Source organism: Pseudomonas sp. WS 5412, assembly GCF_012985615.1.
Classification (GTDB): Bacteria; Pseudomonadota; Gammaproteobacteria; order Pseudomonadales; family Pseudomonadaceae; genus Aquipseudomonas; species Aquipseudomonas shahriarae.
In genome coordinates this window covers 56,447-114,117 of the sequence record NZ_JAARMB010000012.1, presented here as the reverse complement: position 1 = coordinate 114,117, position 57,671 = coordinate 56,447, and the positions used below count along the sequence as shown (strand labels likewise).

At 60.3% G+C, this 57,671-nt stretch carries 28 protein-coding genes and 1 riboswitch (2 of these 29 running past the window's edge); of the genes, 12 read left to right on the top strand and 16 right to left on the bottom strand.

Annotated elements, in window-relative coordinates; genetic code table 11:
- The 6 genes from HBR94_RS17120 to HBR94_RS17095 form a co-directional block, all read left to right on the top strand.
- Window positions 1-137 carry the 3' end of an amino acid adenylation domain-containing protein gene (locus HBR94_RS17120; protein WP_170045247.1) on the top strand. Its footprint begins 3,034 nt before the window's first position, so only the last 137 of its 3,171 coding nucleotides appear in the window; the start codon falls outside the window, past its left edge; the stop codon is at window positions 135-137.
- Window positions 138-262: 125 nt separating this feature from the next.
- The gene (locus HBR94_RS17115) at window positions 263-769 is read left to right on the top strand and encodes an RNA polymerase sigma factor (protein WP_225923851.1); all 507 of its coding nucleotides are present in this window, start codon (window positions 263-265) and stop codon (window positions 767-769) included.
- The gene (locus HBR94_RS17110; protein WP_057439095.1) at window positions 766-1,710 is read left to right on the top strand and encodes a FecR family protein; all 945 of its coding nucleotides are present in this window, start codon (window positions 766-768) and stop codon (window positions 1,708-1,710) included. The genes HBR94_RS17115 and HBR94_RS17110 overlap by 4 nt, the downstream gene beginning before the upstream one ends.
- Entirely contained in the window at window positions 1,668-4,307 is a 2,640-nt protein-coding gene (locus HBR94_RS17105; protein WP_262153099.1) for a TonB-dependent siderophore receptor, read from the top strand. The genes HBR94_RS17110 and HBR94_RS17105 overlap by 43 nt, the downstream gene beginning before the upstream one ends.
- Before the next feature lie 198 nt (window positions 4,308-4,505).
- Complete coding sequence (locus HBR94_RS17100; protein ID WP_170045246.1) at window positions 4,506-7,034, top strand: TonB-dependent siderophore receptor; 2,529 nt, start codon at window positions 4,506-4,508, stop codon at window positions 7,032-7,034.
- A gap of 245 nt (window positions 7,035-7,279) precedes the next feature.
- A complete protein-coding gene (locus HBR94_RS17095; RefSeq protein WP_169961404.1) occupies window positions 7,280-9,820 on the top strand; it encodes a TonB-dependent siderophore receptor in 2,541 nt (846 codons plus the stop codon).
- Between the two features lie 69 nt (window positions 9,821-9,889).
- On the opposite strand, the gene HBR94_RS17090 is transcribed toward HBR94_RS17095, so the two are convergent.
- From HBR94_RS17090 to pvdM, 8 genes are all read right to left on the bottom strand, one after another.
- Entirely contained in the window at window positions 9,890-10,846 is a 957-nt protein-coding gene (locus HBR94_RS17090; RefSeq protein ID WP_057959168.1) for an alpha/beta hydrolase, read from the bottom strand.
- 68 nt (window positions 10,847-10,914) lie between these two features.
- A complete protein-coding gene (locus HBR94_RS17085) occupies window positions 10,915-19,491 on the bottom strand; it encodes a non-ribosomal peptide synthetase (RefSeq protein WP_170045245.1) in 8,577 nt (2,858 codons plus the stop codon).
- Window positions 19,491-22,826: a non-ribosomal peptide synthetase gene (locus HBR94_RS17080; protein WP_170045244.1), complete on the bottom strand. Its 3,336-nt coding sequence runs from the start codon at window positions 22,824-22,826 to the stop codon at window positions 19,491-19,493. The genes HBR94_RS17085 and HBR94_RS17080 overlap by 1 nt, the downstream gene beginning before the upstream one ends.
- The gene (locus HBR94_RS17075) at window positions 22,827-30,704 is read right to left on the bottom strand and encodes a non-ribosomal peptide synthetase (protein ID WP_170045243.1); all 7,878 of its coding nucleotides are present in this window, start codon (window positions 30,702-30,704) and stop codon (window positions 22,827-22,829) included. It abuts the gene before it with no gap.
- A 130-nt stretch (window positions 30,705-30,834) separates the two neighbouring features.
- A complete protein-coding gene (locus HBR94_RS17070) occupies window positions 30,835-32,484 on the bottom strand; it encodes a cyclic peptide export ABC transporter (RefSeq protein ID WP_057959172.1) in 1,650 nt (549 codons plus the stop codon).
- A 138-nt stretch (window positions 32,485-32,622) separates the two neighbouring features.
- Window positions 32,623-33,501, bottom strand: a complete 879-nt coding sequence (locus tag HBR94_RS17065; RefSeq protein WP_170045242.1) for a formylglycine-generating enzyme family protein — start codon at window positions 33,499-33,501, stop codon at window positions 32,623-32,625.
- Between the two features lie 30 nt (window positions 33,502-33,531).
- A complete protein-coding gene (locus tag HBR94_RS17060) occupies window positions 33,532-34,803 on the bottom strand; it encodes an aminotransferase class V-fold PLP-dependent enzyme (protein ID WP_170045241.1) in 1,272 nt (423 codons plus the stop codon).
- Entirely contained in the window at window positions 34,800-36,161 is a 1,362-nt protein-coding gene (pvdM, locus tag HBR94_RS17055) for a pyoverdine-tailoring dipeptidase-like protein PvdM (RefSeq protein WP_170045240.1), read from the bottom strand. Before pvdM ends, HBR94_RS17060 begins: the two co-directional genes overlap by 4 nt.
- 263 nt (window positions 36,162-36,424) lie before the next feature.
- Between pvdM and HBR94_RS17050 the strand changes: the two genes are divergently transcribed.
- Window positions 36,425-38,053 carry a PvdJ/PvdD/PvdP-like protein gene (locus HBR94_RS17050; RefSeq protein WP_170045239.1) on the top strand — a complete coding sequence of 543 codons (1,629 nt, stop codon included), beginning with the start codon at window positions 36,425-36,427 and terminating at the stop codon, window positions 38,051-38,053.
- Between the two features lie 71 nt (window positions 38,054-38,124).
- On the opposite strand, the gene HBR94_RS17045 is transcribed toward HBR94_RS17050, so the two are convergent.
- The 3 genes from HBR94_RS17045 to HBR94_RS17035 are packed head-to-tail and all read right to left on the bottom strand — an operon-like array spanning window position 38,125 to window position 42,685.
- The gene (locus HBR94_RS17045; RefSeq protein WP_170045238.1) at window positions 38,125-39,531 is read right to left on the bottom strand and encodes an efflux transporter outer membrane subunit; all 1,407 of its coding nucleotides are present in this window, start codon (window positions 39,529-39,531) and stop codon (window positions 38,125-38,127) included.
- 7 nt (window positions 39,532-39,538) lie between these two features.
- The gene (locus tag HBR94_RS17040; RefSeq protein ID WP_115127937.1) at window positions 39,539-41,512 is read right to left on the bottom strand and encodes a MacB family efflux pump subunit; all 1,974 of its coding nucleotides are present in this window, start codon (window positions 41,510-41,512) and stop codon (window positions 39,539-39,541) included.
- Complete coding sequence (locus HBR94_RS17035) at window positions 41,513-42,685, bottom strand: efflux RND transporter periplasmic adaptor subunit (RefSeq protein ID WP_120732516.1); 1,173 nt, start codon at window positions 42,683-42,685, stop codon at window positions 41,513-41,515.
- Window positions 42,686-43,071: 386 nt separating this feature from the next.
- Here HBR94_RS17035 and HBR94_RS17030 point away from each other — a divergent pair, with 386 nt between their 5' ends.
- From HBR94_RS17030 to HBR94_RS17010, 5 genes are all read left to right on the top strand, one after another.
- Entirely contained in the window at window positions 43,072-44,409 is a 1,338-nt protein-coding gene (locus tag HBR94_RS17030; RefSeq protein WP_057439138.1) for a SidA/IucD/PvdA family monooxygenase, read from the top strand.
- 323 nt (window positions 44,410-44,732) lie between these two features.
- Complete coding sequence (locus tag HBR94_RS17025) at window positions 44,733-45,449, top strand: MgtC/SapB family protein (protein WP_057444753.1); 717 nt, start codon at window positions 44,733-44,735, stop codon at window positions 45,447-45,449.
- A 326-nt stretch (window positions 45,450-45,775) separates the two neighbouring features.
- Window positions 45,776-46,402, top strand: a complete 627-nt coding sequence (locus tag HBR94_RS17020; protein ID WP_057439085.1) for a response regulator transcription factor — start codon at window positions 45,776-45,778, stop codon at window positions 46,400-46,402.
- 1 nt (window position 46,403) lies between these two features.
- On the top strand, window positions 46,404-50,042 hold the full coding sequence (locus HBR94_RS17015) for a transporter substrate-binding domain-containing protein (protein WP_170045237.1): 3,639 nt from the start codon (window positions 46,404-46,406) through the stop codon (window positions 50,040-50,042).
- Between the two features lie 134 nt (window positions 50,043-50,176).
- Entirely contained in the window at window positions 50,177-50,611 is a 435-nt protein-coding gene (locus HBR94_RS17010; protein ID WP_057959182.1) for a hypothetical protein, read from the top strand.
- Between the two features lies 1 nt (window position 50,612).
- On the opposite strand, the gene dkgB is transcribed toward HBR94_RS17010, so the two are convergent.
- The 5 genes from dkgB to HBR94_RS16985 form a co-directional block, all read right to left on the bottom strand.
- Entirely contained in the window at window positions 50,613-51,416 is an 804-nt protein-coding gene (gene dkgB / locus HBR94_RS17005) for a 2,5-didehydrogluconate reductase DkgB (protein WP_170045236.1), read from the bottom strand.
- A gap of 114 nt (window positions 51,417-51,530) precedes the next feature.
- On the bottom strand, window positions 51,531-52,445 hold the full coding sequence (locus tag HBR94_RS17000) for an ABC transporter substrate-binding protein (protein ID WP_169960942.1): 915 nt from the start codon (window positions 52,443-52,445) through the stop codon (window positions 51,531-51,533).
- Window positions 52,442-52,801 (bottom strand): (2Fe-2S) ferredoxin domain-containing protein, encoded by a 360-nt coding sequence (locus HBR94_RS16995; protein WP_057439082.1) that lies wholly within the window; start codon window positions 52,799-52,801, stop codon window positions 52,442-52,444. Before HBR94_RS16995 ends, HBR94_RS17000 begins: the two co-directional genes overlap by 4 nt.
- On the bottom strand, window positions 52,801-54,741 hold the full coding sequence (locus HBR94_RS16990; protein WP_170045235.1) for a TonB-dependent receptor: 1,941 nt from the start codon (window positions 54,739-54,741) through the stop codon (window positions 52,801-52,803). The genes HBR94_RS16995 and HBR94_RS16990 overlap by 1 nt, the downstream gene beginning before the upstream one ends.
- A 90-nt stretch (window positions 54,742-54,831) precedes the next feature.
- Window positions 54,832-55,037: riboswitch (cobalamin riboswitch) on the bottom strand.
- A 66-nt stretch (window positions 55,038-55,103) separates the two neighbouring features.
- Window positions 55,104-57,671, bottom strand: partial view of a hypothetical protein gene (locus HBR94_RS16985; RefSeq protein WP_170045234.1) — the 3' portion only. Its footprint extends 1,713 nt past the window's final position; the window shows 2,568 of its 4,281 coding nt (coding positions 1,714-4,281); its start codon lies off the right edge, out of view; the stop codon is at window positions 55,104-55,106.

Sequence of the window (57,671 nt, the reverse complement as noted above, 5' to 3'; positions counted from 1 at the left end):
CCTTGCGCGCCCAGGAAGATAGCCCAGGCCAGTTGGAGAAACTGGCCCAGGCACGTTTGCGGCTGGACGCAATGAGTCCAGAGGAGAAGGCCGCGCTGCTGGAGAAGGCGCGCCAACAGGCGGCGGTGCAGAGCTAAAACGGTTGCGGGCGCTGCCAGTCAGTCAGCGCTCGCAAGTTTTATGCTGTTGCGAACGATTCTCATAAATTGTAGTCTAGCGCCCCCTATGTGTGCCCTGCACACGGATGCTCATGGAGTGTGCGTTGGATAATCTGGACCGGTTGTTTCGCCTCTATCATCGCGAACTGCAGCAGATTGCCTACCGTCGCCTGGGCGACAGGGAGATGGCTGCCGATCTCGCTCAGGACGCATTCGTGCGTTACGTTGGCCTGGATCGACAGCAGCGCACCCATACGATTATCAACCCACGGTTTTTCCTGATTCGCGTGCTGCGCAACCTGATCATTGACCTTGGGCGCAGCCGTACGCGGCGCGGGCCGATGGACTCGCTGGAGGATGTGCAGCACGAACTGCTGGATCCGTGCCCGGGGCCTGCGGCACTGGTGGAAATGCGCCAGCAGTTGCAACTGTTGCATCAGGCGTTGAGTGAATTGTCCGAGAACAGCCGCCAGGCCTTGTTACTCAATCGCCTCGATGGATTGGGCCATGCCGCCATCGCCCAGCAGCTTGGGGTTTCCCCCAGCATGGTCAGCAAATACATCATGAGTGCCGTGCTGCACTGTGCCCGTCGCCTCGGGATGACCGAGTGACACGCGACCCTGCCCCGAGTAAACCTTCGCCGCTGCTGACCGAGCAAGCGTTGCAGTGGCTGGTCGACCTGCATTCGGGCAGTGCCGAGGCACCGTCTTGGGACGCCTACCTGCAGTGGTGCGAAACCTCCGCGGAGCACCAACGCGCCGCCCAGGCGGCGGAGCGGTTGTGGGAGAGCCTGGGCAGCGCACTGGAGCGTCCGCCCGCGTCGTCACGCCGCTTGCTGCAACTGGGACTTGTCGTCGCGTTGAGCCTGGCAGGCGGTTTGTCCTGGCAGGCGGAGCAACAAGGCTGGATGGCGGACCAGGTGACCGGCCTGGGTGAGCACCGCCGTGTGACACTGGCCGACGGCTCACACCTGGAACTGGCGCCACGCACGCGTGTGGATATCGAAATGCACGGTAATCGTCGTGTGCTGCATCTCTATACCGGGGAGCTCTTTGTCCAGGTCGCCCCCGATGCCCAGCGTCCATTCGAAGTACGCGCCGGCCGTGGCAGCCTGCGAGCGCTGGGCACCGGCTTCGACGTGCGGCGCGAAGGCGAGCAGGTGCGGATGGTCGTCACCGAACACACGGTGCGCGTGACATTGGACGACGATCCACAGACCACCGATGTCGAGGCCGGTCAGGCCGTGCAATACGGCCCGGAAGGTCTCTCGCGCACCCAGCCAGTCGACGTCGGCACCGCTACGGCCTGGCGCCGCGACAAACTGGTGTTCAACCGCCAGCCCCTGGGTGATGTGCTGGAGCAACTTGGCCGCTACCATCGCGGCGTAATCTGGGTCCGTGACAGCGGCCTGCGCGACCTGCCCGTGACCGGCATCATCGCCACCGACGACACCGACGCCCAATTGAAACTGCTGCAACGCACCTTGCCGCTGCGGGTGCGCTTGCTGCCGTGGCTGACCGTGATCGAGCGCGACGACTCGCCGCGACAGTAACTCAGCTTGCAAAAAATACACTTGCCGCCGCTGTCGGGTTTCAGAGGGTTGACGTCTTTCCTGTTGAGATTGATTTTTATTTGGCTGATTTCAGCAAGGGGAGCGTTATGCAGCATCTGATCAGGCACACTGCCTTGAGCCTGGCACTTGCCACGGCCAGTGCCGTGGGTATGAGCCTGCCGGCACAGGCGGCGCAGCAGCAGAAGAGCGACAGCCGGACCTACGCTATCGAGGCCGGTCAACTTGACCAGGTATTGACGCGCTTTGCCGAGCAGTCCGGGTTGCGGTTGATGGTTGTCAGCGAATTGGTGGCTGGTCAGCAGTCGGACGGGTTGAGGGGGAACTACCCGCTGCAGCAGGGGCTTGATCGGTTGTTGCTGAACAGCGGCTTGGTCGCCCGATTGAGTGATGATGTGATTTTGATTGAGAAGGCACCGGTACAGGGTGGTGCGTTGGAGTTGGGGGCTACCACCATTCAGGGGCAGGGGATGGGGGAGATGACGGAGAATTCGGGGTCCTATACCACGGGGTTGACCAGTATCGGCTCGAAGACTCCGACCCGGTTACGGCAGACGCCGCAGTCGGTGTCGGTGGTGACAGCGCAGGTTATTGAAGAAAAGCGCATGACCGACCTGGCCGAAGCCATGAAAATGACGCCAGGCATTACGGTTACTAACAACAACTTCCGGTTGTCAGACTTCTCCTCTCGCGGCTTTAACATCGAGAACATTCAAATCGACGGTGCTGCTCCTATGGCCCTGGGCACCACGTCGGGCAGTTTCTATTCCAACAAGAGCTACGACCTGGTGGAGTACGACCACGTCGAAGTCTTGCGGGGTGCGTCCGGGTTATTTGGCGGCACAGGTGACCCTGGCGGCATGATCAACCTGGTGCGCAAGCGCCCGTTGGACGTTTACCAGTTAAAGGTCGATGTCTCGGCGGGGAGTTGGGACAACTACCGTACCCAGATGGATGTCACGGGGCCTTTGGGGTTCGACGGCAAGTTGCGTGGGCGAATGGTGGCGGCCTACACGGATCGTCAATACATGGCGGATGACCGAGGCCTGGAAAAGCCGATTTTCTACGGGGTGTTGGAAGCGGATATCACGGATGACACGCGCCTGACCCTGGGCGGGCGCTCTGAGCGTATCCACGAGACGGGTTCAGGCACGGGCTTGCCGCGTTACCTCGATGGCCGGGACTTGGGGCTCTCGCGAAGCGCCAGCCTGACGCAGAATTGGGCCTACCTGGATGGTCGATCCCAGGAAATCTTTGGCAAGATCGACCATGAGTTCAACGATAACTGGAAGGGTAACGTTTCTTACACCCAGACCCTGGATTCTGGCTTCTCGAAAAGCGCCTTTTCCTTTGGTGCAGTCGATCCTGAGTCCAGGACAGGGCCCAATACCGGGGGCTCCAACAACAAATACCGCAGCGATCAAAAGCTGTTTGATGTGAATCTTGCGGGTAAATTCGAGGCAATCGGGTTGCAGCATGAGCTCCTTATGGGGATGGATCACCAGAAAATCACCAGTTCATGGGCGGGGACTGCCCAGGCCACTGGATCGGGTGTACCAATCGATGTATTTAACCCAGCGCCCTGGCTACAGCCCGACACCAACAAAGATTTTTTCCACCGATTCAGTCCCAATACCCAGGTGCAGTACGGCCTGTATTCGACGCTGCGTCTGCAACTGGCCGAGCCGCTGCACTTGATCGTTGGCGCTCGGGCACAACGTTATAAATTTGATCAGCTCTATCGGTCCCGCGATAAGCAGGGCGTCTGGGGAACCGACTCGGATATATCGGTTCGTGAAGCCACCAAGGTTGTTCCTTACGGCGGTATCGTCTATGACCTCACGGATGAATGGTCGACCTACGTCAGTTACTCCGAGATTTTCAAACCGCAGCAAACCAAACTGCAGGGTCCGTATCCCGGCAGCTCAATCGAACCCATGACCGGCAAGACCTACGAGACCGGGCTCAAGGGAGAGTTGTGGGGAGGGGCCGTCAATACATCGCTTGCGCTTTACTACACCGCCCGCAAAAACGAGGCGGTCCTGGATCCACGCTATGAACAGATGAGTGTGTTGCACGGTGGCAGTTGCTGCTATCTGCCTCAAGGGGAAGTGACCAGCAAGGGTGTTGATATGGAGTTCACCGGCGAAGTATTGCCGGACTGGAACGTACTGGCCGGTTACACCTATAACCACAACCGCAATCGCACTCAAGCCAAAGTGTTCAGCAGTGTGACACCCAAGCATCAGGTCAAACTCTGGTCTACCTACCGTCTGCCAGGTCTGTTCAATGACCTGAAGGTGGGCGGCGGCGTGAATCTACAGAGTGCTACTGATGTCAGCGGGACAACCTGGTTTGCCCCTCAGAAGCGGTATTACGATTTTAAATACAGCCAGTCCGGATACGCTGTTTGGGACGCCATGGCCGAGTATCAATTGGATGAGAACTGGAGTGTGCTCTACAACGTCAATAACCTGTTCGACAAGCACTACTACAGCAAACTTGGGACGCCTTCCTCGGGCAACTGGTACGGCGATGAGCGCAACCACATGCTGACCCTACGCGGTACTTTCTGGTAAGTCGCAGATAAAAAATAAGCCCGCGTGATTGCGGGCTTTTTATATGTGCGGATGTTGTCTTGGCTGAATGTGACGATTCGCCGTGAAAGCGATTTATGGCAAAAATAAATGCATATAGCCACTGTCGGTGTTCAGAGGGCTGGCGTCTTTCTTGTTGAGATTGATTTTTATTTGGCTGATTTCAGCAAGGGGAGCGTTATGCAGCATCTGATCAGGCACACCGCCTTGAGCCTGGCACTTGCCACGGCCAGTGCCGTGGGTATGAGCCTGCCGGCACAGGCGGCGCAGCAGCAGAAGAGCGACAGCCGGACCTACGCTATCGAGGCCGGTCAACTTGACCAGGTATTGACGCGCTTTGCCGAGCAGTCCGGGTTGCGGTTGATGGTTGTCAGCGAATTGGTGGCCGGTCAGCAGTCGGACGGGTTGAGGGGGAACTACCCGGTGCAGCAGGGGCTTGATCGGTTGTTGCTGAACAGCGGCTTGGTCGCCCGATTGAGTGATGATGTGATTTTGATTGAGAAGGCACCGGTACAGGGTGGGGCGTTGGAGTTGGGGGCTACCACCATTCAGGGGCAGGGGATGGGGGAGATGACGGAGAATTCGGGGTCCTATACCACGGGGTTGACCAGTATCGGTTCGAAGACTCCGACCCGGTTACGGCAGACGCCGCAGTCGGTGTCGGTGGTGACAGCGCAGGCGATTCAGGATAGCAGGGGGGTGGACCTGACCGACGCGTTGAAGCTGACGCCTGGGATTACCTTGAAAAAAACCAGTGTTCGCACCACTGATTTTTACTCTCGCGGCTTCATGATCCAGAACATCCAGATTGACGGCGCCGCGCCCATGGCCTTGGGTAATTCGGCGGGAAGTTTTTACTCCAACAAAAATTACGACCTGGTGGAGTTCGACCACGTAGAGGTGCTGCGCGGAGCGTCAGGGTTGTTCGGCGGCACGGGGGATCCGGGGGGTATGATCAACCTGGTGCGCAAGCGTCCATTGGATGCCTACCAGTTGAAGATCGACACTTCGGCAGGCTCCTGGGACAACTATCGTACCCAGTTCGACGTAACCGGGCCTATGGGCTTTGACGGTAAGTTGCGTGGCAGGTTGGTGGCGGCCTACAGCAACAATGGATCTTTCCAGGATCATATAAGCGACGAGAAACCAACGGTGTATGGGGTGCTGGAAGCTGACATTCAGCCAGATACCCGGGTGACTTTTGGCGGCCGCTCCGAGCGAATCCATGTGAATGGCTCCGGCATTGGTTTACCGCGGTACATCACCGGCGATGACCTGGGTTTATCCAGGCGTACGAGTCTTACACAGGGTTGGGCCTATCAGGACGGCCGGTCACAAGAGCTGTTTGCCAAGATCGACCATGAGTTCAACAACGATTGGAAAGTAAACGCGACCTACACCAGGACTCTGGAGTCCGGGCTTTCGAAAAGCGCTTTTGCCAGCAATGGACTCAATCCGATCACGTTCAAAGGTACTCATTGGGGCGGTAATACCACTGCGTATCGCAGCGAACAGGGATCGGCAGATATCAACCTTGCCGGGAAGTTTGATGCGTTCGGTTTACGGCATGAATTTTTGCTCGGTATGGATCATCAGAGAATCACCAGTCGGTGGCGCGGAACGGGACAAAGCGAAGGGGCAGGTGGTGACCTGAATGTGTTTGATCCAGACTCCACACCTTGGCCTCAGCCGGCAACCCGTAAGGACTTTTTCCGTGATTACAACCCCAATGACCAAGTTCAGTACGGGTTGTATTCAACCTTGCGTTTGCAACTCGCCGAACCTCTGCATCTGATTGTTGGTGCCCGTGTCCAACGTGTTAAGTACAACCAGACCTATATGGCTGATTGGGATGGGAGCGGCTTTAAGCCGGAATCCGACGTGTCGTCCCGGGAGCCTACCAAGCTCACACCCTATGGCGGTCTGGTCTACGACCTGAATGATGAGTGGTCGACTTACGCAAGCTATTCCGAGCAGTACAGGCCTCAGCAGTTGAAATTACAGGGCCCCGCACCAGGTTCGCCACTTGAGGCAATGAAAGGCCGCGCCTATGAAGCTGGGTTGAAGAGCGAACTGCTTGGCGGGGCGGTGAACACCAATTTCTCCATTTACTACACCGAGCGGGAAAACGAAGCGGTACGTGACTCCCGTTACCCATCGACCGATGTCCAGTTCGGCGGCAACTGCTGTTATCTGGCAGAAGGCAAAGTAGTCAGTAAAGGCCTCGACATTGAGGTGTCGGGTGAAGTGATGCCTGACTGGATGCTGATTGCCGGCTATACCTATAACAACAATCAAGACCGAACGAAAAATGCTGCATTCAGCGCTATCACCCCCAAGCATATGGTCAAGTTTTGGTCCACTTACCGCCTGCCAGGTGCTTTCAATGATGTGAAGCTGGGAGGCGGGGTCAATCTGCAAAGCGCCACTTACGTCAGCGGATCTGCTGGTGTCCTGGATAAAATGGGGAATCCGGTCAAGGATGCCGATGATAAAGACCTATCCATTCCCTTTGATTACAAGCAGTCAGGCTATGCAGTCTGGAACGCGATGGCCGAGTATCGCCTGGACGAGAACTGGACGCTGGCCTACAACCTCAATAACGTATTCGACAAAACCTATTACACGGCTGTGGGGTCTTCCTACTCCGGTAACTGGTACGGCGACCCTCGCAACCACATGCTGACCCTGCGCGGTACCTTCTGGTAAGCACGGCTTTAAATGAAAAGGGACATCGTGAGATGTCCTTTCTTGTTTCTGTTACAAAGTGATTGAGAATCCGTCTAAATTATTTTTATCCCGAACGTTCATTAATGGCTCGATACCGATTCAAGTCAAAACCGTCCCTCTGCAACAGGGAGTGGAGTCCGGACGGTTTAACTATATTCAGGCCATTCCGCCCCAAGAGTGGAAGGCCTTCGACATTAATGACATATCTGGGGCTAAACCAAACAATGAAACGCGAGAGTAAAAGGTTCAGGCAAAAACTCTTCAATGCTCCCCTCTCTTCCTGCCGCAGTTGCGTGTCGATGGCGGTCCTGGGGTTGACTCTCAGTGTCTGCGGCGGGGCGTTTGCCCAACCCATACAGGTGAATGTACCAGCCCAGTCGCTGGACAAGGCGCTGACCGAACTGGGCAAGCAGACCGGCCTGCAAGTGCTTTTCGGGCCGGATATGGTCGCGGGCAAGAAGTCCACCGCCGTCAATGGCAGCCTCGAACCTGCAATTGCGCTTGAGGCGCTGCTCAAAGGTGCAGGCCTGAGTTTTCGGATTGAAAACAATACGGTTATCCTCAGCCCTGAAAGTGGCGCGAGCTCAGCCCTGGAGTTGGGCGCCACCACCATCCAGGGCCAGGGTATGGGACAGATGACGGAAAACTCCGGCTCCTATACCACCGGCCTGGTCAGTGCCGGTTCAAAAACGCCCACCAGCCTGAGGGACACACCGCAGTCTGTGTCTGTCATCACCCAACAGGTCCTGCAAGACCGGCGCATTGTTGATCTGTCCGATGCCATGCGGCGCACGCCAGGCATCACCGTTAAAAATGCCAACTATCGGATGCCGCAGTTCATCTCCCGTGGTTTTCGTATCGATAATATCCAGATTGACGGTGCTTCACCGATGGATATTGGCTCTGGAATCGGTACGTTTTATGGCAACCAAACCTATGACATGGCCGAGTTCGACCATATCGAAGTCTTGAAGGGCTCATCCGGGCTGTTTGGCGGCACCGGTGATCCGGGCGGCATCATCAACCTCGTTCGTAAGCGCCCGCTGGATTACTTTCAGCTCAAGTTCAACACCTCGGCAGGATCCTGGGATAACTACCGTACTGAAGTCGATGTGACAGGGCCGATGGCCTTTGACGGCAAGCTACGAGGACGGGTAGTGGTCGCCAATTCCGACCGACAGTACTTCATGGACAACCGTAGCACCGAGAAGCCTTTTATCTATGGTGTTCTGGAGGCCGATGTGTCGGACACGGCTCGAGTCACAGTCGGTGGACGTTATGAGGAAACCCATGAAAATGGCACGGGTGATGGTCTTCCTCGGTTCAGTACCGGACAGGATCTAAAATTAAAACGCAGTAGATGGTATACGCCCAACTGGGCTTATGCAGACGTCAGTACTCATGAGTTGTTCGCCAAGTATGATCAGGACTTGACGGACGACTGGAAACTCAACGTTTCCTTCACCAATAGTTTCAATAAGTCCACCACCAAAGGTGCGTTTCTCACGGGCTCTCCCGACCCAATCACCCTCGAAGGTGCAACCTGGGGAGGGAGTTACGTTAAAACCAGGAGTGAGCAGTCTCTGTTCGACGCTAACGTGTCCGGGAAATTTACGGCATTCAATCGCGAGCACGAACTGCTGATTGGCGCCGATGCGCAGAAGGTAACCAGTCGTTGGCAGGGAACGTGGGGCATGGCCGGGTTCTATCCGATCGACGTCTACAACCCGGAACTCACGCCTTTACCTCCGTCCAGCATAGGCAATTCAAATGATTTTACGCGTGACTACAGCCCAAACACCCGCAAGCAATATGGACTGTATTCGACGTTGCGCCTGCAGTTAACCGATCCGCTGAAGTTAATCATCGGGGCCAGGGCTCAGCGTTATAAGTTTGAACAGACGTACACAGCCGTAAATGATGATGGTGCATGGGCTGTTGAGTCCCGAACGAACCATCGTGAGCCAACTAAGTTGGTGCCTTTTGGTGGCCTGGTCTATGCCCTCAACGATGAATGGTCGGCGTATGCCAGTTATTCTGAAATATTCAAACCCCAAGCCCAACAACTGCAAGGCCCAGTGACTTCCGGTGTAGCGCTGGAACCTATGGTTGGCAAGACATACGAGACCGGCATAAAGGGTGAACTCTACGGTGGGGCGTTGAACTTGTCGGCCGCGGTGTTTTACACCAAGCGGGAGAAAGAAGCGATTGAGGATCCGCGGTATCCGCGGCAGGCCGCTCTATATGGAGGTAGTTGCTGTTATTTGGCCCAGGGCGAGATCACTAGCAAGGGGATTGAGCTTGAGGCCAGTGGTGAGATAACGCCTGGTTGGATGGTGATGGGTGGCTACACCTTGAATCTTATAGAAAATGGCACCAAAGAGACCTTCCTCACCACGGTGACGCCCAAGCATCTGGCAAAGTTGTGGACTATGTACACACTGCCTGACCGCCTCTCCGACTGGAAAGTCGGCGGCGGTGTCAATGTGCAGAGCGCCAGTTATGCCAGCGGTATCGCTTACCGGGTCAAAAAAGAAGATGGTTACTACGACAGCTACGATAAGACACCGTATGACTTCGCCCAAGGCGGTTACGCCGTATGGGACGCTATGGTCGAATACAAGGTCGATGAAAATTGGACTGTTGCCCTCAATGCAAACAATCTGTTTGACCGTAAGTACTTCGAGACGCTGAAAACCTCCGAATACGGTAATTATTACGGCGAACCGCGTAACTACATGCTGACTGTACGCGGTACGTTTTAGGTTTGTCTTGGTAGTTGTATAAAAAAACCACCTCAAGCGAGGTGGTTTTTTGTACCTGCTCAGCCTGGACTATTGCTGCGCCAACCAGCGGTCCACCGCGCTGTAAATACCCGCAATATCCCCAGTAATCCCGGACATACGCAGGAAATCGTGGGTCAGACCATTGTGCGTGAGCAAGGTCACTGGGGTTCCTGTGTTCTGCAAGAGCTCGGCGTACTCCAAGCCTTCGTCATACAGCGGATCGTACTCGGCCAGGCTGATGTAGGCCGGCGCCAAAGCGCTCAACCCTTGGGCGCGCAATGGCGAGGTGCGCCAGTCGCCGCGTTGCACAGTGTCCGGCGTGTAATGCCGGTAAAACCATTGCAGCGTCTCGCTCTCCAGTAGATAACCCTCGGCATACCGTTGGTGGGAGGGGCGGGTACGTTGGGTGTCGGTGACCGGATAGAACAATAACTGGGCCTGTGGTTTAAGCACCATCTCCTCGGGCGACTGTACGGCACTGATGGCCAGTACTGTTGCCAGGGTTGCGCCAGCACTGTCGCCGGCGACGATCACCTGGCGCGAGTCCAACTGCAATTCTGCGCCATGGCCGGCAAGCCAGTTGGCGCTGTCCACCGCATCATGCACTGCCGTGGGGAACGGATACTCCGGGGCTAGGCGATACGCCGGGGCCAGTACTGCATGACGGCCGTTGGCGGCCAAGCGTCGGCAGATCGAGTCGTGGGAATCGAGACTGCCAACCACATAGCCTCCGCCATGAAAATACAGGATCACTGGTAGCGCGCTTTGCTCTGTACCGGCCTTGCGGTAGAGGCGGGCTGCCAGTTGATGGCCATCGCGCGTCGGTATCTGTAACGCACTCACGTTGATGGCGCCGGGCGGGCTGGGATCAAGAATCTGTGACGTCAGGTCGAACTCGGCACGCGCGGCTTGCGGTGTGAGTTGGTGCATCGGCTTACTTTTGCCGCTTAGGCGGCCCATCTCGGCCAGTTCCAGAAAACCTTCGAGGTCGGGGTCCAGAGGCATTGCGTGTTCCTTATAAGGGGTAGCCAAACAAAAGCGCCCCGGGCGACAGACCCGAGGCGCTGGCAGAATTAACCGGTAACTACTTCACGCTGCGGCAATTGCTGGAGGAGGCTGTGCAGCAGTTGATTGTTGTTGAGCATCTGGTAATGCCCGGCGACGATCCGTTCGTCCAGTACGCTGCCCGCCACCGGGTTGGCAAAGTCTGGTGTATTGACGTCGCAGGCCCACCAGCAACAGGCCGATACGCGTGTCTGTGGCAACGCATTGAGGTTCAGGGATAGGGCCTTGAGCTTCATCGCAACCTTAAACGTCTGGGCCAACTCTTCGACACCGATATCGCCGAACGCCGAGGTGCCATTGATTTGCTCGCGGACCTGCGCAATCAGTTGCTCAAGCGTTGTCTGAGGGCACTCGGCTGGCAGCGTCAGCAGGGGCAATTGCCCAGCGGGCTGGGCGAAGATCACCGCGAGGAAACCGCGCAAATCATCGCCCCAATCCAAGTCGGGGGCGGTAGGGGTAGCAGAAGGGATGAAGCTGTCGATCAAGCCCAGGAACTCCACTTCCTGGCCCTGTTTCTCAAGCTCCTGGGCCACCAACACCGCGAGAGTGCCCCCCAGGGACCAGCCGACCAATTGATAAGGCCCCAGGGCCTGTTTCTGGCGGATGTACTGGGCGTAGTCGATGGCCATCGACACGAGCGACTCGTCCTGCCAGTCACGGTCGAGCAGCATGCGGCATTGCAAGCCATACACGCTGCGCTGGCCTTCCAGTCGGCGGGCGATGGGGTTGTAGTCGAACACTGTGCCAAAGCCGGCATGCAGGCAGAACAAGGGCTGGGCGTGAGGTACGCGACTGTTGAGCAGCAGTAACGGATCCAGATCGGTTGCCGGGGCGAAGCCCGACAGTTCAGCAATGGTGGGTTTACCGATCATGTCCCGCAGTTTCAATTCCAACCCTAAATCAGGCTGGTTGCGGACTTTGGACAGTACTTTGAGGATGCGCAGCGAATCGCCGCCCAACTCGAAGAAGTTGTCGGTCACCCCCACGCTTTCCAGCTCTAACACCTGTTGCCAAATGGTCGCCAGGGCCTGCTCCACGGCGTTGCGTGGGGCTACGAACTCACGGCCCTTGAAGTCGGGATCGGGCAGAGCCTTGCGGTCGATCTTCCCGTTGGGATTGAGTGGCAATGCGGCCAGACGAATGATCTGCGCGGGTACCATGTAGTCCGGCAAGTCGGCCTGGAGCACACCCCGTAGGCGCTCTGCAGGTGCCTCATCGGCCGGTGTCACGACGTAGCCAATCAGTTGTTTGCTAACCCCCGCATCGCGGGCGACAACCACCGCATCCTGCACCCCAGGAATATGTCGCAGCCTGGACTCGATTTCGCCGAGTTCGATGCGAAATCCACGGATTTTTACCTGATTGTCCAGGCGTCCCAGATAGTCAATCGTACCGTCAGGCCGCTGACGGACCAGATCGCCGGTTCGATACAAACGCGTGCCATTGGCAGCGAATGGATCAACGACAAACCGTTCGCTCGTCAACCCCGGACGCTGATGGTAACCCCGGGCCACGCCTTCACCGCCGATGTACAACTCACCCGCCACACCTTCAGGCAACGGATTGAGGTGCTCGTCGAGCACATACAGAGTGCGCTTGCCAACCCGTGTACCAATCGGTGCATACACCGCGCCGCAGGTTCCACTGGCGGCGACTTTCCACAGTAGTGGTGTTACCACTGTTTCGGTTGGGCCATAGCCATTGGTCAGGTACTCAGGTTTGAGTGCCTGCTTGACCAACTCAAAGTTGGCGTCGGCCACTGCATCCCCGCCAAAGCAGTAGATGCGCACCGCTGGTGGCGCCTTGCCGCAATCCCGGGCGTACTCTGCCAGTTGTTGCAAGTAGGCCGGCGGAAAACAGGCGATGCTGATCTGGTGGGTGTGCAAGGCTTGCCAGGTTTCTTCGGGTGTCCACAAGCGATTCTCGCGCACTACCAATTGTCCCGCGTGGGACAGGGTACTCAGCCAACGCTCCTGGGCTCCATCGAAGGCAAACGACATAAACAGAAGTTCGCGGGTACTGCTATCCATTTCATAGCGTTGGCCAATGGCCTGACAGTGCATGCGAATCTGCCCATGACTGACCGCCACCCCCTTGGGGTTGCCGGTAGAGCCTGAGGTATAGATCAGGTACGCGAGGTTGTCCGCGTCCACTAGCGATGCCGGGCAACTGTCGGGCAAGGCCGCCAGTGGCAGGGTGTCAAGTTCGATCAGGGCGGTCACCCACGGCTGGTCGAAGCGCTTGCGCAACGAGCTTTGGGTCAGCAGTACCGTCATGGCCGAGTCTTCGACGATCCACTTCACCCGGTCTTGCGGGTAGTCGATGTCCAGCGGGACATAAGCACCACCGGTCTTCATCACCGCATAGAAGGCGACGACCACGTCCACCGAGCGTTCCAGGGCGATACCAACGAAGGTCTCAGGCCCCACCCCTTGAGCGATCAGGTGCTGGGCCAGGCGGTTGGCACGCTGCTCCAGTTGACCGTAGGTCAGTTGGTGATGCTCACAAATGACCGCGACTGCATCGGGATTGTCGGCTGCATGGTTGCGAATTTGTGCCGCCAGCAAGGGCAGGGCGCAGGCTCCGGCAATTAGCTTATTGCCTTGTTCCAGGGCATGTTGCTCATCGGCATCGATCGTGGACAGGCTGCCCAGGGTGGCTCTCGGATTGTCGAGCATGGCCAGCAACAGGGTTTCAAAGCTGCGGCGTAGTTGCGCGGTCGCCTCCGCAGTGAAGCGATTACGAAGATACATAAACTCGACGGTCAGGCGATTACCCAGGTTGACCGCCAGGTCCATGGCGAAGTTAGTCACGCCCTGGGTCCTGGTTTCACCGAACGTCAGTTGGTCCTGCTCGGCCTCATGGAGGCGCTCATCCACTGGGTAGTTTTCAAACACGATAATGCTGTCAAACAGCGCCTGGCCGCCTTGCCCCGACCAGCGTTGTACGTCGGCCAGTGATGCATGTTCGTGATCGCGAACTTCCACATTGTAAGTTTGCAGTTCAAGCAACCAATCGACCACGGTCTGCTGTGGTTGTGGGGTCTGAATGATCGGCAAGGTGTTAATAAACAACCCCAGTATTTCATCAGATGCTTCAAGACTGGGGGGCCGTCCTGCGACGGTACCGCCAAAGCACACGCTGTCTTGTCCTGTATAGCGTTGTAGCAATAACAACCAGGAGGCCTGGATAAAGGTGTTGGGCGTCACGCGCAGCTGTTGTGCCTGATCTTTCAGGCGCCGGGTTTGTTGCACGTCCCAGTTGAGGTAAAGCGCCTCGTGCCCTTCGCCACTAGGGTCCGGCAGTGGCGATAGGCTTTTGGCGAGAATGGTTGGCCCGTCCAGCCCTTGTAACTTGGATTTCCAGAAAGCTTCCAGAGATGCCTGTGACTGGGCTTGCAACCACGCGATGTAGTCGCGGTACTTGCCACGCTTGGGGGCCGGGACCTTACCGTTGTAGACCTCGAATACTTCGGCAAGCAGACGCGAGCTGCTCCAACCGTCCAGCAAAATGTGGTGATGGGTCCAGACCAGATACAACTGCTCGGCCGGCAGTTTGACCAGCGTCAGGCGCATCAGCGGTGCCGTAAGCAGCTCGAAGCCTGCGCGGTTATCGGCTTCGACCAGGTCTTGCAGGTCTTGCGCATAGTCCTCACGGTTCTGCCAATCAAGAATGTGCAGGGGCAAGGCGGCTTTTTTGAACACCAGTTGGAGCGGCTCAACCAGATGGCTGGCGGTCCAGAAGCTGGTGCGCAGGATTTCATGGCGTTCGACGACCGCCTCCCAGGCGTTGGTAAAGCGCGCGATATCCAGGCCGCTGACTGGTACGGCAGTCTGATTGATGTAAGCCGCCGCTTCGGATGCTTCAAGGGTGTGGAACATCATCCCTTGCTGCATCGGTGACAGTGGATAGATGTCCTCGATTTGCCGGACCGGGAGGCTCAGTGTGTCCAGTTGTGCCTGGCTCAATCCGGCCAATGGGAAGTCGGAGGGTGTTGCACCTTGGTGGTGGGGTTCGCAGCAATAGGCGATCAACTGTTCGAGCGCCTGCAGGCAGCTGTCGGCGAGGTTCTGGATGACGTCGACAGGGAAGACTTCATGGCTGAAGGTCCAGCCCATACTCAACTGGTTGTCATAGACTTGGCTGTTGATGGTCAGCCAGTTGCCCAAAGGCGCTTCGCGGTTTTTTTCGGCGCCGCGCTCCTCGCCGGTAGGCACAAACAGCGCCCCTTTGACACTGTCGAAACTGCCGTCGAACTGGCCCAGGTAGTTGAAGGTAATGCGCGGCACGGCCAATGCACCCAGGCGTTCCCGAGTCTGAGCATCCCCGAGGTAGCGCAGGACGCCAAACCCAATGCCTTTTTCGGGAACCGCCCGCAGTTGCTCCTTGACCTGTTTGATGGCTTCACCCAAATCCTGATGGGCGGTCAACTTGACCGGGTGTAGGCTGGTGAACCAGCCGACGGTGCGGGTCAGGTCGATATCATCGAACAGGGATTCGCGGCCATGGCTTTCCAGTTGGATCACGACGTCGTCGCGGGTGGTCCATTGGCTGACTGCAAGGGTCAGGGCAGTCAGCAGCAGATCATTGATTTGTGTGCGATAGGCTGCGGGCGCGACTTGCAGAAGTTGCTGGGTCAGGGTTTTGTTCAACTGGATATCGACAGTCGTCGCCTGGCTATGGCTCAGGTTGCCGTCAGGGTTGGCGTGGGGCAGGTCATGGCTGGCGGTATCCAGTTGTTGTTCCCAGTAGGACAGTTCCTGTTGCAGGACATCGTGCTGACCGTAGGCCTGCAATTTTTCACCCCAGGTTTTGTAGGCACTAGTCTTTTCCGGCAACCTGATCGTCTGACCCGCTTGCAGTTGACGATAGGCCAGCTGCAAATCATCAAACAATATCCGCCAGGACACGCCATCCACCACCAAATGATGGATGGCCAGCAGCAAACGCTGGCTGCCGTCCTTCAAACCCACCAGCACTGCCCGCAGCAGCGGTCCATCTTGCAGGTTGAGGCTGCGCTGGGCATCGTCACCCAACGATTGCAACTGCGTGGTGTCGTCGATTTGGGTTTGCCATAGCACTGATGGCGTGGTCGGACGGTACTCGGCCCTCCAGCCGTGGTCGGCCTGATGGAAGCTCAGACGCATGGCGTCGTGGTGTTGGATCAGGGCATCGAGTGCCTGCTCCAGCAACGGCAGTTCCAGGTGCGTGGCGGGCTTGAGCAGCACGGACTGGTTCCAGTGGTGTCGCTCGGGGATGTCGGTGTCGAAGAAAAGGTGCTGAATCGGTAGCAGCGGGGCGCCGCCGGTGATCGGGCCTTGGTCGATCGCCAGGCCCTGACCGTGGTTTTTCGCCACGCTGGCCAGGCCTTGGATGGTCTGGTGTTGGAACAGGTCCTTGGGGGTAAAGTGGATGCCGGCTTGGCGTGCGCGGCTGACGACTTGGATGGAGATGATCGAGTCGCCGCCCAGCTCGAAGAAGTTGTCGTTCAGGCCGATTTTTGCAACCTTGAGGACGTCTTGCCAGATGCTGGCGATGCGCTGTTGCAGATTGTTCTGCGGTGCCACGTAAGCGTGCAGGGCCTGGCTGGCATCGGGGGCGGGCAGGGCTTTGCGGTCGAGTTTGCCGTTGGGCGTCAGGGGTAGGTTGGTGAGGAATACCCAGTGGCTGGGCACCATGTAATCCGGAAGGTGCTCCTTGAGGTGGTACTTGAGTGTGTCACGCAGCAGCTTTTGAGCCATCGCATCACCTAGGGGGCCTGGTGTGGTTGCATAAGCAACCAACTGCAGGCTGCCGCAGACTTCCTGGGCTAATACGACTGCTTCGCGAATATCTCCCAGTGCCAACAGGCGCGCTTCGACTTCGCCGAGTTCGATACGAAACCCACGAATCTTCACCTGATGGTCGATGCGCCCTGCGTACTCAATGACGCCATCGGCGCGATAACGTGTCAGGTCGCCAGTGCGATACAGCCGCTCGCCGTTGGTGGAAAACGGGTTGGGTATGTACTTTTCGGCGGTCATCGCGGCTTGGCCGAGATAGCCTCGGGTGATCCCGGCGCCGGCCAGATGTAACTCCGCTGCAACCCCTGTGGGAACGGGTTGCAGGTCGGCATCGAGCAGGTAGCTCTGGGTATTGTGCAGCGGGCGGCCAATGTTGGCCTGGCCTGCGACTTCGCGACGAGCCCAGGTGGAGTATGTGGTGTCTTCGGACGGCCCATAGAGGTCGTAGACATGCTCAACTGTGGCCTGGTGGTAGAGATTCTCCACCAGCGATTGTTTCAGTGGCTCGCCCGCAAGGTTAATGATGCGAATGCTGTCAGGGATTTGCCCGGCGCGCAGCAAGGCATTGATCGCCGAGGGTACGGTATTGATCAGGCGCACCTGATCCCGGGCGGGCAGGTCGGGCAACTCCAGGGCATTACGAGCGAGGATCAGTGAGCCGCCGTTGGCCAGAGTGACGAAGATTTCCCATACCGAGAGGTCGAAACACACGGAGGTCGAGGCCAGCACGCCTTGGATATCTTCTTGGCTGTAGACCTCCTGCGACCAGTGGACCAGCGCCAAGACATTGCTATGGGTAATGGCCACGCCTTTGGGTTTGCCAGTGGAACCGGAGGTGTAGATCACGTAGGCCAAATTGTCGGGCGCGGCTTGGCTGGCCGGCGCGGTCAGCGGGTAGCCCGCCAGTTGATCTATCAGCAACACCTGAGCCTGGGTGCGCGGCAGTTCGGCGAGCAATTGGGCTTCGGTCAGCAGCACTTGGGCGCGGCTGTCTTCGAGCATGTAGACGACTCGGTCGGCGGGGTAATCCGGATCCAGCGGCACATAGGCGCCGCCGGCCTTGAGTACGCCGAGCAAGGCCACGATCAAAGCGTCGGAACGCTGCATGGCCACGCCGACTCGCACTTCGGGGCCAACGCCCAGCTCGATCAGTTTGTGGGCCAGTTGATTGGCCCGGGCGTCCAACTGGCGATAGCTCAGGGTCTGGGTACCGCAGGTCAGGGCCACGGCGTCCGGCTGACGCGCCACCTGCTCGGCGATCAACCCATGAATGCTGTGTTGTTGTGGGTACTCAGAGGCTGTGGCGTTCCAGTCGCGCAAGATCTGCTGCTGTTCAACGGCACTGAGCAGCGACAAGCTGACGATGGGCTGCTGCGGGGCGGCGATACAGCGTTCGAGCAGGTTAAGCCAATGGTTCCCGAGGCGTTCAACAGTGCTGGAATCAAACAGGTCGCTAGCATAGTTCAGGGTAGCCGACAGGCCCTGGGTTGATTGGAACGTGGTGAGCGTCAGATCAAACTGCGCGGTGCGGTTACCCCACGTGATACCTTCGACGTTCAATAAGGCGGCCGACGCCGGTTGAGTGGTTGCGCTGCCCTGATGGTCATTGAGGTGGTTGTACATCACCTGGAACAACGGGTTGAAGCTCAGGTTCCGTTCTGGCTGCAAGGCCTCGACCAGTTGTTCGAAAGGCAGGTCCTGATGCGCCTGGGCATCCAGTGCCGTTTGCTTGACCTGCGCCAAGAGTTCGCTAAAAGACAGCGTGTGATCGAAGCGTGCTTTGAGCACTTGAGTATTGACGAAAAAACCCAGCAAGCGCTCGGTTTCAACACGGTTACGGTTTGCTACAGGTACGCCTACGCGAACGTCGGGCTGGCGGGTGTACTTGTGCAACAGCGCCTGGAACGAGGCGAGCAGCAACATAAACAGAGTCACATTGTGTTGCTGGGCAAGCTGCTTGAGGTTGTGTTCCAGGGAGGCTGGAACCGTGACTGCAATGTTCGCCCCTCGATAGCTCTGGACAGCTGGCCGTGGGTGATCGGTGGGTAACTCCAATACGGGTTGTTCACCACCCAATTGGGCTTGCCAATAAGCCAGTTGGCGTTCGCTTTCACCGGCCTCCATCCAATGACGTTGCCAGATGGCATAGTCGGCGTACTGGATTGTCAGCTCTGGCAAGACGTTTGGTTGGCCTTGCTGATAATCCGAGTACAGTGCAACCAGTTCATCGACCATCACCTGCATCGACCAGTCATCCGAGACGATGTGGTGCTGGGTCAGCACCAGTACATGGTCATCCTGGCCCAGCTGTAGCAAGGCTACACGCAACAGTGGGCCTTGCTGCAAATCAAATGGCTGGTAAGCCTGGGCTTGGATAAATGCCTTGATTCCTGCGTCGTCGAGCCCCGAAACGCTGCTTTGCTGGATCTGCATCGGCATGTCGAGGTGAATAATTTGCAATGGTCGATCTTCGCCATGTGCAAACGTGGTGCGCAGCGTCTGGTGACGGGCGATTAAGGCGTTGAAGCTTTGCTCCAGCGCCACGACGTCCAGTTTACCCTTGAGTCGCAGGGCAGTTGGAATGTTGTAGGCTGCGCTGTCGGGGTCTAGTTGCCAGAGCACCCACTGCCGTTCTTGAGCGAAAGAAAGTGGGATGGATTCGAAGGCTGACTGCACTTCAGGGATTGGCAGGTTGGCGGGTGAAACCCCTTCAGCCAGCATTTTTTCCAGGTACAGCTTGCGCTTTTCCAGGGGCAGGGTGATGAAACGCCGGGCAATACGGGCGGCGACAGTCTTATCCATCAGAACTCCTCCATTTCATCGAGCAGGGCTTCAAGTTTGTCGAGTTTCTGCGCGGTGACAGGTCCTGCCTGCTGCTCAAGCTGGGCGGTAAACGCGCCCAGAGTCGGGTGTTGGAACATCAACTGCGGCGTCAACTGCATACCCAGCTCAAGTTGTAGGCGCGAGACCACGCTCACGACCAGTAGTGAGTGCCCACCCAGTTCAAAGAAATGGTCCTCCAGGCCGATAGGCTCGACTTTCAATACGTCTTGCCAAATCGCTGCGACCTGCTGTTGCAAAGGACTACAGGGCGCTACATAGGTTTTTTGCGCCAGACTGGCATCCGGCGCCGGCAACACCTTGCGATCAAGCTTGCCATTGGGGGTCAGCGGCAGGCTGTCGAGGAATACCCAATGGTTGGGCACCATATACTCCGGCAGGTCGCCCTTGAGCTGACGCTTAAACGCATCACGTAGAACTTGCTCATCGCTCACCCCTTGCGCTGCGACCACATACGCCACCAACTGCGGATGGCCAGCGACGTCCCGCACCACCACGGCGGCTTCGCGCACTTGCGGTTGCTCCAACAGCCGCGCCTCGATTTCCCCCAGTTCGATCCGCAATCCACGGATTTTTACCTGGTGATCCACCCGGCCGATGTACTCGATCACCCCGTCCGCGCGGTAGCGCGCCAGGTCGCCGGTGCGGTACAGGCGCGTACCGGGCGCACCAAATGGGTCAGGCAGGAAGCGTTCGGCGGTGAGTGCCGGGCGCTGGAAATAACCCCGCGCCAGGCCATCGCCGCCAATCAACAATTCACCCGTCACCCCGACCGGCACCGGCGCCAGGTTATCGTCGAGGATATACAGGCTGGTATTGGCAATCGGCCCGCCCAGCCACGGCTGCGGCTGAGTTGGCGTGAGCGGGTACTGCGCCGACCAGATGGTGGTCTCGGTCGGCCCGTAGAGGTTCCACACCTGGGGCGAAAGCGCCAAAAGGCGGGTCGCCAGTTCCAGGGGCAGCGCCTCACCGCCGCACAGCAGTTTGCAGCCCTTGAGCTCATCGGCCTGCGGGTGATCGAGCAGCATGCGCCAGGTCGAGGGCGTGGCCTGCAACACGCTGATGCGCTGCTGTTTGACCAGGGCAAGCAAGGCTTGCGGGTCGAGGTTGATGTCCTGTCCGGTCAGCACCAGGGTTGCGCCAGCCAACAGTGGCCCATAGATTTCCAGGCCGAAAATATCGAACGAAAAGGTGGTCAGCGACAGCAGCCGGTCATTGGCATCCAGGCCCGGCTGGCGGGCCATGCTGCACACAAAGTTGGTCAGGGCGCCATGGCGCACCATCACGCCTTTGGGCTTGCCGGTGGAGCCGGAGGTGTAGATCACGTAGGCCAGGTGTTCGGCCGTGGTGCGCGGCAGCGGGTTTTCGCAGCTGTAGCCATCGAGCCACGCATCCGGTTGGTCCAGGGCCAGGGCACTGACCCCGGCCGGGATCGGCAAGCGCGCCAGCAACGGTGCCTGGGTCAGCAGCAGTGCCAGGCCGCTGTCTTGCATCATGTAGGCCAGGCGTTCCTCGGGGTACGCCGGGTCCAGTGGCACATAGGCGCCACCGGCCTTGAGAATCGCCAGCAGCCCGACCACCAGGTCGACGCTGCGTTGCACCGCAATCCCCACCAGTACATCCGGGCCGACACCGGCCGCGATCAGGCGATGGGCGAGGCGGTTGGCCTGCTGGTTGAGTCGGGCAAAGGTCAATGACTGGGTGTCGAAGACCAACGCCACGGCATCCGGGATGCGGGCGGCCTGGGCTTCGATCAGGTGGTGGATGGCGCTGTCGCGAGGGTAGTCGGCAGTGCTGGCGTTCCAACCTTGTAGGATCTGCTGTCTTTCCATATCACTGAGCAGCGACATACTGTTGATTGACTGCTGTGGCGCTGCAATGCAGTGTTCCAGCAAGTTCAGCCAATGTTTCCCAAAGCGCTCAATGGTGCTGGCGTCAAACAGGTCGGTGGCATAGTTCAGCGTTGCAGACAGACCCTGTGCTGATTCAAAGGTGTTGAGGGTCAGATCGAATTGAGCGGTATGGTGTTCTCTGCTCAGACTCTCGACGTGCAAGGCGGAAGGTGATGACGGCTGGCCGGCTGCAGCGCCCTGGTGTTCGCTGAGGTGGTTGAACATCACTTGGAACAAAGGGTTGAGGCTCAGGTTACGCTCCGGCTGCAGGGCTTCGACCAGTTGCTCGAAGGGCAGGTCCTGGTGGGCTTGGGCTTGCAGCGCAGTTTGCTTGACCTGTGCCAACAGTTCGCTGAAGGACAGCGGTTCATCGAAGCGTGCCCTGAGCACTTGGGTGTTAACAAAAAAGCCCAGCAAACGCTCGGTTTCTACCCGATTGCGATTGGCCACAGGCACGCCGACACGAATGTCGGCCTGACGGCTGTAATGGTGCAAAAGTGCCTGGAACGAGGCGAGCAGCAGCATGAACAGTGTCACATTGCTCTGCTGGGCAAGCTGCTTGAGTTTTTGTGCCAGCGCCGGGGGAACCGTGACCGTGATGTTCGCCCCACGATAGCTCTGCACGGCAGGTCGCGAACGATCTGTGGGCAACTCCAGGACCGGCTGTTCGCCGCCCAGTTGGCCCTTCCAGTAAGCCAGCTGGCGTTCACTTTCCCCTGCCTCCATCCAGCGGCGCTGCCAGATCGAATAATCGGTGTATTGAATCGGCAGTGCTTGCAGCTCGACGGATAGGCCCTGGGAATAGCCACCATACAGTTGAACCAGTTCCTGGACCATCATGTGCATTGACCAGTCATCGGAGACAATATGATGCTGGACCAGCAGCAGGACATGATCCTCTTCAGAAATGCGTAGTAACTTCACCCGCAGTAACTGATCACGGCGCAGGTCGAAGGGTTGACGGCTCTGCTGTTCAACGAAGTCCTTGATAAAACTATCTGTGGCGCCGTTCTTGCTAATGACGTCGAGGAACAGGCCGCTCAGGGGGTCGATCACCTGTATCACGCCTTGAGGTTCTTCGACAAATCGGGTGCGCAAGCTTTGGTGGCGTTCGATCAGGGTATCGAAGCTGCGTTGCAATGCATCGACGTCCAGTGGTCCCCGCAACCGCAGTGCGGTTGGCAGGTTATAGGCGGCGCTGGCAGGATCGAGCAACCACAGAAACCACTGGCGCTCCTGGGCAAACGACAAGGGTATTTGCGCAAAGAAATGCCGGGTTTGTGGGATCGGCAAGCGCGACAAGCTCATGCCCTTGGCGCTCATTTGCTCATAGAGGGTTTTGCGCTGGGTAACTGGCAACTTGATAAAGCGGTCTATCAAGTCATTCAGGGCGTTGGCTTGCATTTATTGGGTCTCCAGCACATCGAGCAAATCAAACAGATCATTCAATGAGTCATCAGGGGCTTGTTCGCCAGCGGGCTCGATACGGGATGCATAGTCTTGCAGCGAGGCACTTTCGAAAATCGTGGCCAGTGGTACCTCAATACCCAGGTGCAGGTGCACGCGGGACGTCACCTGCGTGGCCAGCAGCGAATTGCCACCAAGGGCGAAGAAGTTGTCATCCAGGCCAATACGCTGGGTTTTCAGCACTGCTCGCCAGATATCGGCAATGTCGCTCTGCAACCCGCTTTGCGGTTCACGGTGTTCCTGGGCTTCGCTTTGCACGTCTACGCAGGCCAGAGCCTTGCGGTCGAGCTTGCCGTTGGGGTTGCGTGGCATCTGCTCCAGCACATGCACCTGGGCAGGAATCATGTAGGCCGGCAGGCGGGCCTTGAGGAAGGCCCGCAGCGCATCGATGCCTGAGTGAGTGTCACCTTCTTCCAGGGTCAGATAGGCAATCAACTGCTTGCCCAGCGGGTTCTCGCCGACCAGTACGGCCGCTTCGCGAACCCCGGGGAACAGCGCGATTTGCGCCTCGATCTCGCCCAGCTCTATACGGAATCCGTGGATTTTTACCTGCTGGTCCACACGCCCCAGGTACTCCAGGGCGCCGTCTTCCTTGCGTCGGCGCGCCAGGTCACCGCTCTTGTACAACCGCTCGCCCGGTATCAGGGCAAAGGGGTTGGGCACAAAGCTGGCGGCGGTGCGCACCGGGTCACCACAGTAGCCGCGCCCTACGCCGACGCCGGCAATGCAGATTTCACCCGTTGCCCCGGTGGGGATCGGCGACAGGTCGCCGTCCAGCACATACAGACGATTATTATCGGTTGGGTAACCGATCGGGATGTAGGTGCGTTGAGTCGAGGCCGGGTCGATGTTGTAGAACGCCACATCATCAGAACACTCAGCCGGCCCGTAGGCGTTGATCAGCTTGATGGCCGGGTAGCGTGCCAGCCAGTCGGCGGCAGTTTCTGCCGGCAGCGCTTCGCCCGTTGGTAGTAGCCAGCGCAGGTCGGGAAGGTCGCTGTGTTGTTCGATTAGCAGCGCCTGGATCAGCGCCGGGACAATTTCCAGCACGGTAATACGTTGTTCTTCAACGTGCTTGAGCAGAGCCTGAGGGTTCTTCGAAATGTCGTCGGCAAAAATACATACCTTGGCGCCGCACAGCAGTGCGGTGAGGAACTGCCAGACAGAAATGTCGAACGACTGGGAAGCGGTCTGCGCGATGATGTCCTGCTCGGTCAGTTGCAGGTAAGGCACTTTGCTCAACTGATTGTTGAGCATGCCGGCCTGTTCCACCATGACCCCCTTGGGCTGCCCGGTGGAGCCTGAAGTGAAAATCACATAAGCCAGATTGTTCGGGCCGCTGTAGCGTCCTGGGCGTTGCCGGTTGGCCAAATCAGGCGGCAGATCCTCCCAGACCAGCAGGCCCACGCTATGTTCGGGGGCGCTGATGGCCAGTTCGCCAAGCAGCATCTGGGCCTGCTCGCGGTACTTGGCCGTGCAGACCAATAGTGGCGTCTTGCTAAGGCGCAGGACGCTCTTGATCCGTTCGCCAGGATGGCTTGGGTCCAACGGAAGATATCCTGCGCCGGCCTTGAAGGTGCCGACAATCATTGCCAGCAGCTCCAGGTCGCGGTCGGCCAGCAGGGCCACGGGTTGGTCCAGGCCCACGCCGCGCTCGATCAAGCGATGGCCGAGGATGTTCGCCTCATGGTCGAGTTGCTCGTAGGTCCAGGCACGGTCCTGGCAAACCGCTGCCACGCGTTGCGGGCTGGCATCGACGTGCTGTTCGAACTGCTCGACAAATGAGCGCTGCAGATCGTGGGGCACCTGCGATTGATTGTGTTCAAGGGCCCACTCACTTAGACGTTCCGGAGCCACCAGAGTGATCTGGGCCAACGGTTGGTGCAGGTGATGACGTAGGGCGATCAGCCATTGCTTGAACTCTTCGAGCAAGCTGTCCATGGTCGACTGCTCGAAAAAGCGGGTGTCGTATGACAGATGCAGGCCAATCTTGTCGCTTGGGTAGACCACCACGGTCACCGGATAATTAGTGTGGGTCCGCGAAGATTCGGAGATTACGCCCATGTCCTGAGCGTCCTGGCCGACGGAGTCTTCCATCGGCGCGTTTTCGTAGACGAAGAGGCTGTTGAACAGCGGCTGGCCTTTGAGGATCTGGCTACACTCCTGAATGTTGACCAGGGGCAGATAGTCATATTCACGCACTGACACGTTCTTGTGCAGGATGGTTTGCAGCCAGGCGAGGGTGCTGAGTTGACTGTCCGGGGTGGGGATAGCGACCCGCAACGGTACGCTGTTGATAAACAGCCCTACGGTATTTTGCATCTCGGGAATATGCGCTGGGCGACCGGAAACCGTAACACCGAACACTACGTCCCGCGAGCGACTGTGGTTATGCAGGGTCAAGGCCCAGGCAGCCTGGACGAAGGTGTTGAGCGTGAGGTGGTGGCGCGTCGCGGCCTCTTGCAGTGCGGTGCTGTCTTGCTGGCTGAGCCAGGTGTAGTTGTCGCCAATCACCGACACCGAGTGCGCAGGCACTTGCGGATGATCCACCGGGAGTGACGTGGTGTGCTCCAGGCCCTCCAGTTGATCTTGCCAGAACGTCGTGGCGGCGGTGCGATCCTGTTGTTGCAACCACTGGATAAAGTCGCGGAAGCGGTAGGGCGTGGCGAGCTCACAGGGTTTACCCGCCAACATGGCGTGGTAGATCTCGAAGAAGTCCGACATCAGCAACGAGCGGCACCAGGCATCTAGCAGGATATGGTGGTTGCTCATGACAAACCGGTGGGAGTGGTCGGCCAGCAGGATCAGCTTGAAGCGGATCGGAGGCTGCAAGGCTAGATCGAAGCCGGCTTCCCGCTCTACCTTGAGCAAGTGTTCGATCTGTGCTTGTACCCGGTCCATCGGCACATGGCTCAAGTCCAGCCGTTCGACCTGCACGTTGCTGTTTTTGTGGATGACTTGCAGCAGCGTGCCGCCGGTATTCCACAGGAATGACGCCCGAATCGCTTCATAGCGTTTTACCACCTGCTGCCAGGCCGCCTCGAAGCGCGGATAGTCCAGCGTTTCCTTGATGGTGTAGCACTCTTGCATGAAGTAAATGCCGGAGTTTTTTTCCAGTAACGTGTGCACCAGCAAGCCTTCCTGCATCGGCGACAACGGGTAAATGTCTTCGATCTGCTGGACCGGGATGCTCAGTGTGTCCAGTTGTGCCTGGCTCAACCCAGCCAATGGGAAGTCAGAGGGTGTTGCACCTTGGTGATCGGTATCGCAGCAATAGCCGATCAGTTGCTCGAGCGCATGCAGGCAGTTGTTGGCGAGGTTCTGGATGACTTCAACAGGGAAGACGTCGTCGCTGAACGTCCAGCTCATGCTCAACTGGCTGCCATAGACCTGGCTATTGATGGTCAGCCAGTTGCCCAAAGGCGTTTCGCTGCTTTTTTCGGCACCACGCTCCTCGCCAGTAGGCACAAACAGCGCGCCTTCGGCACTGTCGAAGCTACCGTCGAACTGGCCCAGGTAGTTGAAGGTAATACGTGGCACGGGCAATGCGCTCAGGCGTTCCCGAGTCTGAGCGTCACCCAGATAGCGTAGAACGCCAAATCCAATGCCTTTGTCAGGAATGGCCCGCAGTTGTTCCTTGACCTGTTTGATTGCTTCGCCCAAATCCGGATGGGCGCTCAACTTGATCGGGTACAGGCTGGTGAACCAGCCGATGGTGCGGGTTAGGTCAATGTCATCGAACAGGGGTTCGCGGCCATGGCTTTCCAGTTGGATCAGCACGTTGTCGCGCGTGGTCCATTGGCTGACTGCACGGGTTAGGGCCGTCAGCAGCAGATCATTGATTTGCGTGCGATAGGCCGCGGGCGCGACTTGCAACAGTTGTTGGGTCAGGGTTTTGCTCAATAGGATATCGACAGTCGTTGACCGGCTATGCTGCTGGCTACCGTCAGGGTTGGATTGCGGCAGGTCGTGGCTGGCGGCGTCCAGTTGCTGTTCCCAGTACGTCAGTTCCTGTTGCAACTCGGCACTCTGCCCATAGCCCCGCAACCTTTCTCCCCATGTCTTATACGCACTGGTCTTCTCCGGCAATTCAATCGCCTGGCCCGCCTGCACTTGCCGGTACACGGTTTGCAAATCATCAAACAAAATCCGCCACGACACGCCATCCACCACCAAGTGATGAATCGCCAGCAGCAAGCGCTGGCTACCGTCACCCAGGCTGACCAGCACCGCGCGCAGCAGCGGCCCGTCTTGCAGGTTGAGGCTGCGTTGGGCTTCGTCGCCCAAAGATTGCAGTTGCGTTGTGTCCTCAATCCGGGTCTGCCACAACACCGACGCCGTGGCCGGGCGGTATTCGGCGTTCCAGCCAGAATCAGCCTGAGTGAAGCTCAGGCGCAGGGCGTCGTGGTGTTGGATGAGGGCGTTGAGGGCCTGTTCCAGCAGGTGCGGGTCCAGGGCCGTGGCGGGCTTGAGCAGTACCGATTGATTCCAGTGGTGGCGCTCGGGGATCTCGGTATCGAAGAACAGGTGTTGGATCGGCAGCAGTGGTGCGCTGCCGGTGACCGGACCTTGATCGATCGCGAGGCCCTGGCCGTGGGTTTTCGCCACGCTGGCCAGGCTCTGGATGGTCTGGTGCTGGAACAGGTCCTTGGGGGTGAAGTGGATGCCGGCCTGGCGGGCGCGGCTTACCACCTGAATGGAGATGATCGAGTCGCCGCCCAGTTCGAAGAAGTTGTCGTTCAGGCCGATTTTTGCAAGTTTGAGCACGTCTTGCCAGATGGCTGCGATGCGTTGTTGCAGATCGTTTTGCGGGGCCACGTAGGCGTGCAGGGCCTGGCTCGCGTCGGGGGCGGGCAGGGCCTTGCGGTCGAGTTTGCCGTTGGGGGTCAGGGGCAGTTGCGCCAGGATCAGCAAATGACCTGGGACCATATAGTCTGGCAGCTGTTCGCCGAGCCAGGCTTTTAAGACCTCGCGCAAGGCGTCCTGGCGGTTAATGTCTGTTGCCGGTTCCGTCGGCACCACATAACCCACTAACTGCGCGCCGCCCGGGGTTGGGTGGGCGATGACCACGGCTTCGCGCGCCGCCTTGTGTTGCAGCAGTTGCGCTTCAATCTCTCCCAGTTCGATACGCAGGCCGCGGATTTTTACCTGATGGTCGATACGCCCGATGTAGTCGATGACCCCATCGGCACGGTAGCGCGTCAGGTCGCCGCTGCGATACAGGCGTGCGCCATTGCCTGCAAACGGATCGGGAATAAAGCGTTCGGCGGTCAGTCCCGGGCGCTGGTGGTAGCCCTGTGCCAGGGAGTCGCCGCCGATCAGCAGTTCGGCGCTGGTGCCCACCGGGCACAGCTGCAGGTCGTGGTCGAGCAGGTAGGTACGCACGTTGGCGAGGGGGCGGCCGATAGGGGCGATGGCGCCTTCGGGCAGGCTGGCGACATCAAAGAAGGTGGTGTCGATAGTGGCTTCGGTTGGGCCATAAAGGTTGCACAGGCGGCCGTTCCAGCGTTCGCGCAATTGTGCGACCAGCGGAGTACCCAAGGCTTCGCCGCCCAGCAGCAGCAAGCGCAGGGATTGCATCTGCGCGCCCTGTTCGTCGACGAGCAAGGCTTGCAGCAGGGAAGGGGCCATTTGCAGCACGCTGATGCGCTGGGCGGCTACTTCCGACCACAGCACTGACAAATCGTCGGACAACTCGCGGGAGGCGAGGACCAACTGCGCACCGTTGAGCAAGGGCAACCAGAACTCCCACACCGAGGCGTCGAAGCTGAAGGCGGTTTTTTGCAAGACCCGGTCCGCAGCGTTCAGGCCCAATTCGCCCTGCATCCACAGCATATGATTGGTCAGGGCGCCGTGGCGCACCTGCACGCCCTTGGGCTGCCCGGTGGAGCCGGAGGTGTAGATCATGTAGGCCAGATTATCGGCGCTGACTGTTAGCTGCGGGTTGGCGCTGTCATAGCCTTCCAGCCAGTCGCTGTCCTGATCCAGGCACAGGGACGGCAGGCTGTCCGGGGCGGGCAATGCCAGGCTGCTTTGGGTCAGCAGCAGGCCGATGCCGCTGTCGTTGATCATGTAGGCCAGGCGGTCAGCGGGGTAGGCCGGGTCCAGCGGTACATAGGCGCCGCCTGCCTTGAGCACGGCCAGCAGGGCGATGACCATTTCCAGGCTGCGCTCAAGGCCCAGGCCCACGCAGACGTTGGGGCCAACGCCCAGCTCCAGCAGCTTGTGAGCCAGTTGGTTGGCGCGACGGTTGAGCTGATCCAGGGTCAATTGCTGCTCGCCGAGCACCACAGCGACGGCATGTGGCAGGCGTTCGGCTTGCTCCGCGACCAACACATGCACAGGGGCTGCGTTGGGGTAGTGGACGGCCGTGGTATTCCACTGCCCCAACTGCCGCTCACGCTCCTCATCACTGAGCATCGCAAGCTCGCCGATCAGTGCCTGCGGTTGCTCAACCATGGCTTGCAACAGGTTCCGCCAGTGCCCGGCCAGAGTGGCGATGGTCGCCGGGGTGAAGCACCCGGCGTCATAGTCGAAATGCGCGGTGATCTGCTGCTGGCTGTACTCCACGTCCAGCGACAGGTCGAACTTGGCCTGCAACGGGTGGCTGTCCATAAACGTCAGTTGCAACGGGCCCAGGTGCAGGGGCGCGTCCTGAGCGGCGCGGGCGCGCCAGTTGAACAGGGTCTGGAACAGCGGGTTGGCCTGGGGGCTGCGTTGCAGGTGGAGGTCTTCGAGGATCAGCTCGATGGGGTAGTCGGCATGTTCCAGGGCGGCGAGGGATTGCTGGCGCAGGGCCTGGAGGAACGCGCTGCACGATTGCTCGGGTGCCAGTCGCGCGCGATACACCTGGCTGCTGACGAAAAAGCCCACCAGGTCCTGGATCTGTGCCTGGTTGCGTGTGGCGTTGGGCACGCCGACGGTGAAGTCGGTCTGGCCGCTGTAGCGTCCCAGCAGCAATTGCCAGGTGCCGAGCAGTACTACGAACGGGGTCAGGCCCTGTTGCTGGCAAAAGCTCTGGAGCTGCTCGTTCAAGTATGCAGGCAGGGTGTGGGCATGATGGCCGGCACCTGCGTGGTTTTCCAGGCGCTCGCGAGGCAGTGTCAGGGCCGGGATATCATTGCCAAGGATGGCCTTCCAATACTGGGCGGCTGCGGCGTGTTGCGGTGTCAGCGGGTAGTCTTGGCGTTGCCACTGGGCGTAGTCGGCGTACTGGATGGACGGGCGCGGCAGGGCCCGGCCTGGTTGGCCAAGGGCGCTTGCCAGGTCGTGCATCAGGATCGGATTGGACCAGGCGTCCGAGACGATGTGATGCATATTGAGCAGCAGCACATAATCCTGCGTGGCGCGCTTGAGCAGGGTGCTACGAATCAGCGGCGCCTGGCTCAGGTCGAAGGGCTGGGTGGCGTGCTGGCGGATGCGATCTTGCACTTGCTGTTCGCGCTGGACGCTGTCCAGGGCGCTCAGGTCCTCTTCGAGCAGGTTCAGCTGTGCGCCCTGGTCGATGACTTGTAGGGGCGTGCCGTCGGTGTTGCGAAAGGCGGTACGCAGGATATCGTGGCGATTGATCACCTGGTTAAGGGCCGCTTCCAGGGCGCACGCGTCCACCGGTCCCTTGATGGCAATCGCCCGTGGCAGGTTATAGGCATGGCTTTGCGGATCGAACTGTTGCAGGAACCACAGACGCTGCTGGGCGAACGACAGCGGCACCGGATCACGCCCGGCGAGGCTCTGGATGGACTGCCCGGCGCCGGCTTCATCGGCCAGCAACAAGGCCAGCAGGTCGTCATCGGGAAGTTGGTTCAATTGGTTCATGATCGATCTCGTCGCCGTCGGCAGAGGAAATAAGCTGTGTCAGGAAGACGAAGTTCGATCAATGAGATTTAGGTGCAATAGCAGGCGGGGAGCGTTGTAGTAGCCGGCAAGCCGGCTGCTACAGGGGAGGTCAGGCGCAGGCTTTTTCAGTGATGACTCGGCCGGCCTGCATGCGTACCAGTTGGTCGGCGACGTCGAAGTAACGGTCGTCGTGGGAGATGACGATGATGGTCTTGCCCAGGCGCTTGAGGTCCGGCAGCAGCTCGGTGTAGAAAATCCGCCGGAAGGTCGGGTCCTGGTCCGCCGCCCACTCGTCGAACACCAGCACCGGGCGCTCGTCGAGCCAGGCGTTGACCAGGGCTAGACGCTTGCGTTGCCCGGTGGACAGGTCGGTGGTGGTGAACGCGCCGTCGCGCACGCTGACCTTGTGGGCGATTTCCAGGCGCTCCAGGTATTGAGTGGCGTCGTCGGGCAAGGCCTTGTCGTTCTGCACCAGGTCGTCGAACAGGAAGTAGTCGGCAAAAATCGTGGTGAACATCTGCCGGTAGTCATCCAGCCCCAGGGCGTCCACGGGCAGGCCGTTGAGACGGATTTCACCTTGCTGCGGGGTGTACAGGCCCAGTAGCAGCTTGATCAGGGTGGTCTTGCCGCAACCGTTTTCACCGACGATAAACAGAATTTCCCCAGGCTCGATGCTCAGGTTGACCGGCCCGAGCTTGAACGGCTCGCTGCCTTCGACCGTTGGGAAGGCGTACTGCACGTTGCGCAGTTCCAAGTGCTTCATCACGGGCACGGTTTTGTCGGCGTCATCGAGCAGCAGGTGTGGTTCCGGCGAGGAGAAACGCTCCGACAGGTCGGCAATGCGGCGGAAGGCAATTTGCGCGCGGCTGATGATCGGCAGGTTGCCGATCAGGTTTTCCAGCGGACCTTTCATGTACAGCAGCACCAGGACAAAGCCGCTCATCACCGCCGGGTCCGAACTGGGCCAGAATTGTTGCAGGGTCAGGGCCAGACCGATAACCACGAAAAACAGCATCGAGCCCAGGCTCTTGGCAATCACGAAGATATTGATCGAGCGGATGTGGGTGTCGCAGATTTTGTCGGCGGTGCCCTGGATATTACGGGTGTGCATGGCATGCCGACGTGGGCGGTGGATGCGCAGTTCCTTGGCACCCTCGGCAATCGCCGAATAGTGTTTTTGCAGGTTGTCTTCGGCGTCACGTGCCGCGTAGAACCCTTTGATGCCTTTGCTTTGAGCCACGTACTGCACCGCCGAACCAATGCCGATGGCCAGCAGGGTCATCAGGAAGATCGGCCAGGACAGCACCGCCAGATAGCCCAGGCAGCCCAGGATCACTGTGGTGGAAATCGCCAGCGGGGCGAAGGCGAAGGCAAAGTCGCTGATGGTGTCCACGTCGTGGGTCAGCACCGGGATCAGGCGGTGAGTGCGGTAGCGCTCGATCTGTTCGATGGGGGCGGCGAGCACTTTGGCGCCGAGGTCCTTGCGCAGTTTGGCAATCACCTTCTGACCGACGAAATTGGTGCCGATGTCGGCGCCGATACTGCTGAGCAGGGCCAGTAGGCACAGCCCGGCGAAGGCCAGCACCACGCCGGTGCCCATGCCGTCGGCGCTGTGCAGGCCGCGGTTGACCGTGGCCAGCAGCGCCGTGACGCTAAGGCCGCCGATGATGCCCAGCGTGATGGAAGAAATAACAATCCGCCGATAGGGCTTGAGCAGGCTCAAGAGTTCTCGAATGGCGCTGCGCGGTGCTGCGGTCATGAAACTACCTCGATCGCGACGTGGCTACGTGCTGTGGGCAAGTGAAGGCCTGCGCGCGGAGGTTTACCGTTGGCAGGCCGATAGTAGGAGGACGAGTCGGGCGGGGCGCGATTTAGCCGCGTCCCGAGGTGCGTAGGCTCAGAGATCCCGTGCCACGCGAAAGCCCAGCCAGTCGCCGCGCACGTTGGAGTTGAGGCTGTTGCGGTTGCCGGAGCGGGAAAACACCGGCGCTTCGCCCCAGTCGTTGCCGCGAATCTGCCGCACTTCGCACTGCCCGGTCAGCCAGGCGCTGCCATCGCTGGGCGCACCGACATAGCTGTCGTTTTCACAGTCTTCGACCCATTCGTAGACGTTGCCATGCATGTCATACACGCCGAACGCATTGGGCGCATAGCTGCCGGCCGGGGCGGTATAGCTGTAGCCATCCGCCGGCCCGTAGGTATTGGCGTGCTTGGCGATGCTGTACTCCTTGCCTTCATCGAATGGAAATGGGAACGGGCCGGAGGTGCCGCCACGGGCGGCGTATTCACGCAGGGACTCGCTGACCATGCGGTACTGCTTGCCGGTTTTCTTCGACAGCCAGGCGACATAGGCATTGGCTTCTGCAAAGTCCATGCACACTGCCGGATGTTTGGGGCTTGTCTTGTAGGTGGGGTTGCCGGCCGTGCATTTGCGCCCTGGACGGTCGTCGCCGTCGGGCATCTTGTAGCCGGTTTCTTGTACGTAACGGTCCCATTCGCCGGCCAGCACCTGGAAGCGGCTGATGGCCACGGGTTTGGCGAAGGTCACGTCATGGATCGGCCCTTCATCGGGCTGGCGACCGACTTCATCATCCGGGGTGCCCATTTTGAACGTGCCGGTAGGCAGCACCACCATTTCCGGGCAGTTTTTGCAGTCCTTGAACACGGTGCCGGGCTTGGGCGGCGTCGCGGCTTGGGCGGACGGCAACAGGCAGGCCATCAATGCCGTCAGGGCCAGGGATTTGAGGAGCGTCGGGGTGAGCGGTTCATCGTTCATGAGTCGTCTCGTGGGCAAGAAAAAAGGGTGTCAGAGGGCTTTGTCGAGCAGGACCAGGAAGCGGTCGACTTCATCTTCGGTATTGAGCAAGCCGGGTGCGGTGCGCACCACCGGGCCGACGTCGCGGTTCACTGCGTCGCTGACCACACGGTTGCTCATCAGGTAGGCGGCCACCTTGTCACTGTCCTGGCCCTTGACCCGAAAGAAGCTGAAGCCGGCTGAGAGCTGCGGGTTGGACGGGGTGACCAGCTCGATGTTCGGTCGCGCTTGCAGGCGGTCCTTGAGGTAGGTGTTGAGGCTGTGGATACGCTGCTGAACCTGGGCCTTGCCCAGTTGCAGGTGCAGCTTGAAGGCCTCGTCCAGCGCCCAGCGGTGTTCATAGGCGTGATAGCCACCGGGGGAGAACGAGGTGGCGAAATCACTGTCTTCGGAGAAGGTCGGCACGCAGGGGGTGAGGGTGGTCACCTGCTCTGACGCGGCGCATACCAGGCCGGTGCCGCGTGGGCCGAACATCCATTTATGGGTGCCGGCGATAAAGAAATCGCAGTGCATGTCGGGGAAGGCCAGGTCTTCGACGCCAAAGCCATGCACGCCATCGACCACGTAGAGAATGCGGTCTTTTTCTTCGCGCCCCTGGTTATGGCGTTTGACCAGTTGGCCGATTTCGCCGATCGGCAGCTTCACGCCGCTGCCCGATTGCACCCAGGTCATACCCAGCACCCGAGTGTTGGGGCGGATATTGCGCTCGATGGCCGCCAGCACTTCATCGATCGACACTTGATTGGCGTTGGCGAACAGCTTGATCTTGCGCACCTGAGTGCCGTCGCGCCGGGTGCGGAACCCCAGGATGCTGTCGGTGGAAAAATGCTCGTGCTCGGTGGTGAGGATCTCCTGGTCGGGTCGCACATGGATACCGCCGTAGATCATCGCCAAGCCCTCGGTGGTGCTGCCGGTGAGGGCGATCTGGCCGGGTTTGGCTTGCAGGTAACGACCTGCCCATTCGCGCACCTGGCGTTCGCGTTTCCAGGGTTCCTGCAGGTCCCAGTCCATGGTCAGGCCGGGGTTGCGGTCAATGGCGGCGCGGTGCCGTTCGATGGCCTCGCGCACGGGCCTTGGGTGTGAGGTGATCAGGAAGTTGGAGAAGTGGATGTAGCTTGGGTCCTGGTCGAACAGGTGGCGCAGGCCCGTCCATTTGTCTGCGGGTGCCGGGATGGGGGCTGCCTGGGCCTCAAGGCCGGCCCCCAACGGCAGGCTGGCGGCGAGGATGCCGGCCTGCTTGAGAAAGGTACGGCGGTCGGTCATGGCGTCGGCTCGCTTGGCAAGACGCCAGGTTTGGCGGATTTTTGCGTCTGCTCCCACACCCGCAGGAAATTGCCGCCCCACAGCTTGGCGATATCGGCTTCGGAGTAACCGCGGGTGATCAGTTCGGCGGTCACGTTGCGTACTTCGCTGACATCGTTCCAGCCTTTGACGCCGCCGCCTTCGTTGAAGTCCGAGGCAATGCCGACGTGGTCGATGCCGATTTTGCGCACGGTGTAGTCGATGGCATCCCCCAGGTCCTTGAGGCTGGCCTTGGGTTCATCTTCGAGAATGGCGTAGAGCTCGCTGGCGTATTCACCGAACTTCTGTTCTGGCCAGGCGGCGATGATCGGATCCCCCGGCATCAATGCCATCGCCAGGTTGGGCAGTGGCGGTAGGTCGAAACGCGCGCGCAGTGCGTTGAGCTTGTCCTGGATCGGCTGGCTCAACGGTCGCAGGTAACCGCCGAAGGCCACCACTTGCACCACGCCGCCGCTGTTTTTGATCAGTTGCAGTTCTTTGTCGCTGAGGTTGCGTGGGATATCCACCGATGCGCGGGGCGCAGAGTGGGAAGCGACCATGGGGGTGCGGCTAAGCTGGGCGACTTGCTCGAGGGCGGTGGTCGACATTTGCGATACGTCGATGATCACGCCCAGGTCGTTCAGGCGCTGTACGGCTTGCTTGCCGATATCCGAAAGGCCGCCGAGGGCGTCCGGTGAATCGTTGAAAAATGGCAGTGGGCGCGAAGAGTCCGACCAGCTGTTGTTGCCGATGTAGCTGAAGCCGAACATGCGCATGCCGCGTGCGGTCCACATGTCCAGCAGGTTCAGGTCATTGCCCAGCGGGTAGGCGTTGAGCATGCTGATAAAAATTGCAAACTTGCCTTCGCCATGCAGGCGGCGAAAATCGGCGGGGGTATAGGCAATGCCGACCTGGTTGGGAAAGTCGCGGACCATACCGGCGATGATCTTGTAGCGCACCTCTTGCTGATGCCGGGCCTCGTCGACAAAGCCTGCAGTCGGTTTGTGGGGCGCGTTGGCGCCGTTCCACAGTTCGGGCCAGCCGAATATCGTCAGCGCCGCCCCCGACAGGCGCCCGCGACTGGCCTTGGCCAGGTCGAACTGGCCGCTGCCGTCCTTGTCCGCTTCATGGCCTGCGGTGCCGAAGTCCAGGGGCACGGTGATATGGCTGTCGAACGAGATCAACCGATCTTGCAGTTCATTGGCTTGCTTGATCACTTCCAGCGGGTAGCCGGCATTGCCGCGAAACCAGTGATCCCAGGCAAAGCCTGCGCCGGCAGCAATGGCCAGGGCCAAGGGCAGGCCGATGTATAGAGCCTTTTTCGAACGTGGTTTTGTCATTGCCATCTCAGTCGGTTCGCCTTTGAGGTGCAGGCGCAAGGGGCCTTTGCTATCTGGGAAGAACGAGTGATGGGCAGGGAAATTTAAGCGCGCCAACGATCACCTGCAGGAGTCGGCTTGCCGGCGATAGCGGTGGGTCAGGCAGTGATGCATCGACAGGAAGACCGCCATCGCCGGGCAGCCGGCGCCTACAGTAAATTTGCCACCCGGCTAAACGTTCTAGCTTGGATAAAGCCTGCTCCAAGGCTGACACAGGTAGGAACATGACGATTTCTCGACGAGGGTTTATCGCAGGCCTGGCGCTGACCGGCGCCGCCGTACCTGCGGCCTTTTATGCCCATCGTGAGTTGACGCGTGAGGAATTCCCCATCACGCCCGAAGAGGCCACGGTGGACCTGGCGGACACCGCCGGCCAGCAATTGGCGGACAGCCTGCGGGGTGTCTGGAGCCTGCGCCTGGAAGGGGCTGATGCCGGGCTGCAAGGCTTGCCCCTCGACGGCCTGGAACTGTTTCTTGATATTGCGCCGCGTGGCCGAGGCCTGCGTGGCTACCTGGATACGGCCGGGCAACTGCGCGCAGAGGGTGAGCCGCGCTATCAGGTGCTCGGCGACCTGGCGCCAGGCAATGCGGCGCTGCTGTACTGGCGCCTGATTGACCGCGACTCGCCAGACGGCAGGCCGGCCTATGAATTCAAGATGCGCCTGGACGAAGTCTGGGGCAGCTTCGGCAATGCCGGTAGCGGCACCCTTAGCGGGCAGATCCTCAGCCTCGATCGCCCGCTGGCGCTGCTGGAGCGGGACAACCGTTTTGTCGCTACCAAACAGCTTTTTCCCGAAGCCCGCGAGCGTATCGGCCTGAACCCGACGCTGCTGGCGTGGTTGGTTGCGCCCGAGCACCGCCTGTTTCATCAGCTCTGGCACGCCTCGCGGGACCAGTGGCACAAGCTCCCTGAAGACAAGCGTAATGCCCTGCGCGGTATCGGCTGGCAGCCCGGGCCACGAGATAAAGAGCGCGACGCCCGTGGCCCACGCAAGGACCGCAACGGTTCGGGGATCGACTTTTTCTTTATGCATCGGCACATGCTCGGTACTGCGCGCTCCATGCAGGACTTGCCGTCATGGCCACGTTTCCCTGGGCCGCAGCCGGCACTTGAGGCTGATCGCCGGGGTTTTGCGCGCTACTTCGACAATCACGATGGCTTTGCGCTGCCACCCACTTGGATGGCCAGCGGTGACGAGCAGTACACCCGGTGGGTCAGTGAGATCAAGGCGGTCGAGACGTACCACAGCAACTTCCAGGTGTGGGAGTCGCAATACCGTGACCCGCGTTACCTGGCCAAGTTGACTCTGGGTCAGTTCGGCTCGGAGCTTGAGTTGGGGTTGCACGATTGGTTGCATATGCGCTGGGCTTCGGTGCCGCGCGATCCTTCCAATGGTGCGCCCGTGCCATTTGCGCGAGATCCGGCGGACTTCGCGGCGCGTTGGTATGAGCCTGAGAATGACTTTTTGGGCGATCCGTTTTCCTCCCATGTGAACCCGGTGTTCTGGCATTTTCATGGTTGGATCGATGATCGGCTCGAGGACTGGTTTCGCGCCCATGAGCGCTTTCACCCGGGTGAACTGAGCCGCCTGGAGGTCAACGGTGTGCCGTGGTTTGCGCCGGGGCGCTGGGTCGAGGTGGGTGATCCGTGGCTGGGGCCGGATACCCATGGTTGCAGTACCACCCCGGGATTGCAGATGGGGCGCACCGTGGAGATGGATCCGGAAACCATGAAGCTGGCCTTGCGCATCACCTTTGGCGCTGATGATGACAAGTTACAGGACTTGTTCCGCAAGGTGCCGAAACGGCCGTGGTATGCGCGGCATTTGAAGGTCAAGGAACGGATCATTTGACCGACGCGCCATCAAGCTGAATGCACACTAAACCATGTGGGAGCTGGCAAGCCAGTTCCCACATTAGATCTTCATCGTTGAAGGTCGGGTGCCTGCCAGCCTCCACCCAGCGCCTTGTACAGCGCCACACTGGCCTCCAGCCGCGCCTGGCGCAGTTGCACGTTCAGGTCCTGGGCGGCATACAGTGTGCGCTGGGTTTCCAGCACCGTCAGCAAGTCTTCCGCGCCGGCCTCATAACGGCTTTGGGCGATGCGGAAGGCGGTCTGTGCCTGGCTCAGCTCCTCACGCTGCCACTGGCGTTGTTCGTCGAGCTGGCGAATGCTGCTCAGGGCCTTTTCCACATCGGCAAAGCCATTGATGATCGCCCTGCGATAGGTGTGCAGCAATTCATCCTGGCGTGCCGTCGCTCTGTCGCGTTCGGCGCCGAGGCGACCGTTGTTGAAGATTGGCGTGACCAGCCCACCCGCGAGGTTATAGAACGGGTTGCGCAGCATATCGGCAGTGCGATTGGCGCCGGAGCCGAGGTTGGCGGTCAGGGTGACCGTGGGCAGCATGGCGGCGCGGGCGACGATGATATCGGCCTGGGCCGCCGCCAGTTGTGCTTCGGCGCTGGCGATGTCCGGGCGACGGCTGAGCAGGTCGCTGGGTACTCCGGCGGCAATGCTGGGCCAGCGCAGTTGGTCAAAGGATTGATCGGTAAATGGCAGGGTCTGTACCGGTTGGCCGAGCAGGGCGGCCAGGCTGATCCGGGCGGCTTCGGTGCGTTGACGGACTTCTGGCAACTGCCGTTGTTGCGCGGCGACCAGGCTCTTTTGCTGCGCAAGTTCCAGCTGGGTGGCAGAGCCGGCATCATGGCGGGTCTGCACCAGTTTGAGGACGCTTTGCGCATTGGCCAGGTTCAGTTCGGCGATACGCTGTTGTTCATGCAGTGCCAGCAGTTGGGTGTAGGTCGTGGCCACGCCGCTGAGCAGGGTCAACTCCACCGTGGCGCGCTCGAATTCGCTGGCGCGCACGGCCAGTTCCGCGCTGTCGCGTGCAGCACGCTTGCCGCCCCAGAAGTCGATTTCGTAGGTGGCGGTGAGGTTTGTACTGAAGTAGTCCCCCGCGTCTTTGTTGCTGTTGCTCTGCGGTGGGTTGTTGCCCGTGCCACGCAGCTGTTTCTGCCGGCTGGCGTTGAGCCCGCCGGTGAGCGCGGGCAGCAAGGGCGCGCCGGCGACCACCGCGCTGGCCTGGGCCTGGCGTACCCGGGCCATGGCGCTGGCCAGGTCGTAACTGCCAGCGCGGGCTTGTTCGATCAATTGGTCGAGTTGCGGACTGGCAAATGCCGTCCACCATTGCTGGTTGACGTGCTGGGCCTGGGCCTTGCTCGCCGTGTCCCACGCGGGCGGTGGCTGCAAACCGCTCTCCGGGCGCTGCGCCGGGCTGCTGCACGCGGCCAGCAGCAGGCTGGCGGCAACGAGGGTCAAGTGCGCTTTCATAGGGCGATCATTCACTGGTAAGGGCCGTGACCGGGTCGAGCCGGGCTGCTTTGCGGGCCGGCATAAAGCCGAAGATGACGCCGGTGACCAGCGCGCAGGCGAAGGCGCCAAGGGCGGCTGGCAGCGAAAAGGCGACGGCCACGCTGCTGAGGATCAGCGCGCCGCCGACCAGCAGGGCCAGGCCGATCCCCGCCACCCCGCCGACCACCGTGAGCATCACCGCTTCGGTGAGGAACTGGCGCAGGATGTCCCGCTGCCGGGCGCCGGTGGCCATGCGGATGCCGATTTCCCGGGTGCGTTCGCGCACGGTCATCAGCATGATATTCATCACGCCAATGCCGCCCACCAGCAGCGAGATGGCGGCAATCGAGCCGAGCATCAGCGACAGGGTGTTCTGGGTGCGGGCCTCGGCCTGGATCATCGCGGCGTTGTTGGTCAGTTCGAAATCCCGCTTGCCGTTGTGCAGGCGCAGCAGCAGTTGGTCGATGGCTTTTTCCGCTTCATGCACCTTGCGTGCGTCGGCGGCGGCAATCACTACATATTCGGGGTTGTAGGTGCCAAACAGGCGGATACTCGCGGCAGAGTAGGGGATGGCGATACGGTCGTCGCTGTCCTTGTCGCCGGAGCTGGCGCCTTTTTCGGCGAGGACGCCGATCACCTGGAACGGCACGTTTTCGATGAGGATGTATTGGCCGATGGGGCTCGGCAGGTCCTTGAACAGCTTGTCGCGCACCCGTTTGCCAATCACCGCGACGGTGGCGGCGCTGCGTTCGTCGGCTTCGGTGAAGTAGCTGCCCTCGACCACCGGCCAGTTGAAGATCGCCGGGAAGTTGGTGTCGTTGCCGCCGACATAGGCCATGTGGTCGACATTGCCGAAGCGCACCCCGGCTTCCGCGCCGTTGACCGGCATGATGCGCTTGACCTGGGGCAGGGCAGCCATGGCGCTGACGTCGTTCATGGTGATAATGCCGGGCGGCGTCCGCGGGTTGGGCGCCGAGCCACTGACATAGAGGATATTGGAGCCGAAGGCGCCCATCTGCGCCATGACCTGGCGCTTGCTGCCTTCGCCCACGGCGAGCATCACCACCACCGAGGCCACGCCAATAATGATCCCCAGCAGGGTCAGCGCGGTGCGGAAGCGGTTGATCCACATGACTCGCCAGGCCGCTTGCACCGCGTCCAGCAGTTCGCCTTTCCACGCACCATTGTGCTCGGCGCCATCGGCCAGGCGTTGGCGCAGGTCCACGGCTTGCAAGGCCTTGGGGTTGGCGTCGGCGTTAGCGTGGGAGTGGGGGTTGGGGGTGTCGCTGATGATCAGGCCGTCGCGGATCTCGATGATGCGCTTAGCCCTGGCCGCCACTTCGCGGTCGTGGGTGATCAGGATCACCACGTGCCCCTGGCTGGCCAGTTCGTCGAGCAGGGTCATGACCTCGGCGCCGCTATGGCTGTCGAGGGCGCCGGTGGGTTCGTCGGCGAGGATGATATGCCCGCCGTTCATCAAGGCTCGGGCAATCGACACCCGTTGTTGCTGGCCTCCGGACAACTGGTGCGGGCGGTTGCCGGTGCGCCCGGCCAGGCCCAGGCGGGTGAGCAGGGCGGCGGCGCGGGCATGGCGTTCGGCGGCCGGCGTGCCGGCATAGATCGCCGGCATCTCGACGTTTTCCTGGGCCGAGCCGGACGGGATCAGGTGGTAGCCCTGGAACACAAAACCAAAGGCTTCGCGGCGCAGCCAGGCCAGTTCGTCGGTGTCCAGTTGCGCGACGTTTTCCCCGGCGAACAGGTATTGGCCGACGGTGGGGCGGTCGAGGCAGCCGAGGATATTCATCAAGGTCGACTTGCCTGAGCCGGAGGCCCCGACAATCGCCACGAATTCCCCGGCATGGATCGACAGGTCGATCCCGCGCAATACGTCGACCTGGGGCGTATCACCGCCACCGTAGGATTTGCGGATATCCCGAAGTTCGATCAGCGGCGTCAACATTCAGCCTCCGCTGCTTTCGGCGGGGCCGATCAGCAGGTGCTCGCCTTCGTTGAGGCCATCGAGGATCTGGATGCGCAGGCGGTCGCTGATCCCCACCCGTACTTCACGGTCTTCGATGCTGCCGTCCTTGGCCACCACTCGCGCCAGTTGCGTGTCGGGCCGGGTGCTGCCTTGCAGGGCCGCGACGGGTGCAGTCAGCGCATCGCTGACGCGGCTGGCGACGAAAAACACCTGGGCGGTCATTTCCGCCATCAGTGCGTTATCGGCGTTATCCACATCCAGCAGTACGGTGTACAGCACCACCCGGCCGCTGCCGCTTTTGCTCGAGCTGCTGGGGCTGCCGCCGCCCTGGCTGGTTTCGTTGAGGGGCTTGGGCGGCACCGGCAGGATCTGGCGCACAGTGCTGGTCCAGCGCCGGTTGCCACCGCTCAGGGTGGTGAAATACGCCTGCATGCCCGGTTTGACATGGCCGATATCGGCTTCCGAAACTTCGGCCCAGACGGTCATGGGTGACAGGTTGGCGATGCGCAAAATCAGCGGCGTCTGCTGCTGGCTGTTGAGGGTCTGGCCTTCACGGGCATCCACGGCGACTACCGTGCCGGAAATCGGTGCATAGATGCGCGTGTAGCCCAGCTCGGCCTGATCAACCCGCAGCGTGGCCTGGGCCTGGCTGATCTGCGCCTTGAACATGTTGATGCGCGCCTGGGTGGCGTCCAGTTCGGCCTGGGCGGTCTGCACGTCTTCATCGCGGGTCGCGCCACCGGCGGCCAGGCGTTGCTGGCGCTGGTATTTCTGCTGTGCCAGGCGGTTTTGCGCGTGCTGCTCCTGCAGTTGCGCCTGCAGATTGGCGATGGAATAACGGGTGGCGTCGAGCTTGGCCTGCTGGGTAGCCGGATCGATCTCTACCAGCAGATCGCCTTGCTTGACCTGGGCGCCGGCTTCAACGTGAATCTTGCGGATCTGCCCGGACGCCTGCGCGCCGACATCCACGTAACGCCGTGGTTGCAGGGTGCCGAGGGCGGTCACGCTGCTTTCGATATCGCCCCGGCGCACTTCTAGGGTGGCGAACTGATCGCGGCCGGGCGGGATCAGTTGCCAGGCGGCGAAGGCGACCACGGGGATCAGGCAAAGTGCTGCCAGCAGCGCGCGCCGGGTGTGTCGAGGACGGTTCATGCACGGGTTCCAGCCAGGAAAGTTCGGACCGCTGCTCAAACGCCCTTGAGGGCAGAGACAGAAGCGGGAAGCTGTCAGGTAAACGAGGTATTTGCCCTGAAATTTAAGTGCTTACATACGGCGTTACAGCTGGGCGAAACGCCAGTATTCGAGCGCGTTTACCAGTCTGTTTAAAGCCACATGAGAATAATTCTAAGTTAGATGACTTCAAACTGCCATTACTGCATTGCCACAGCCGTCGCCGCCACGCCTGCCCGGACGAATCCTGCACCGGGCTTAAATTTTTTTTCATTGTCCTCGTTTCCTATCAACACATGGCCTGTTGTTCAGCAGGTCGCCCAGGCTTTCCGCCCCACTGCCACGGGGCTTATCCAGAGGACACTGGAATGACACAGGCAATTGCATCGCCCGCGGTTCACGACCTGATCGGTATTGGTTTCGGTCCTTCGAACCTGGCGCTGGCCATCGCCCTGCAAGAGCGCGAGAAAGCCCAGGGCAAGCTCGATGTGCTGTTTCTCGACAAGCAGGCCGACTACCGCTGGCACGGCAATACCCTGGTGAGTCAGAGCGAGCTGCAGATTTCCTTCCTCAAGGACCTGGTGACCCTGCGCAACCCCACCAGCCCTTATTCCTTCGTCAACTACCTCAAGGTCCATGGGCGTCTGGTGGACTTCATCAACCTGGGCACGTTCTACCCGTGCCGCATGGAGTACAACGACTACCTGCGCTGGGTCGCCGGGCAATTTACCGCGCAGAGCCGCTATGGCGAGGAAGTGCTGGCCATCGAGCCGATCCTGCATCAGCAGCAGGTCGAGGCGCTGCGGGTGATCTCCCGTGATGCCCAGGGCGAGCAACTGGTACGCACCGCGCGCTCGGTGGTGGTCAGCGCCGGTGGTACGCCACGGATTCCCGAGGCGTTCAAGGCGCTCAAGGACGATGGGCGGGTGTTCCACCATTCCCAGTACCTGGCGCGCATGGCCCAGCAGCCGTGTGTCGAGGGCAAGCCGATGCGCATTGCAATCATCGGTGGCGGGCAGAGCGCGGCCGAGGCGTTTATTGATCTGAATGACAGCTTCCCCTCGGTGCAGGTGGATATCATCCTGCGCGGTTCGGCCCTCAAGCCTGCCGACGACAGCCCGTTCGTCAATGAAGTGTTCTCCCCGGAGTTCACCGACCTGGTGTTCCAGCAGCCCAGCAGCGAGCGCGAGCGCCTGGTCAACGAGTACCACAACACCAACTATTCGGTGGTGGACCTGGACCTGATCGAGCGCATCTACGGGATTTTCTACCGCCAGAAAGTCTCCGGCATCGCCCGTCACGCCTTCCGCACCCTGACCACCGTGGAAAAAGCCAGCGCCGGGCCCCTGGGCATCGAGTTGCTGGTGCGCCATAACGCCACCGGTGAGACGGTGCTCAATCACTACGATGCGGTGGTCCTGGCCACCGGCTATGAGCGCCAGATGCATCGCCAGTTGCTGGCGCCGCTCGAGGCCTATATGGGTGACTTTGAAGTGAACCGCGACTACCGCGTGGTCACCGACGAGCGTTGCAAGGCGGGTATCTACATGCAGGGCTTCAGCCAGGCCAGCCATGGTTTGAGCGATACTTTGCTGTCGATCCTGCCGATTCGCGCCGACGAGATTGCCGCGTCGCTGCATGAACATGATCGCAGCCGCGGCCAGGACCGTTCGGTGCGTGACGTGCTGCTGGCCACCGCGAGCTGATACCGGCTGCCGGTCGCTCCCGCGCCTGCGGGGGCGACCCTGGCTGAACCCTTGCTGAAGAACCCGCCGATTCGCCGCGCTGTCACTTTCCTCCTGCAGACTGCAGGCGTAAGCTGCGCCGGTTTTCAACCATAGCGCAGACCTTCGTGAACAGACTTTCGAGTGACAGTTGTCGACCAGGCTTGGCCAGCTGACGCGCATCCCCATGCCGTTGCCTCGCCGAGCAAGCGAGAAGCGGCCTTTCGGTAGCGAACCGTCCTGGTTCCTGCCTGATCCCCCTTTTTTCGACGCTGATTCTGCGGGCAATCAAAGGGAGATTTACCATGCAAGCCCTCAACAATATCAATCTGGATTCCTTGATCGACACCGTGGTCAGCCTCAGTGCGGCCTTTATCCTGGGTGGGCTGATCGGCTTTGAGCGCCAGTTCCGCCAGCGCACGGCGGGGCTGCGCACCAATGTGCTAGTGGCGGTGGGGGCGGCGATCTTTGTCGACATGGCCAACCGCCTGGCCGGGGCCGAAGGGGCCGTGCGGGTAGTGGCGTATGTGGTGTCCGGGATTGGCTTTCTCGGCGCCGGGGTGATCATGCGCGAGGAGGGCAACGTACGCGGGCTCAATACCGCCGCGACGCTGTGGACTTCTGCCGCCGTGGGCGCCTGCGCCGGTGCCGACCTGATCCTCGAGGCGTTCCTGGGCACCTGTTTTGTGCTGGCGGCCAACACCTTGCTGCGGCCGATCGTCAACAACATCAACCGCCAGCCCCTGGACGTGGTGTCGGCGGAGGTCACCAATATCCTCTACGTGATTGCGCGGCGTGCCCAGCAGCAGGCGGTAATGGCTTTGCTGGAGTCGGAACTGGCGCGCTGTAACTACCCGGCCAGCGATGTCGATGTGCGGCCCTTTGGCAGTGAGGAAGTGGAGATCGAGGCCACCCTGGCGGCCAACTCGGTCGATGGTGACGAACTGGATGCCCTGGTGGCGCGGATCTCCCAGTCGACCCTGGTGGTGCAAGCCTTCTGGAGTCCCAGCACCACTGATTGACAATCCCTCTCTGTTCGGCTGGAAAAGCTGCCCCCCGTCATGGGGGGCGGTTTTTTTCGGTGATTTTGACTACGCTTTAGTGAGGATTAATCCTACATATGCGCCGGATTTTCCCTTCGGGCGAAACATCATTCCGTTGTTAATGTTGAGCCGTTGCACCTAACCAAATTCCGTTGAAACGTTCTGTGTAGACAGTACCGCTGGTCGGAACTGGTACTTCTCACAGGTACAGGGGTTTCGTGTGATGTGTAAGGGTATTGGCGCCCTGAAACGAGTGGTCGCCAATGAAGCAACTAAACAGTCGTGGTGTTCTGCCAGGGAGTCGCATGAGCAAAGCGCTAATTGTGGATGATCATCCGTTCATTCGTGCAACCGTCAAGTACCTGTTGCGCCAGGAGGGCTTCGAGAAGATTTTCGAGGCTGCCAATGGTGCCGATGCATTACAGATTGCCAGGGAGGAACGGCCAGACCTGGTCATTCTCGACCTGGCCATGCCCAAGCTGGGCGGGCTGGAAGTGATCAGCCGGATCAAGGCCTTGGGCCTGCCCTGCAAGATACTGGTCCTGACCTCCTATCTGGCGGTGTTTTTTTCGACGCGTTGCATGCGGGCCGGGGCGATGGGGTTTGTCGCGAAAACCGGCGAGCTGGATGAGCTACAAAAAGCCATCAAGGCCGTCATGTCCAACTACAGCTGCTTCCCCAGCCTGCCCACCAGTTCCGTACGCAAGGACGACTTGCAAACCACGGAACAGCAACTGGTAGAAGCGCTCTCTGACCGGGAGTTGATGGTGCTACAGAAGCTGGCACTGGGTTTGGGCAACAATGAAATCGCCAAGGACATGCTGTTGAGTCACAAGACCATCAGTACTTATAAAACCCGGTTGAAGGAGAAACTGCGTATGTCTTCGGTGGTGCACTTATCCAAGTTCGCCCAGCGTAATCATCTGATCTGACATGTCGAGATCTCTGGGGAAATGGCTCACCGCACTCTGGCTGGTGGGTCTGGCGCTCACCGTCAGTGTGGCTCAGGGTGAGCCACACCCGCTGACTCTGGTGGGGCATTCCACCCTTGACACACTGCAAGTGAACCTGGATGAGGCGGACTGGCGCTGGCTGCGCGAACGCCGCACGTTGGTGATGGGGGTTTCCGCCCCGGACTATGTCCCCTTCGATGTGACGGGCAGCAACGGCGAACTGGAGGGGATCACCTCTGATTATGCGGCGCTGCTCGCTAAGCTATTCGGTATCCCGATCCAGGTGCAGTGTTACGAGCACCGGGATCAACTCATCGCAGCCCTTAAACGCGGCGAGGTGGACTTTGTAGGGACGGCCAATGGCTACGAGGCGGCGGACCCTCAGTTGGCGCTTTCGCGCTCGTACGCCAACGACCAGCCAACCCTGGTGACGCGTATTGATGACAGTCAGGCGCTGAGTGCCGATCTCGACGGTAAACGCCTGGCCATGCTCTCCCACTACATGCAGCCTGAGGTGGTTGCGGCCTTTTATCCCAATGCCTCCTTGCAGACCTACCCGTCGACTTTCGAGGCGATTGGGGCCGTGGCCTTTAGCCAGGCGGATGTCTATCTGGGCGACGCAATCAGCACCAACTATCTGATTAACAAGAACAACCTCAACAACGTGCGGATGGCGGACTTTTCCAGCTTGGAGGTCAACCCTTTCGCGTTCGCGCTTGCCCGGGACAATATCCGGCTGTTGAACATCATCAATGCGGCACTGGCGGTGATTCCGGCCAATGAACAGATGGAGATCCTGCGCCGCTGGAGTGCCGGTAATCTGGGAATCGTTGGTCGTGAACGCCTGCGTCTGAGCGACAGTGAGCAGCGCTGGCTGGACAAGCATCCAAGGGTCAGGGTGACGGCACTCGACAAGTTCCTGCCGTTGTCGTTTTTCAATGATCGAGGGCAATTCCGGGGCTTGAGTGCCGATGTCCTGGCCCAGATCAGCCTGCGTACGGGCTTGAAGTTCGATGTGGTGCGCGCAGGTTCATTGCCCCGTCAAATCCAGCAGGTCAGCGATGGCGAGGCAGAGATGATCGCGCTCATCACACCGAGTACGACCCGCGAGGAAAAGGTCCGTTTTTCCCGGCCCTATTTGAGCAACCCATTCGTGCTGATCACGCGTGACGATGGCAGCAGTCCGGTCACCCTCGACGATATGGCGGGCAAGCGCCTGGCGGTCATTGGCAGTAGCGTGCAGCGGGAAATCATCAGCCGCGACTACCCCAATATTGTGTTGGTGGACGTGGAGAACTCCGCACAGGGCATGGCTTTGGTCGCCAACGCGGGGGTCGATGCCTCGGTCAACGCACTGATCATTGCGCGCTACATGATTGCCCATCAATACCGTGACCGCCTGCGCATTACCAGTACGGTGGGCTCGCAGCCGGCGCGAATCGCCTTTGGCGTGGGGCGCGGCCAATTGGAGTTGTATTCGATCCTGGACAAGGCGCTATTGAGCATCACCCCCCAGGAGATGGATGAGTTGACCAACCGCTGGCGCAGCGAGTTGTTGATCGATGACAGCTATTGGCTACGCCACCGCAACACGATTATCCAGGGCTTCTCCCTGGCCGCTGTGTTGTTGCTGATCACCCTGGGCTGGGCCATTTACCTGCGCAGCCTGATCCGCAAACGTGCCCAGGCCGAGCGCGCCCTGAGCGACCAGATGCGCTTTATGAGCGTGCTGATCGACGGTACGCCGCACCCGATCTACGTGCGTGATCGCCTGGGGCGGTTGATGGCCTGTAACAGCGCCTATCTCAATGTTTTCGGCTTCCGCCTTGAAGACGTGATCGGTAAGACCGTGATGGAGACCGATACGGGGAACCAACCCCAGGCCCAGTCCTACCATGAAGACTACTTGCGCTTGATGGAGCGCGGCGAACCGCAGATTCACGACCGGGTACTCAAGGTGCCCGGCGGCGCGACCCTGACCATTTATCACTGGATGCTGCCGTACCGCGACGGGGACGAAAGGGTCGTGGGCATGATTGCCGGCTGGGTCGATGTCAGCGAGCGTCAGCGTTTGCTGGGGCAGTTGCAGGAGGCCAAGGAGGGGGCCGACGCCGCCAACCGCGCCAAGACCACCTTCCTGGCGACCATGAGCCATGAGATCCGCACGCCGATGAATGCGGTGATCGGCATGATCGAACTGGCCTTGAAAAATGCCGAGCAAGGGCGTATCGACCATGACGCCCTGGCAGTGGCTTCCGACGCTTCGCGCGGCATGCTGGAGTTGATCGGCGATATTCTCGACATCGCGCGGATTGAATCCGGCCACTTGTCCCTGACCCTGGAGCCGTCGAACCTGCGCGAGCTGCTGGCTTCGGTGGGGCGAATCTTCGAAGGACTGGCGCGCACCAAGGGCCTGGTGTTGCAGGTGGAGCTGGACCCGCTGGTCGATCGCTACGTGTTGATTGATCCGCTGCGCTTCAAGCAGGTGGTCTCTAACCTGTTGAGCAATGCCATCAAGTTCACCGCCCGGGGCCATGTGCGCTTGAGTGCCAGTGGCTCGCCGGCAGTTGCCAATGGTTACCTGAGCCTGCGGCTGGTGATAGAAGACAGCGGCATCGGGATCAGCGTCGAGGACCAGATGCGCCTGTTCAACCCGTTTATTCAAGGGCGTAACACTGACCAGTCGGCGCGCAGTGGCTCAGGGCTTGGGTTGGTGATCAGCCGCAGCCTGTGTGAAATGATGGGTGGCCAGCTGAAATTGAGCAGCGTGCTGGGGCAGGGCACACGGGTCGAGGTCACACTGCCATTGGCGGTGGCCACCTCGGCCAGCGCACCGTCCGAACCGGTTGCCCTGGAGGCGCCGCCAGCCCATGCGTTGAATATCCTGGTGGTGGACGACTACCCCGCCAACCGTCAATTGCTGACCCGCCAACTGAGTTTCCTGGGGCACCGGATCACTACCGCCAACGATGGTGTGCATGGCCTGGAGCGTTGGCAGACCGAGCGTTTTGACGGGGTGATCACCGACTGCAACATGCCGCTGAAAAATGGCTATGAGCTGGCCCGAGACATCCGTGCCGATGAGCGGGCCCGCGGCTTGGCCCCTTGCCTGTTGCTGGGGTTTACCGCCAATGCACAGCCGGAGGAAACCGAGCGTTGCCTGGCGGCGGGGATGGACGGCTGCCTGTTCAAACCCACCGGGCTTGAGGATCTGCATGCCGCACTGGCTTCTCGCACGGCCATGCCTTCGGTCAATGAGCCGGTGCAGGCGGACCCGGTCAAGGCCCTCGACTTGAGCCGCTTGTTGAAGCTGACCGGCTCCGACACGGGGGCCGTCAAGGAGCTGCTGGCACAACTGCTCGACAGCCTTGCTGCAGACCGTACGCAACTTCAGGCATTGCTTGAAAAGCACGACTACGCCCAGCTACACGACCTGGCCCACAGGACCAAGGGCGGGGCGCGTCTGGTCGAGGCGCAGACCTTGGTGAACCACTGCGAAGCCCTGGAAGCGGCTTGTGAACAGCGCGATCCCGAGGCACTGGTTTGTGCAGTGGCGGCTGTGCAAGAGGCCATTGATCAATTGCATCAAGCCCTGACGGATTACTGCAACCAGGCATAGAGGCAGGTCCGGCGCAGGGAATTTGGGAGAACTCCTACATGTAGAGGGAACTACGCTGATTTTTTCGTCGAAATATGTCTGGAAAAGTAGGCCGCTCCTTCCTTCCGCGAGCGATGCCTGCTCAGGGACTTGCGATGCCAACCAAAGCACTGACCATCCTGATTGCCGATGAACGGCACCTGCAACGGTTGCACATCGAAAAAATGCTCAACCAGCTGGGCTATTACCGGATCGTCCCGGTGCAGACCTTCGATGAAGTGCTGATCCTGACGGATATCCCGGCTGAGCCATTTGACGTGTTGATTATCCATGCCGGACTGGCTGCCGCCGCGGGCGGCGCATTGGCGTTCCAACAGCAACATCCGCAGGTGCGCCATGTGCTGGTGTATGACGACCAGGACCTGGGGCCGTCTGCTTGCGTGGTGCCCCTGGCCCTGGTGCGTTTGCCGGGAGCGCCCGACAGCATCACCCTGGAACACTTTATGGACATCGTCGACCCGCCGTCACCAGCCAGTGGCTTGCGGGTCTTGCCCTGGCTGCGGGAGCTGGCGCGCAACCCGGCGGTTTAGCTCAGTCCCACTGCGGCGCAATACCCTTGGGGCTGGTCAGGCGATGGCCGCGCTCGAGGCCCTCGATTTGCGCCATATCGGCTTGGCTCAACGTCAGTTGTACAGCCTTGAGGTTGCTCTGCAGGTTGGCGCGCTGGGTCGAGGACGGAATCACCGCATACCCCAGCTGCATGGCCCAGGCCAGGGCGACCTGTGCCGGTGTGGCCTGGTGGCGTGTGGCGATTGCCTGGATCACCGGGTCTTTCAGCACTTCGCCGTAGGCCAGGGTCATGTAGGACGTAATCTGGATACCGTGACGCGTGGCGAAATCCACCACCCTACGGTTTTGCAGGTAGGGGTGCAGCTCGATCTGGTGGGTGGCGATGTTCTCGGCACCGACGGCGGCGATGGCTTCTTCCATCAGCGCTACGGTGAAGTTGGAGATGCCGATCTGCCGGGTCAGGCCCAGGCGCTTGGCTTCCAGCAACTGCCCCATGAACTCGGCGACGGGTACCTGGTTTTCTGGCGACGGCCAATGGATCAGGGTCAGGTCCAGGTAGTCGGTCTGGAGCTTGCGCAGGCTTTCCTTGAGGCTGGGGATCAACTGGCCTTCGGCAAAATTGGCGATCCAGATTTTGCTGGTGATGAACAGTTCATCGCGGGGGATACCGCTGGCAGCGATGGCCTGGCCGACCTCGGCTTCATTGTCGTAGATCTGCGCGGTGTCGATGACCCGGTAGCCGAGATCGAGGCCGGTGCTGACGGAATCGATGACCACCTGGCCCTGCAGGCGGAAAGTGCCAAGGCCGAATGCGGGAATAGACATGAGTAACTCCTGTTGTGGCATGGACAATGGCGTTGAGTATCGGCTGCCGGCGCCAGGCGAAACACCCATGCTTGTTCAAATGACTCTTGACCAGAAGTCATGAGTGGCCCGCGCCTACAAGGTGTTGAGCTCGTGGGCCAACTCCAGCACCACTTTGCCGCTGCCGACAGTGGGCACCAGGTGCGTAAACGGAATATCGATCATGCGGTTTTCCCGCACCGCCCGCAGGCGCGACAGCACCGGGTCGCGGGTCAGCAACTGGCGTTTACGGCTGGCAGGGGACCACACGGCGTCGGCCAGCAGGATCACATCCGGATCGCTCATCAATAACGTCTCACTGCTGACCGTGACCCGGTACTGGTTGATCCCAGCCAATATATTGTGCGCTCCGGCAGCCGCCAGCAGGGTGGTGACGAAACCTTGCCGTCCTTCGCTGTCCAGGCCGTTGACTTCACTGTCGAGGTAAAACACCGACAGGGGTTTGGCGGGCTTGGCCAATGCCTGGGCGCTGGCCAGGTCGGCGTCCAGGGCGTCAATCAGCTCGCGGGCCCGCTGCGGTTTATGCAGCAGCTTGCCCAGGGTCAGCAGGTCATTGCGAATGTGCCCGAAGTAATCCAGGGAATGCCCGGCACACGCCGATTCCAGCAGATATGAAGCCACGCCATTACCTGCCAGCCCGCTGCGTGAAGTAATGCCGCTGCCAAAAGCCGTGGCAAAACCGCCCACTACCAGGTCCGGCTGTTGCTCATACAGCACCTCGCTGGCCGGGTAGCGCGGAGCAATCACCGGTACAGCGAAATATGTGCTCTGCTTATGCGCGGCGCCGTTGTCATCCAGGTACGCCACGCCCACCAGCGCCGGGCCGGCCTCCAGGGCCAGCAGCATATCGGCGGCGTGCTGGTTGAGGGCGACAATCCGCGCCGGCGGCGTATGGGGCAGGTGCCACTCCTGTTGGCAATTGCGATAACTGTCCGCCAGGGCCGAGGCACTGCACACCAGGGCGATGGCAAATCCTCCCAAGCGTTTCATGGGCGCTCCCGGATCAATAACTCTTCGAGCACCTCGCCGCCCACCAGGTGCACATCCACCAGGCGTACGGCATCGGCCTTGCTGCGCACTCCGTACCAGCAGCGCTCCGGGTACACCGTGAGCACCGGCCCCAGGTTGCAGGGGAACTGGCAATGGGTGCGGGTCAGCAGCACGCCGCCGGGCACTTCGATGTGCTGGTGTTCCAGCAGCCGTCGGCGCAGGGTTTTCCAGATCTGCAGGGCGCCGCGCTGGGTGCAGCGCGGGCCGGTGCACAGCAGCACATGGCGGGCATGCTCGGGGATATGGGACCAGTCGGGGTGGCTGTCCACCCCGTCGATTTGTGTGATTTCAGTCATCAGAAGCGATACGTGTAACGCACCTCCGTGGTGAATGGCCGGCCCAGGTTGTCGACATTGCTGGAGCGGCTGGTGACATAGTCGCGGTCGAACAGGTTCTCTACCAGCAGGCTCACGCGGTGTTGGTGGGCGTTGTCGAGGTAGCGGTAGGCGTCGGCGTCCACCACCGAATAGTGGCCGTATTCGACTCTTTTCGAGCTGATCACATCGTGGATATAGCGGACGGCCGCGCCGGCGCCCCACAGGCGATTCTGCGACTCGAAACCCACCCGTGAACGGGCGAAGAAGCTTGGCACATCATTGAGAGTGACGCCGGCGCGCGACTCGGTCAGGTTGCGGGTCATGTCCGCCTGCAGGCTCCACTGGTGGTTGAGCGCCAGCTTGGCGTCGGCCTCGAAGCCACGCACCTGGATCTGCCCCTGGCCGTTGACCCAATGGCTATCGTCGAGGGTGATCAGGTCGGTGATCTTGCGCTTGAACAGGGTCACGCTGGCGCTGAACTCGCGGTCGGCCAGCAGGCCCTTGTAGTCCAGACCCAGCTCGGCGTTGCGGCTTTTTTCCGGCTTGAGGTTACGGTTGCCGATCTCGTCGCCGGGTTCATTGACAAACAATTGCTCGGCATTCGGCAGCTTGTAGGCGCTGCCGTACTGGCCGCGCAGGGCCCAGTTGGCATTGAGGTCGTAGAGCGAGGTGAGCATGCCGACCGTGGCACTGTCGCCGCCGCTCATGGTTTCGTGGCGCAGGCCGATGCTCGGGTGCCAGTCGGGCAGGGCGTCGATCTGCGGGCGCAGTTGGCTGTACAGGGCGTGGGCTTCGGCCTTGTTGTTGTCGATGATCAGTACATCGTCCTGGCCCTTGAACCACTGGTTGTCGGAGCCGAACACCAGCACATGGCCGCCTTCAAGCTCAGCCTTGCCTTCGGCCTGCACGCCCCAGTCGGTGAACCCCCAGTAGTCATCGCGGTTACGCACCACGGTGCCACCGTCGGCGGTGTTGTTGACCCGCGAGTAACGCGTGTCCCAATCGTTGATATGGCCCTTGACGAAGTAACTCAGCCGTTCATTGAGGCGTTGCTCGAAGGTCGCCGTGGCGATCTGTTGCACGCGGTCGTTGGTGGTCTTGCGGTTGTTGGTGGCGCCGGCGAAGTCCAGGTTGGCGTCGGAGTACTGGTAGAACAGCTCCAGGCGCGAATCATCGCCCAGGGACTGGATGGCCTTGGCGCCGAAGGTGGTGACTTCGTAGGAGCGTTTCTTGTCGCTGACGTTGCTCATGTCACGGTTGCGAAACGGATGGTAACCCTCGGACACGTTGTGGCTGACGTACGCCAGCAGGCCCAGGTCGCCCAGGCCGTTAGTGAAAATCCGCTCAGCCCGGGCATCGCCGGTGGTGCCGCCAAAGGTATCGATGCCCAGGTTGGTTTCGCCGGACACGTCACGGGTCTGCGGGCTGCGCGTGACGATATTGATCACCCCCGCCACCGCCTGGGTACCGAACAACAGGCTCTGGCCGCCCTTGAGCACTTCGATGCGCTCCACGGCGTTGGCCGGCAGGGTGTCCAGGTACAGGCCGCCGTACAGGCGGTTGTTCAGGCGCACGCCATCGAGCAGGATCAGGGTGTCGTCATTGCGCCCGCCCAGCAGGGAATAGGTGCCGTAGTCGAAGGGGCCGTTTTTCGGCGCAACGTAAAAGCCGGGAATAAACATCTGCATCGCCCGGGTGATATCGGCGCTGGGGCCGGCGCGTTCGATCTGTTCGCGGCTGACAATCTCGACTTTGCTGCCGTACTGGGCCATATCGGCCACGGTGGTGGATTCCACCGACGGCGCAGAGACGATCTGCTGGTTGAGCACCAGGGCTGTGTCATCGGCGAGCAGCAGCGGGCTGAACAGGCAACCCAGGAGCAGGGTCGGGCCAGAGGTAGAGGAACGTTGGAAAATCATAGTCTTCTCGAAAGTATCTTCGCAGAAGCACGCAGGAGAAGGCACCGGGCACACACCGATACCGGCCCATGCCCGCCCACCGCAGGATTATGCCAAACAGAAATTCCAGGCCGGTCTCCGGGCTCTCGCGTATCGAACCCTTCACCTTCCCATGGCGCTCTGGCCACAGTGGTGTGTCGAAGGGGTCACGCGAATACCGTTGCGGGGGCAGCACCGGACTTGCTCGAATGAGCGTACCGGTTTCCCGTTTCACCCTATGCACGGCGGCATAAGGCACCTGAAACAGGGCGGCATCTGAACATTCGCAGGCCCTTTCGTCAATCTGGCGCAGCGATTGTGCAGTGCCGCCAGTGTGCTGATGCTCAGCGGTTTGCCGCGGTGGCGCCGGTGCGGGGCGGGAAATACACGGGGTAGTAGGAGAAGAGCACATATTCGAGCGGGTTGCGGATCAGGGAAATACCCGTGCGGTCCTTGACCGTGTCCACGCTGTCGTATTGGGCGTAGGTGTCACTCACCAGTTTTGGGCCTTTCTGCGTCCCATGCATCTGGATGCCGGTCTTGAACTCGGCGGTGACCAGCTCGGGGCTTGGGGTCACGGTCACGGTGCCCACGAAGGCCTTTACCGGCTTGTTGATCAGCCGCTGGAACTCGGCGGCGAAGGAGTTCTCGGCGCCATTGCCGGAGTAGCAGACAAGCAAGCGAACGTTGTCGAACTGGCTGGGATCAATGCCTTTGGCGAGCAAGTGGGCATGCAGTTGCTCGGCGGTATGCTCAGCGCCGTCATACAGGATGGTCGAGCTTTTACCGGACAGTTGTTCCCTGAAGCTGAGGTCGCGACCATGAGCGTTGATGTTGAGCCGAGGTTTGCCTTTGTATTCATCTTCAAAGCTGAACAGGTTGCCTTTGATCAGTTGCATCTTTTGCATGTTGCCCTTCATCACGATCAGGCGCCGGACCTTTTCGCCATTCGGTGCCTCGATGATGCTGTTGTGGCTGCCACTGCGCAGCGCTGCCTGGGTCACCTCCGGCGTCGGTGGGGGATCGACCGGCCTGCGTGAGGAGCGTGCTCGAGAGTGGGTCACCAGCATTGCAAAGTTGAGCAGCAAATCCGCCATGGCCGTTTCTTTGTCCGGCGTGGCGTTGTCCGCCAGCGTTTGCAGGTCGCTGAGAATGCCCTGGAACTGCAGCGCTGTGCCAATGGCAGCGCCGGGGCCGCGCAGGGCCGGCAGTACCGCGTTGAGCAACAGATAGCCGCCTTCCTTGAGCGTTGCCCAGCGACTTTCGGCGTCGGAGACAGATTGTTGTTCGGCCATGCTGATCAGACCCTGGGCATTGGCGTCGTACAGGTGGTTCATCAATTGCCCGGTTTGCAGTTTGGCCTTCAGGGCATCGGCAGCGGCATAGCCGCCCACCGCCAGTGTGGGCGCAGCGGGAACGGTTTCTCCGTCGCCCACGCCAAACAGGCTGGTGGTCTGGGTGGAGGGCTCCTTGAAACTCCATGCCTTGTAGTAGTCGCGGGTCGCGTTGTCGGGAAACCAGGCCAGGATGTCGTTTTGCAGGCGCCCCGGTTGCTGGATGGCCTCCAGCAAGGCCTGGCGGGTGGGGAATTGCAGCAGCGGTGCGTCGGCGATCAATGGGCGGTAGAGAATATGCGGGCCGCCGCTGCTGTCCTCGGGTTCGATCAGGTACATGTTGTCGACCACCTCGGGTGTGGCGCCTGGCCCGGCAATGAACGCCAGCGGGCGGACGACGATCTCTTTGCCATCGACGGTCTGCGCACCGGGTTGCGGGTTGACGGCCGCCTGCACGTAGCGCAACCCTGTGGTATCGAACCCCGATTGTTTGTTAACCGCCAGCTCCAGGGCCTTGATCTGCAGTTCCACGGGGACTTGCTGGGCAAACAGGGACTGGCGTTGGGCTTTTTTGACGGGATCGTCCAGCAGTTCTCGTTTGAGCAGCTCGGGGTAGCTTTTACCCACGTCGACCTTCTCGATCAGTTTCTGCAGTTCGCCATCCTTTTCCAGCTCCGGAACCCGCGTGTTAGCCGGTTTGAGATAAACCTCCACGTCGCGGCTGGGCAGCCCCGACAGGTTTTTCAGGAGCACATCGGTCATGCTCATGCGTTCGCGATGGAGACTGCCGCTGACCACCCCACCTGGCGAGTTGCCGCCGACGGGCACCTTGAACACCACCTCCAGGTTTTTCGCCGGGTGGCTCACCGCCTTCAGTTGATCGAAAGCCTGTTCGGCAAAGGGCCGGATATCCGGGATATCGCTGTTGTAGGTCCGCCCTTTATTGCGCTGGGTGATACTCGCCAGTTGCAGGCTCAGTTCACGCAAGACAACACGTTCGGCCTCGGTGGCGTTGCTGAGCCAGTTGGGCGTCTTGCGTGAAGGCTGATCCAGTGTGTCCAGGTTCAGCCAGCTGGGGTCGGGAGCAAGGCTGTTATCCAGACGCTGAGTGATCACCGTCTCGGCCTGGATCTGGAAAGCATTGCCGTCGACCTTACGCAAGGTGTTGAGAAGCCGTTGTTCAGGGGCCTGCGCTTTGAGCTGTCGCTCCCGTGCCGCGTTGAACGCCGCGTAGGAGTCATAGGGGGTGACTTTGCCGCTGGGTTCGCACAGCAGCAGAATCGTGCGCTCGCCGACATGGCGCTGAATCAGCAGGTTGGCTGAAGTGGACTCTATCGCGCCCTGGTTGGGCTCTGAAATGCTGCCGAGGTTGAATACCGTCACCTCGGCACTGTCGTTGGAGCTTGGGCGCGTCGATCCGTTGGGGTAGCGCACCACCAGGTCCAGGGTTTCGCGCTGCAGATCGTCCAGGCCCGGCTGCTTGAGTGCGGCCAGTCGCAGGTTGTCCCGTAACAGGTTACTGATCAGTGTCCGGCGACTGCCGGCAAACGGGCTGAGGCTTGCACGGGTGGGGGCGCC

Coding starts and splice junctions, on each gene's coding strand:
- HBR94_RS17030 (WP_057439138.1), top strand. CDS start 43,072: ATGACACAGGCAATTGCATCGCCCGCGGTTCACGACCTGATCGGTATT.
- HBR94_RS17020 (WP_057439085.1), top strand. CDS start 45,776: ATGAGCAAAGCGCTAATTGTGGATGATCATCCGTTCATTCGTGCAACC.
- HBR94_RS17070 (WP_057959172.1), bottom strand. CDS start 32,484: ATGACCGCAGCACCGCGCAGCGCCATTCGAGAACTCTTGAGCCTGCTC.
- HBR94_RS17045 (WP_170045238.1), bottom strand. CDS start 39,531: ATGAAAGCGCACTTGACCCTCGTTGCCGCCAGCCTGCTGCTGGCCGCG.
- HBR94_RS17025 (WP_057444753.1), top strand. CDS start 44,733: ATGCAAGCCCTCAACAATATCAATCTGGATTCCTTGATCGACACCGTG.
- HBR94_RS16995 (WP_057439082.1), bottom strand. CDS start 52,801: ATGACTGAAATCACACAAATCGACGGGGTGGACAGCCACCCCGACTGG.
- HBR94_RS17010 (WP_057959182.1), top strand. CDS start 50,177: ATGCCAACCAAAGCACTGACCATCCTGATTGCCGATGAACGGCACCTG.
- HBR94_RS17040 (WP_115127937.1), bottom strand. CDS start 41,512: ATGTTGACGCCGCTGATCGAACTTCGGGATATCCGCAAATCCTACGGT.
- dkgB (WP_170045236.1), bottom strand. CDS start 51,416: ATGTCTATTCCCGCATTCGGCCTTGGCACTTTCCGCCTGCAGGGCCAG.
- HBR94_RS17080 (WP_170045244.1), bottom strand. CDS start 22,826: ATGCAAGCCAACGCCCTGAATGACTTGATAGACCGCTTTATCAAGTTG.
- HBR94_RS17050 (WP_170045239.1), top strand. CDS start 36,425: ATGACGATTTCTCGACGAGGGTTTATCGCAGGCCTGGCGCTGACCGGC.
- HBR94_RS17060 (WP_170045241.1), bottom strand. CDS start 34,803: ATGACCGACCGCCGTACCTTTCTCAAGCAGGCCGGCATCCTCGCCGCC.
- HBR94_RS17085 (WP_170045245.1), bottom strand. CDS start 19,491: ATGGATAAGACTGTCGCCGCCCGTATTGCCCGGCGTTTCATCACCCTG.
- HBR94_RS17035 (WP_120732516.1), bottom strand. CDS start 42,685: ATGAACCGTCCTCGACACACCCGGCGCGCGCTGCTGGCAGCACTTTGC.
- HBR94_RS16990 (WP_170045235.1), bottom strand. CDS start 54,741: ATGATTTTCCAACGTTCCTCTACCTCTGGCCCGACCCTGCTCCTGGGT.
- HBR94_RS17075 (WP_170045243.1), bottom strand. CDS start 30,704: ATGAACCAATTGAACCAACTTCCCGATGACGACCTGCTGGCCTTGTTG.
- HBR94_RS17000 (WP_169960942.1), bottom strand. CDS start 52,445: ATGAAACGCTTGGGAGGATTTGCCATCGCCCTGGTGTGCAGTGCCTCG.
- HBR94_RS17090 (WP_057959168.1), bottom strand. CDS start 10,846: ATGCCTCTGGACCCCGACCTCGAAGGTTTTCTGGAACTGGCCGAGATG.
- HBR94_RS17100 (WP_170045246.1), top strand. CDS start 4,506: ATGCAGCATCTGATCAGGCACACCGCCTTGAGCCTGGCACTTGCCACG.
- HBR94_RS17095 (WP_169961404.1), top strand. CDS start 7,280: ATGAAACGCGAGAGTAAAAGGTTCAGGCAAAAACTCTTCAATGCTCCC.
- HBR94_RS17015 (WP_170045237.1), top strand. CDS start 46,404: ATGTCGAGATCTCTGGGGAAATGGCTCACCGCACTCTGGCTGGTGGGT.
- HBR94_RS17065 (WP_170045242.1), bottom strand. CDS start 33,501: ATGAACGATGAACCGCTCACCCCGACGCTCCTCAAATCCCTGGCCCTG.
- pvdM (WP_170045240.1), bottom strand. CDS start 36,161: ATGACAAAACCACGTTCGAAAAAGGCTCTATACATCGGCCTGCCCTTG.